This window comes from Micromonospora sp. NPDC050276 (assembly GCF_044459545.1).
Lineage (GTDB): Bacteria > Actinomycetota > Actinomycetes > Mycobacteriales > Micromonosporaceae > Micromonospora.
The window spans coordinates 228566-285742 of the sequence record NZ_JBITJA010000005.1 but is presented as its reverse complement, the minus strand read 5'-3'; the positions used below and the strand labels follow the sequence as shown (position 1 = coordinate 285742).

Here is a 57177-nt window from a genome sequence, read left to right as displayed (position 1 = left end):
AGGTGGACCATGTCCATCTGGGTGGTCGAGCTGACCGCCGGGGTCACCCGCCAGTCGCCCCGCATGTTCTCCATGATCTGCGCCGCCGCGCCGGGCTGCCCCTCGGCGGCGTTCATCATCGCCTTGTTGGACCGCAGGTTGAGCACGATCAGCACCGCGAGCAGGGTGAACAGGATGCCCAGCGGCAGCCAGATCCAGCCCCAGAGGATGACCGCGACCACGGTGAGCGCGAGCGGGATCAGCACCGCCGCGGTGACCAACGGCGCGAACCACCGGTCCTGCTTGGCGGTGAACTGGAACACCATCCCGATCTGCTTCAGCCGCTGGCCGAACGAGACCTTCTCCTGGGGCTTTGCCATGCCGCAGAGTCTAGTGGTCCCCGCCGGCCCCGTTGATCCGCGTCCGGGTCAGCGGGCAGCTGAGTACCTTACGTCGCCGTACGCGTCGCTGACGGCCGGGTAAGGGGGGTGCGGGCTGGGAAGATGAGGCGCCATGCCCATGCCCGGGTGGGGCCTTCGCGCGAAGAGTCGTCAGCAGAGACGACGACGCCACGAAGGAGCCCGACATGTTCGGCAACGACGCAGACTTCCTGCTCACCCTGCACCGCTCCCACGCCGCCGAGCTGCACGCCGACGCGGCGGCGGACCGACTCGCCCGGTCGCTGCCGCGTCCCACCGGCCGCGGCTGGCTGGGCCGGCGCAAGCAGGCCGGCCGCACCACCGACGCCCGCCGGTGACCACGCCGAGCGCAGTGTCGGCCGCGCCGAGCGCGGCTGCCACGGCCACGGCGTCCGCTCGACTCGATCCGGCCCCGCCGCCCGGTCACCGACCGATCGGCGGGGCCGGCGGACCGGGCCGTCATGGCATGCTCGAACACGTGACCGTACGCGCCGCCAGCTCCGTCCTCGTCGGGCGCCACCGCGAGATCGCGGCGCTGCGGGACGCGCTGGGCCGGGCGCGGGCGGGGGAGCCGACCACCGTGCTGGTCGGTGGCGAGGCGGGCGTGGGTAAGACCCGGCTGCTGGAGGAGTTCGCCGGCCGGGCCACCGACGGTGCGGCGCGGGTGCTCGTCGGCCAGTGCCTGGAGCTGGGCGAGGCCGGTCTGCCGTTCGCTCCGTTCGCCGCCGCGCTGCGTGCGGTGCTCCGCGCCGACGGGCCCGAGGTCTTCGCCGGCTACGAGGCGGAGTTCGCCCCGCTGCTGCCGGAGCTGGGCCGTGCCGCCGCGACACTGGCCGCACCGCGTGCCGTCGCCCTCGGCGACGCCCCGCGCGGCTATCTGTTCGACCTGGTCGCCGAGCTGTTCCAACGGCTGGCCGATGTTCGCCCGCTGGTGCTGATCATCGAGGATCTGCACTGGGCCGACCGCTCCACCCGCGACCTCATCGGGTTTCTCGTCCGGGCGGCGCGGCCGGGTCGGCTGCTGCTGGTCTGCACCTACCGCACCGACGAGTTGCAGCGGGGGCACCCGCTGCGCCCGTTCCTCGCCGAGCTGGATCGGGCCCGCGGTGTGCAGCGGGTCGAGCTGGGTCGGCTGGACCGCGACGGCACCGCCGCGATCCTCGCCGACCTGCTGGGCGCCGAGCCGCCGGCCCGTGCCGTCGACGACGTCCACGAGCGCACCCAGGGCAACCCCTTCTTCATCGAGGAACTGGCGGTCGCCGGTGACCCGATCGGCTGCGCGGCGCTCCCCGAGACACTGCGTGACCTGCTGCTGGCCCGGGTGGACCGGCTGCCCGAGCCAACCCAGCGGGTGCTGCGGATCGCGGCCGCCGGGGGCACCCGCTTCGCCCACGACCTGCTCGCCGAGGTCGCCGGGCTGCCCGAGGCCGACCTGGAGGACGCGCTGCGCGCCGCCGTCGCCGCCCAGTTGGTGGTGGTCGACCGGGACGGTGACTACGAGTTCCGGCACGCGCTGGTCCGCGAGGCCGTACACGACGAGTTGCTGCCCGGTGAGCACGCCCGGCTGCACGCCCGCTTCGCCGCCGCCATCGAGGCCCAGCCGCACCTGGTCGCCGCCGGCCGGGCCCCGGCCGAGATCGCCCACCACTGGCACGCCGCGCACGACCACCCCCGTGCCCTCGTCGCCGCGCGCATCGCGGCGTGCGCCGCCGCCGACCGGTACGCGTACGCCGAGCAGCGCCGGCTGCTGGAGCGGGCGCTGGAGTTGTGGGAGCTGGTGCCGGACGCCGCCGACCTGCTCGACATGGACCACCTGGCGTTGCTGGAGCAGACCCTGGACGCCGCGGTCACCGCTGGCGACTTCAGCCGGGCCATCACGCTGACCCGGGCCGGGCTGGCCGAGGTGGACGCCGACGCCGCGCCGCTGCGCGCCGCCCGCCTGCTAAACCAGCGGGGTCGACTGATGGCCCTGCTCGGCAAGAGCGACGGCAGTCGGGAGCTGGATGAGGCGTACCGGCTGGCGGCCGGTGGCCCGTCCGGCGTCGAACGGGTGCGGCTGCTCGCCGACATCGCCGCCCACCTCGTCAAGATCGACCCGCAGAAGGCGGCAAGGGTGGCCGCCGAGGCCGCCACGGACGCCGAGGCGTACGGCGAGGACCTGGCTCTGCTGCACACCCGGATCGCCCTGCTCTGCCACGGCGAACGCGACCTGGAGCAAGGGCTGGCCGAGCTGACCCGGGCCGAGACCGTCGTCCGGGCGTCCGGAGACGCCACCGGCCTGGTGCTGGCCAGGGTGTACCAGTCGGACGTGCTCTGCGAGTTGGGCCGCTACGCCGAGTCCGCGCAGGCCGCCGAGGCGGGCATGGCCGAGGCGCGGCGGGTGGGGATCAGCCGCTCCACCGGGGCGTACCTGTTGTCCAACCGGGCCGAGGCGCTCATCGCGCTGGGTCGGTGGGACGAGGCCGAGGCGGTCTGCGTGGAGGCCGCCCGGATCGACCTGTCCGGTGTCACCGGGCTGCACTGGCTCCAGCTGGGCGCCGGGCTGCGACTGGCCCGCGGCCATCCGGGCGCCGACGAGCTGGTCGACCGGGCGCTGACCTTCCTGGGGCGGCCCTACCTGTGGCCGAACCACCGCCTGCCCCTGCACGAGCTGGCGATCGAGGCGGCGCTGGCCACGGACGACAAGATCGAGGCGGTACGCGCGGCCCGCGTCGCAGTGGCCGACGAGAGCCTGCCGCAGCTGCCCCGGGAGGGTTGGCCGGTGCTCAGCGCCGCGGCGCGTACCGCTGCCCGGGTGGGTGACCGGGAGCTGGCCGCCGCCGTGGCGGCGCTCGCCACCGACCTGCCGGCGCGGCACCCGGCGGCCCGTGCGCATGCCGCCCAGGTCACCGCGTTGCTCGCCGTCGGCGACCGGGCGCTGCCCGCGTGGCGGGCGGCGGTCGACGCGTGGCGGGTCGACGGGCAGCCGTACCCGCTCGGTCGGGCGCTGCTGGCGCTGGCCGAGACGGCCGCCTCCGCAGGTGAGCGGGACGAGGTGTCGGCGGCGGTCACCGAGGCCACCGAGATCGCCCGACGGCTGGGTGCGACGCCGCTGGCCGAGGCGGCGGCGACGCTGGCGCGCCGGGTCGGCCTGCGCGGCACGGGTCAGGGCGGCGCCGGTGCCGATCTGTTGACCGCCCGGGAGCGGGAGGTGCTGCGGCTGGTCGCCGAGGGGCACAGCAACAGCCGGATCGCCGAGCGGTTGTTCATCTCCCCGAAGACGGCCAGCGTGCACGTCTCCCGGATCATCGCGAAACTCGACGTGACCAACCGGGGAGAGGCGGCCGCGCTCGCACACCGCCTCGGCCTCCTCGCCGAGCCCGCGCCACCCCACTGACGAGCGGGCCGGTCGCGGGGCGGGTCGGGGCGTGGGGCGGGCCGGAGCAGCGGCGGGCGGGGGATCTCCGTCAGGTGGGCGGCAGGTAGATCCGCCAGCCGTCGATCGTCACCAGGTCCAGGCTGCCCGGGGCGGTGCGCAGCCGCTCGTCGAGCGTGTCCGCCAACGGTGAGCCGGTCGGTGCGAGCCAGGCTGGAGCCGCCGCGTCGTCCACCTCCCGCCGGTACGCGGGGTAGCGGTCGAAGCCGGGGCGCAGCGCGTCGTCGACGACCGCGCAGACCACCCGCTCGGCCGTGGCGAAGGTGAGCCGGTTGCAGGTCCAGTAGCCGGCGCGGACGTGCCGTACGCCGAGCTGACGCAGGGTGCTCACCAACTCGGCGTGCCGGGCCTCGGCGGCCCGGGTCGCCGGTGCGGTCTGCGCGGCCTGCCAGGTGGCATAACCTGCGGTGCCCAGGGTGGCGACGAGCACCGCCACTGCGACCGGGCGGGCCACTGCGACCGGGCGGGCCAGCGCGACCGGGTGGGCCGGTGCCGGCCCGACGCCGCGTCGGTCGGTCGTCGGGCGGCGCAGGCCGTGCCGGGCCATCGTCCAGACCGGCCACAGCAGCGCCGGTAGCGAGATGAGCAGGCAGGACAGATAGCGGGAACTCTCCACCGGGGTGAGACCGGCGGAGCTGCTCACGGTGTACGCGCCGAGCGTGCCGACCGCGGCCAGCACGAGCGCCAGCCAGATCGCCGCCACCACCCGCGGTGCCGGGCCGGCGGGGCCGCCGGGGTCTGCCGAGGGGGTAGGGCCGGTCGGGGCGGTGGGCGGTCGACGCAGGGTCCGCCAGGCGGTGGCGGCGGCGACGGCGAGCAGCAGCGGCACGGCGAGTGCCCACCACAGTTGCCAGGTGGCGCACCGGCCGGGAGAGCAGAATCCCATGCCCAGCGCGGGGCCGAGCAGCAGGCCGCCGTGCAGCCGGTCCGCCCATCCCGCGCTGGCGTTCGCGCCGCTGGCGGCGAACACCGCGTTCAAGGGGTTGCTGCCGGTCAGCAGGCTGTCCAGCAGCAGCGGGGCGGCGCCCAGCACGGCGGCGGCCCCGAGCAGCGCCCCGGCCGCACCCCGCAGCTCCCGGTGGCAGCACCCGACGAGCACCGCACCGAGCGCCACGACGTACGGCAGCACCAGCGGGTCGACCCAGAGCATCAGGCCGGCCAGGAACCCCCACACCGCCCAGCGCGCCGGCCGCCACCGGGGCCGTCCGCCGGCCAGATCCACGGCGAGCACGGCCAGCGCCATCCCGGCGGCGTTCAGCTCGGGGTAGCCGCCGCCGGCGATCAACTGGTTCTTCACCACCCGGTCGGAGCCCAGCGCCAGCAGCGCCACCACCAGCAGCCCGAACCACCGGTCGCCGGTCAGCCGCAGCGTCAGCCGCCAGGCCAGCAGCAGGAACAGCACGTACAGCGTGAGCGTGGGCAGTCGCAGACCCAGCAGCGACGGCCCACCGGCCAGGGCGAACACCGGCGCGGCCAGGTACGCCTCCAGCGCGCCCATGTACTGCTGGCCGTAGAACCAGACCGGGAAGCCCGCACCCCGGGAGATGTGCAGCGCGGCGAGCCCCATGGTGGCCTCGTCACTGTTCGTCGGCGGCGTGGCGTGCACCAGCAGCCAGAGCCGGTAACCCACGCCGACGAGCACGGCCAACCCGGTGAGCCAACCGACCAACCCGAGACGCGTGCCGGGACGCGGGCGCGGGGAGCCCGCGCCGCGCGGCTGCTCGCGTACGCCGGCGGTCATCACCCGATCATGACACCCGGACGCCGAACTGCCGGGCGGCGCTGCCGGCGGCGTCAGCCGGCGGTGGCGACCGAGGCGGCGGCGCGGGCGTCGATGGCCTGCTGGTAGAGCCGGCCGGCCCGGTACGACGAGCGCACCAGCGGCCCGCTCATCACCCCGGCGAAGCCGATCTCCTCGGCCTCCTCGCGCAGCTCCACGAACTCCTCCGGCTTGACCCAGCGGGTCACCGGGTGGTGCCGGGGTGAGGGGCGCAGGTACTGGGTGATGGTGATCAGCTCGCAGCCCGCCTCGTGCAGGTCGCGCAGCGCCTGCGAGACCTCGGCCCGCTCCTCGCCCATGCCCAGGATGAGGTTGCTCTTGGTGACCAGGCCATCGGCGCGGGCCTGCCGAATCACGTCCAGCGAGCGGTCGTAGCGGAACGCCGGCCGGATGCGCTTGAAGATGCGCGGCACGGTCTCCACGTTGTGCGCCAGCACCTCGGGGCGGGAGCCGAAGACCTCGGCCAGCTGCTCGGGGACCGCGTTGAAGTCCGGGATCAGCAGCTCGACGCCGCAGCCGGGCTGCAGAGCGTGGATCTGTCGGACGGTCTCGGCGTACAGCCAGGCACCGCCGTCGGGCAGGTCGTCACGGGCGACGCCGGTGATGGTGGCGTAGCGCAGCCCCATCGAGACCACCGACTCGGCGACCCGACGCGGCTCGTCGGCGTCGAACTCGGCCGGCTTGCCGGTGTCGATCTGGCAGAAGTCGCAACGCCGGGTGCACTGGTCACCGCCGATGAGGAAGGTGGCCTCCCGGTCCTCCCAACACTCGTAGATGTTGGGGCAGCCGGCCTCCTGGCAGACGGTGTGCAGCCCTTCGCGCGAGACGAGCCCGCGCAGCTGGGTGTACTCCGGGCCCATCTTGGCCTTGACCTTGATCCACGGCGGTTTGCGCTCGATCGGCGTCTCGGCGTTGCGCGCCTCGATCCGCAGCAGACGCCGCCCCTCGGGGGCCGCCGTTGCGGTGCGCGCTGCCTGGCCGGTCGTCGGCGCGGAGTGCTCGATCGTCACGAAAATGAGCCTACGCCGGACGGCGGCTGTCTATGTGCGTCAGGCGACCGGCGTCACGCCCCAGACGTTGTGACAACGGACACCGGCCCGTCAAAAAGGGCGTCACAGACCGGGGATTCGGGTGCTACGGTCTCCGCCAACAGCGACGACGGAGCCGAGTAGCGCCCGACCCGCCAGTGCAGAGAGCCGCCGGTGCTGAGAGGCGGTCTGGTGCCGGTGCGCGAAGACCCTCCCGAGCTGCGGGAAGAACGGCCGCGGTTCCCCCCGTGCCCAGTAGAGCCCGCCCGGCTGGCCCCGGTCATCAGGCGACGAACGAGGCCCCCGCTTCGGCGGGGGCGAAGGTGTGGTGGCACCGCGAGGTTCCCGCTCGCCCACACCTCCCTGGGGCTGATGCGACGCTTCGCCACCCTCAGGTCGGCGACGCGTGGCGATCGACCGAGGAGCAGTTCGCCATGCAACGAACCCTGTCCCACCAACTGCCCGCCCAGATCGGCACCACCGTGCGGATCGCCGGCTGGGTGCACCGCCGCCGACTGCTCAAGTCGGTGGCCTTCCTGATCGTGCGGGACGCCGCCGGTCTGGCCCAGGTGGTCGTCACCGACCCGGTCGTCCGCGCCGAACTGGAGAAACTCACCGAGGAGACGGTCGTCGAGGTCACCGCGACGGTCACCGCGAACAAAACGGCGCCCGCCGGGGTCGAGCTGACCGACCCGACGGTACGTCCACTCGGGCCGCCCGCCGTGCCGCCACCGTTCGACCTGTACCGGCCGGCGCTCACCGCGAGCCTGCCCACCCAGCTGGACAACGCGCCCACCGCACTGCGGCACCCCACCCGGTCGGCCGCGTTACGGATCTCGGCGGCTGCGGTGGCCGGTTTCCGGACCGCCCTCGACGCCCACGACTTCGTGGAGATCCACACGCCCAAGGTGGTCAGCTCCAGCACCGAGAGCGGAGCGAACGTGTTCGCGCTGGACTGGTTCGGCCGGCCCGCCTACCTGGCCCAGTCCCCGCAGTTCTACAAGCAGCTGATGGTCGGCGTCTTCGAACGCGTCTACGAGGTGGGGCCGGTCTTCCGGGCCGAGCCGCACGACACCGTCCGGCACCTCGCGCAGTACACGTCGCTCGACGCGGAGTTGGGCTTCGTCGCCGACCACCGGGACGTGATGCGCGTGCTGCGCGACACCCTGGCCGGGATGTTGGGCGCGGTGGGCGAGCGGGCCGGCGCCGCCCTGGCGACGCTCGGCGTCACGCCGCCGCAGGTGCCGGCGGAGATCCCGGTGGTGCACTTCACCGAGGCGCTGCGGATCGCCGGTGCGCCCGCCGACGAGCCGGACCTCGCACCCGCCCACGAACGGGCGCTGGGGGAGTGGGCCCGCCGCGAACACGGGTCGGACTTCCTCTTCGTCACCGGCTACCCGATGGCGAAGCGGCCCTTCTACACCCACCCGGACCCGGCGCGGCCCGCGTACTCGAACGGTTTTGACCTGCTCTTTCGCGGTCTGGAGCTGGTCACCGGCGGGCAGCGGCTGCACCAGCACGCCGACTACCTGGCGGCGTTGGCGGCCCGGGGCGAGCCGGTCGAGCCGTACGCCGGCTATCTGGACGCGTTCCGGCACGGCATGCCACCGCATGGTGGCTTCGCCATCGGCCTGGAGCGGTTCGTGGCCCGGGTGGTCGGCGCGGCGAACGTCCGCGAGGTCACCGCGTTCCCGCGTGACCTGCACCGACTGACGCCGTGAGCGCGGCGGCCCCCGGCGGTGCCGCGCCGGGGGCCGCCGCTCAGACCTCGATGAGGGTGGAGAGCCGGCGCTCGACCACCGGGAGCACATCGGCCACGCTGACCGGGCGGCCCAGCTCGGCGGTGAGCGAGGTGACGCCCGCGTCCCGGATGCCGCACGGCACGATCCGGTCGAAGTACGTCAGGTCGCAGTCGCAGTTGATCGAGAAGCCGTGCAGGGTGACGCCCCGGGCCACCCGGATGCCGATGGCGGCCACCTTGCGGGCCGGCCCTCGGTCGTCCTCGGGCACCCAGACCCCGCTGCGCCCCTCGACCCGGCCGGCGGTCAGCCCGAACTCGGCGCACACGTCGATGAGCAGCTCTTCCGTCCGGCGAACGTAGGCGACCACGTCCACCGGGTCGGGCAGGCGCAGGATCGGGTAACCGACGAGCTGCCCCGGACCGTGCCAGGTGATCTTGCCGCCGCGGTCCACGTCGACGACCGGAGTGCCGTCCACGGGGCGGTCCCACGGTTCGGTGCGCTTGCCCGCGGTGTAGACGCTCGGGTGCTCCAGCAGCAGCACGGTGTCGCCGCGCTCGCCAGCCACCACCGACTCGTGTAGGCGCCGCTGCTCGTCCCAGGCCGCCTGGTAGTCGAGCAGACCGGCACGGACGGCCGTGAGGCCGGGGGTCGTCGTTGTCACGGCGTCCAGCCTAGTCCCGTTCTGGGCGATCATCCCTGGTGAGCCGCCTCACCGACCGTCCCGCGGCAGCCCGGTTCAGGCGCTCGACGCCGGGTCGGCCGGGCGGCGACGGCGCAGTCGGCGGACGAGCAGGGCGACGCCGGCCAGCGTCGGCACGGCCAGCGCGAGATAGACCCAGAGCGGGGCGGCGAACGGCGATGGCCGGCGCTCCGGCCCACCGAACGCGGCCCGCGTCAGCAGCTCGCCCGGCACCGCCAGGTCGGTCGAACCGGGCGGTGCGGTCACCAGCATCTCCCGGCCGCCACCGGGTGACAGTGCGGCGAGGATCGCCCGCTGGTCGTCGTCGCGGTCCGCCCCGATCGACTGCTTCACCACCGGGTCGTCGCCGCGCCAGCCGACGATCTTCGTGGTCGACGCGGCGACCGGCAGTGGTTGGCCCACGGCGTTGCCGGTGGCGGCGTCCAGGAACTCGATCCGCCTGGTGCGGGCCGCCGTCTGGTCGGGCGTGCAGCGGGGGCCGGCGCAGCCGTCGAAGACGAGCAGCGCGATCCGCCGGCCGTCCGGGTGCCAGGCGGCCGGTCCGGCCAGCATCCGCCGATCGCCCAGCTCGACCTGCCAGCGAGCGCTGCCGTTGGTCGGGTCGACCACCACCAGCCGCTGTCGTTCGGCGACCAGAGCGGGCACGTCGGCCGGACCGGCCACCGCCACCAGATCGGCGCCGGGTGACCAGGCCGCGGCGGCATGCGCGGCGAAGGTGCCGGCCGCGACCACCCGCTCAGTGCCCCGGTACGGGTCGAGGACCAGCAGGTCGTCCGGCTTCTCGGGGTCGTTGAGCTGCTGGTTGTCCGGCCCGAAGCTGATCACTTCGTCGTCGTTACTGCGGGTGCTCAGAACCCGCTGCCCGTCCGGCGACCAGGCCAGCGGTCGCATTCCGGTGTGGATCGGGCGGCGCTGCCGCCCGCTGCTGAGGTCGAGCAACTCCCCGGACGGCCGCAGATAGTGCCGCCCGTCCGGGGAGAGCAGCCCGTGGTCCTCGGCGATGTGCAGTGGGATCAGCCGGTAACCGCCGTCCCGGCCCACCAGCACGCCGGTCGACTCCAGGAATCGGGTGCGGCTGGTGAAGAAGACCAGCGCGGCCGGCCCGGTCGGGCGCTGCTCGACGGTGGCCTGCCACAGCCACGGTTGGTGCACCTTCGACGGCACCACGCCCCCGGTGGGGGCCGTGCCGGCGGTGGCCGTGCCGGCTGGTGCGCTGAGCGCCACCAGCGCCAGCGCGACACCGGCCGTGGCGCCGCGCCGCAGTCGCCTGCCCGTCGTTCTCATCGCCTCATTAAAAGCCACGAAGGTCGATCACGACGCCCCGGTCCGCGCCGGGACTGTCGTCGTGCCGTGACCTATCGATCAGCCGGTGGGATCCGCCAGAGCCAGACGTCGTCGACCCGTTGCGGCTCGCCGAACAGGGCGGTGCCGGTACGCCGCAGCGCCTCCTCGTCCACCTCGAACTTCGCGCCGTGCACCTGGTCGGCGAGCACGACCACCTCGATGCGCCAGTGCCGCAGGTCCGACTGGACCTCCCGGATCGTCCCGTCGGTGACGATGGGGACCAGCCCGGTACGGCCGGCCTGGTCCATCAACGCGCTCAGGGTGCGCGGCACCGGGCCGATCCGGCCCCGCCCGTCCGGCCCGCCGGGGCCCAGGAAGAAGCCGCCCGGGATCTCGAACTCGCCCTGCCGGTGCGACAACGCGTACGCCTGCCACCGCTGGCCGTCCGGGTAGATGTCCACGGTCAGCGGCACCGGGGTCAGCACCCCGTCGGGCGAGACGTAGTCCCGCCAGGTGCCCGAGGTGATGAACCGGGGGATCGGCTCCCGCTCGTCGGTCAGCAGCGGGGTGGGCAGCAGCGGCACCAGGGCCACCGCGAAACCGAGCAGCCAGGCCAGCTGCGTCGAGCGATGCCGGGGCGGTGCGGCCCGCAACTGGTCGACGACGTACGCCAGCAACAGCCCGACCACCGGCGCGACCACCAGGGCCAGTCGGGCCGGCAGCGCGGCGTTCACCACCGGCAGCTGCCCGACCAGGTCGAACGGCATGGGTAGGTCGGTGCGTCGTCCGTCGACCTTGGCGACCGGCCCGAACGAGAGCACCGTGAAGACCAGGGCGAGAACGCCCAACGCCCACAGGGTGGCCCGTCGGTGCGCGTCGGCCCGTCGCCAGAGCGCGACGAAACAGACCACGGTGAGCACCAGTAGCGGGATGCCGAAGAAGGAGTTCTCCTCGGTCGGGTTCGGCGCCAGCGAGGTGCCCAACCCCGCCTCGCCGGCCAGCGAGCGACGCGGGAAGGCAGCGAACGCCGCGATGTCCTCGGAATGGATCACCGGGTCGAAGCCGGTGCCGTGGAACCGCTGCGGCCCGGCGAAGTGCAGCCACAAGGGGTACGACAGCAGCACGCCGGCGACCACGGCCGTCGCCCCGAGCCCGCGCAGGAAATTGGGCAGCGCGGCGCGTGCCTCGGTCCGGTTGACCGGGTGCAGTGCCCAGACGGCGACGAACACCCCGAGGGCCAGCGCGGTGAAGAAGAGCCCTTCGGCGGCGATCGAGAAGGCCACCGCGACCAGCAAGCCGAGGATCACCCCGTCGCGCAGCCAGTGTCCGGCTCGGCGCAGCGCGAACAGCCGCCAGATCAGCAGCGGCACCAGCCAGCCGGCGGTCCAGTTCAGGTGCGCGTTGGCGTGCGACACCATGCCGGGGGAGTAGGCGATGAACAGGGCGCCGACCCCGGCGGCCAGCCGACTGCGGACCAGGTGCCGGGAGAGCAGCCAGTACCAGGCCAGCGCGGTGGCGAAGAGGTTCAGGGTGAGGATCACCAGGAACGTCGCCGGTGGCCCGATCAGGTACGTCAGCGGGGCGAAGACCACCGCGTACACCGTGATCGAGGTGTTGACCGCGAGGTTCACGCCGTCCGGGACGTTGATCAGGTACGTGAAGAGCGGGTTCTCCCCGTGGGTGACCGCGTGCCCGCCGAAGGCCAGCAGCCACTCGAACAGCGCCTGGTCGCTGGAGTTGACGGTGATGGTGCGGACGTTCGGGTCCCGCCACAGCCCACTGGTCACCCAGACGGCGAGCGCGAGCGCCACCAGCACGACGATCAGGTCGGCCCGGCGGTCCCGGACGGTGCGCGGCGGTGACGCGGGTGCGGGCCCGGTGGCCAGCGACGGGGAGGACGGCACGCAGCGGACGTTACCAACCGGACCTGGACGGGCCGGTCAGACCTGCAAGGAGGGGACCGTTGGGGACGGATTCTGCCCGCCTCGTCGACGGTTCTGCGTACACAGCGTCCGTCGTGAATGTGTGAGTGTGCCCCATGTCATAGCGGCGACACATCGTCGTAACGTCTCGGCAACTCGACCGTGACCCAGTTCACAGTCCGCCCCTTCTGGAGGCCGCCGTGCGCCGCTCCTCATCCACCCTCACCCGGCTGCTCGGTGCGGTCGCCGGGCTCGCCCTCGCCGCAGCGGGCGCGGTGGCCATCGCCGCACCCGCCCAGGCCGCCACCCTCACCCAGGTCACCGGGTTCGGCTCCAACCCCGGCAACCTCGCCATGTACGCCTACCGGCCGGACGGCCTGCCGGCCAACTCGCCGGCCGTCGTCCTGCTGCACGGGTGCACGCAGAACGCCTCCGGGTACTTCGCCAACTCCGGCTGGCAGAAGTACGCCGACCAGTGGAAGTTCGCCCTGATCGTCGCCCAGCAGCCCGCCAGTAACAACGCCAACTCCTGCTTCAACTTCTTCGAGGCGGGGGACACCACCCGGGGTCAGGGCGAGGCGCTGTCGATCAAGCAGATGGTCGACCACGCCACGACGAACTTCGGCGTGAACGGCTCGCGGGTCTACGTCAGCGGGCTCTCCGCGGGTGGGGCGATGAGCGCGGTCATGCTGGCCACCTACCCGGACGTCTTCGCCGCCGGATCGATCATCGCGGGCATCCCGTACCGCTGCGCCACCAGCATGGTCAACGCGTTCAGCTGCATGAACCCGGGCGCGGACAAGACCCCGGCCGCGTGGGGCGACCTGGTCCGTGGCGCGTACTCCGGCTACACCGGCCCGCGCCCCCGGGTGGCCATCTGGCACGGCACCTCGGACACCACGGTCACCCCGCTCAACGGCACCGAGTCCCGCGACCAGTGGACCAACGTGCGGGGCGTGTCGCAGACCCCGACCAGCACCTCGTCGCTGCCCGGCAACACCAGCCTGGAGGTCTACGGCAACGACGACGTGCGGCTCTACCGGATCTCCGGGATGGGCCACGGCACGCCGGTCGACCCGGGCTCCGGTGCGGACCAGTGCGGCACCGCTGGTGCGTACTTCCTGGACACCATCTGCTCGACCTACCGGGACGCGCTCTTCTTCGGCCTGAACGGCGGCGGCACCACCCCGACCCCGACGGCCACCCCCACCGCCACGCCGACCCCGACGGCAACGCCGACCACCCCGCCGACCTGCGTGACGGCCAGCAACTACGCCCACGTGGCCGCCGGCCGGGCGTACCAGTCGGGCGGCTACGCCTACGCGAACGGCTCCAACCAGCGGATGGGCCTCTACAACACCTTCTACACCAGCGCCCTCAAGCAGACCGCCCCCAACTACTGGGTGATCGGCTGCTGATCCCACCTGCCCTTGTTGATCAAGAGGTTTGCGTCATTCGGAAGCCGGAATCTGACGCAAACCTCTTGGTCGACACGGCGGTCGGCGCGGCTCAGACCAGCCGGGCCAGGACCGGCGCGAGCGGATCCAGCGCGTCGCGGCGGACCACGAACCGGGTCACCCCCCAGCGCTTCTCGTGCTCGGCGACCGCCGTGACGATCTCGTCCACCGTGCCGATCAGCACGAACGGGGTGGCCAGGAGTTCGGCGGCGGTCATACCGTTGCGTCGGGCCTGCTCCGCGGCGGCAGCTTCTGCGTCGTCGGTGACCACCACCGTCTGCACCAGTGCCTCCAGCGCTGGCGGGTCGGTCCGGCCGACCGCGCCGGCGGCCACGCAGGTCAGCTGCGCCTCGATCTGGTCGGCCCGCCATCGCGCCTCGTGCTGATGGCCGTCGGCGAGGGTACGCCCGAACCCGGTCAGCCCGACCACGTCAGCGTGCGCGCCGGCCCAGCGCAGCAGCGTCGAGTTCGCCGTACCCATCGTCAGCGGGATCCGGTCCTGCACCGGCCGGGGTTCGCGCAGCACCGCCCCGCGCATCGTCAGCTCGGCCGAGTCGACGGTGACCGAGGCGCCGTCGAGCAGGGCACGGACCGCCTCGGCGACGGCCACGCAACGGCGGACCCGGCCGGCCACGTCGGGGCGTTCCCGGCCCACCGCGCGCCACTCCGCCGGGGTGTGACCGGCGCCGACACCGAGCCGGGCCCGACCTCCGGAGATCAGGTCGAGGGTGGCCACGTCGGCCGCGAGGAGCATCGGTTCCCGTACGCCGAGGTTCGACACGTACGAGCCGAGCCCGATCGTCGAGGTGACCGGGGCGGCTGCGGCCAGCGCCACGAACGGTGACGTCACGTCGCCAGGGTGGTCGGCGGCGAGCAGAGCGTCGAAGCCGGCGGTCTCGGCCCGGCGGGCCAGCTCGGCCCAGCTCGCCGCGTCGGTCGGGGTGGCCTGGAGGGAGAAGGTAGCCATTGGTCCAGCATCGGCCCACGCCGGCCCGCTGACCGCCGATTTCTGCCGAGGGCCGAACCACCCCCGCACCCCTTGCCCTTGTTGATCAAGAGGTTTGCGTCAGATTCCGGCTTCCGGATGACGCAAACCTCTTGATCAACGCCAATGGTGGCGGGGTGTTCAGGGGGTCAGGGCTGCGTGGAGGGCTTGGGGGAGGGTTTGGTGTTGGTAGCGGTAGGCGGCTCGGGTTAGGACGCCGGGGAGGACTCTGGTGCTGGTGAGGGCCTCGTGGGCGAAGCCGCCGAGGACCACCTTGAGCGCCAGTGCGGGGATCGGGATGATCGCCGGGCGGTGCAGCTGTCGGGCCAGCTCGCGAGTGAACTCGGCGTTCGTCACCGGGGTCGGCCCCACCACGTTGACCGGGCCGGCGACCTCGTCGTGGCCCAGCAGGAAGAGGGTCGCGTCCAGCCAGTCGGCCATCGAGATCCACGGCAGCCACTGCCGGCCGCTGCCCAGCCGGCCGGCGATGCCCAGCTTGAACGGCAGTAGCTGCGGCTTGAGCAGCCCGCCGTCGCGGTCCAGTGGCAGCCCGGTGCGCAGCCGTATGACGCGTACACCGGCGTCCTCGGCTGGCCGGGTCGCGGCCTCCCACACCCGGCAGACGTCGGCCAGGAAGCCTTCCCCGGCCGGCGCGTCCTCCTCGACCGCCCGGTCGCCGGTGTTGCCGTACCACCCGACGGCCGACGAGTTGAGCAACACTCGGGGGCGGTCCGCGGCGGGCAGGCCGGCGATGGTGGTCGCCAGCGTGGTGGTGCTGTCCACCCGGCTGGTGCGGATCAACCGCCGGTAGTCGTCGTTCCAGCGCTTGTCGCCGACGCCCGCGCCGGCCAGGTTGACCACGGCGTCCGCCTCGGCCACCACGGCCGGGTCGAGGTGCCCGGCGGCCGGGTCCCACTGCCGTTCCTGCGGCTCGCGCGGCGCTCGACGGACGAGCCGGGTGAGCTGGTGCCCGTCGCTGGCGAGCCGGTCGCCCAATCGGGTGCCGAGGAAGCCGGACGCGCCGGCCAGCAGGATCCGCATACCCCCATCTTCGTCCAAACCCCCGCCCCCAGACGCACCCCGGCCCCACTCCTCGCCGATCTTGCACTTTGTGTCGACGTTATGCCCGGCTACATCCCTTTTGTCGCCACAGTAAGCGCAAGATCGGCGGGGGTGGGGGTGGGAGGGCTGTTAGGGGGTGCGGAGGTCGGCTAGGAGGCGCTCTACCTCGGTGTAGGACTCTGGGTTCAGGGGGCCTTGCGTCAGGGTGGTCAGGTTCTCGTCGGCTTGGGCCACCGCGCGCAGGCCGGGGATCGGCACGGTACGCGGGCTGCGCGCCAGCAGCCAGCCGAGCGCGCCCTGGGCGAGGGTCCGCCCGTCGGCGGTGAGCGCCGCGCGGACCTGCTCGACGCGGGTCGCCCAGCGTGGTGTCGGCCGGCCGTCGGTGAACCACTCCAACCACTCCGGCGCCCGCCCGCGTACGTCGTCCGCCCCGACCGCCCGGGTCGACCCGGTGAGCAGACCCATCGCCAGCGGCCCACGGTTCAGGCTGGCCAGGTCGTGCTTGTCGCAGACCGCCAGCACCGCAGCGTTGTCCCGCAGCACCGACTCGTCGTGTTGGATCGCCGCGCAGTGCGGGCCGGCCGCCGCGAACGCCTCGGCCGAGGTCGGGTCGTCGGTGCTCCAGCCGTACGCCCGAATCTTGCCCTGGTCGACCAGGGCCTCCAGGGTGTCGACCAGATCGAGCGCGGCGGGCACCGGCAGTGCGTTGATGTGCAGTTGGTAGAGGTCGACGTAGTCGGTGCCCAGTCGGCGGAGTGAGTCGTCCAGGCTGCGCACCGCGAAGGCCGGGCTGGCGTCGGTGCCGAGTGCCCGCCGGGTGCTCTCCTCGCTGACGTTGCCGAACTTGGTGGCGATCACCACGTCGTCCCGCCGCCCGGCCAGAGCCTTGCCGAGGATCCGCTCGCTGTGCCCGGCGCCGTAGTTGCTGGCGGTGTCGAACAGGGTCACCCCGAGATCGAGCGCCCGGTGGATGGTGCGGATCGACTCGTCGTCGTCCACCTCGCCCCAGCCGAACGGCTGCCCGTCGTCACCCCAGAGCGGGCCGCCGATGGCCCAGCACCCCATCCCGATCGCGCTCACCGTGATGCCGCTGCGTCCCAGCGTCCGTGTCGTCGTCATGTTCACCAGCTTCCAACCTGGAGTGCGCTCCAGGTCAAGGGCTACCATCTCGCGACATGAGCGGTTACGCACCCTCGGAGGCCGCCCGCCGCAGCGGCTTCAGCCTGGACACTCTGCGGTACTACGAGAAGATCGGCCTCCTGGCGGACGTGGAGCGCACGACGGGCGGGCAGCGGGTCTTCACCGACGACGACCTCAGCTGGCTGCTGCTGTTCCGCTGCCTGCGCGACACCGGGATGCCAATCGCGCAGATGCGCCGCTACGCGCAACTGGCCCGCGACGGCGAGCACACCGCCGCCGAGCGGCACGAGCTGCTGCGCCACCATGCGGCGCGGGTCGAGGAGCAGATGCGCCTGCTCCAGCGCCAGTACGACCATCTCCGGGAGAAGATCCGCTTCTACGAGCGGCTGCCCGGTGCCGCTCCGGGCCCGGCGGTCGAGCAGGCCACCGCGGTGAGTTAGGGCGCGGCGGCCAGCCGTCAACCGGGGACGTGCGGCGGCGCGGTCAGGCCGAGCAGCTCCTCGGTCGTTCCGACTCGGCCGGTGAGCGCGTTCAGCGCGGTGACCAGCCGTTTCTCCTCGTAGCGGAAGTGCGACTCCAGCAGGGCGGCCAACCCGCCCAACTCGGCACGTACCTGGGCGACGGGCAGCGCCGCGTCGCCGCCCAGCAGGTCTTCGACCCGCGCCAGGATCCCCGCCACCACCTCGTGGTCGGTGATCAGGTTCTCGATGACCGGACGCAGCTCGGGGACCTCCTCGGCCAACAGCCGGAACGCGCCCGCGTCCTCGCCGGTGTGGTGTCGGCCGAGCGCGGCACAGAAGGTCAGGCAGTGCGCCCGCAGATCCCGGGACGGGGTGTCGAGGCTTGCCTGGAGGCGGGCCAGTTCCGCGCGGAGCCAGAGGTGGATCTCGATCATCTGATTGCCGACGGCGGCGAGCCGGCCGGCCGGTGAACCGGTTGGGTGCATGTTCGTCCCCATGCTGTCCCCGCGCCTCCATGCCCACGGCGGCCTTCGTGCCGGGTACACCGCGACGCTGCGCCGAAGTCTAGGGCCAGCCGGACGCGCTCCGGAACCCGGGCGCCGGCGTCACGGCGTGGTCGGCTCGTCGGTTTCCCGGACGTCGTGCCAGCGGGCGCGCCAGGCGGCCTCGTTGGCCTCGTGGGTGGTCCGTTCCTGGAAGACGGCGGCCCGCAACGCGTGCCGGGACTGCGACATCACCATCACCTCCACGGCGACCAGCGCCACGCAGATCACGGTCGCGAGGGTGAGCGCGCCCAACGCCGGCAGGTGCTGGCCGACCGGGAGGGCCGCGGCGAGCGCCACGATGACGCCGACGCGGGTCCAGGTGACGGTATGCAGGGTGCGCCACTGGAACAGCAGGTTGACGGCGAAGTAGCAGACCAACCCAGCGAAGAGCATCAGCACCGCCGGCCCCTCGACCTTCTCGGCGATCCCGCCGGCCGGATCGGTGATCTTGTGCAGGATCTGCTCGTTGCCGATCGAGAAGAGGATCACCCCGGCGATCATCGGCAGGTAGAGATAGGCGTACGCGTCGCGGGCCATCGCCACCCGGGGGCCGCCCTCCGCCGCGTGCAGGGCGATCCGGGCGGCCGGCCCGATGAAGTCGAAGTGCGCCCACCAGAGAGCGGCGGTGACCACGATGCCGAGCGCGGCGGCCGCCACCGCCGGCCAGGTGACCGGCTTGCCGAGCAGGTTGCCGCCCACACCGGTGGAGATGATCGACTCGCCCAGCGCGATGATCAGGATGAGGTCGTAGCGCTCCGTCCAGTGCTCGGCGCTGGTCACTCCCCAACCCCAGGTCCCGACGATGAAGCCGGTGGCGTACTGCACCACCACCACGGCGATCCACAGGCCGTCGCGGACCATCGCGGCCCGGTCGGGATCGGCTATCTGCGGCGGGATGAGGGCGGCGGCCAGCAGCAGCACGATGCTCACCGCCAACTCCGGGGCGAATCGCCGTAGTTGCCGCCGTTCCTGCGGGCTGTCCCGCACCACGTGCTGATAGAGGATCCAGTGGATGCCGCGGACCACGACGTAGCTGATGGCCACCAGCATCGGGCCGGCGGCGCTCCCCTTCGGGTCGGTGAACGCCTGCGGCAGCGCCAGCGCGAACGCGAACAGCGCGACCATCGCGATCACCATGAGCACCGGGACGTAGCCCTCACCGAGCCGGACCCGGGTGGCGACCAGGCTGTGCACCACCCAGATCCACCAGAGCACGGCGAGCACCAGGCCGGCGTGCAGCAGTTGCCGGCTGGTGATGTTCGCGGCGGTGGCCCGGGTGATGATGAAGAACGAGAAGACGAAGACCAGATCGAAGAAGACCTCGAACTTGTCCACCCGGGCGCCGGGGGCGATCGGGACGGCCGGTCCCAGCTGTCCACCCCGCCGGTTGCCGCCCACGCCCCCACTCTGGCAGCGTCCGGCCTGGTCGGAGGCCCGAACGGCGATGGTGACGGAGTCCGGCGTTACCTCCGGCCCGGGTCGGGGAAGCACCCGGACCACGGCCTACCGCAGCGGGCGGGCCGGTCCGTGCAGCCCGGACAAGGATGGACAATGACGACAAACAGCCCGATCACCACTTCGTTTACTCATCACTCCACGGCCATGGACGTGATCCGGGGCGTGGACCTCGTCGGGCGGCGGGCGACCGTCACCGGCGGGTCCTCCGGGATCGGCGTGGAGACCGCCCGCGCCCTGGCCAGCGCCGGCGCGGAGGTCACCCTGGCCGTCCGCAACCCGGACGCCGGCCAGCAGGCCGCCGACGACATCACCGGCAGCACCGGCAACGACCGGGTCCTGGTCGCCCCGCTCGACCTCGCCGACCAGGGATCGGTCGCCGACTTCGTGGCCAACTGGGACGGCCCGCTGCACATCCTGGTCAACAACGCCGGCATCATGGCCGCACCCCTGTCCCGCACCCCGCAGGGCTGGGAGATGCAGTTCGCCACCAACCACCTGGGGCACTTCGCCCTCGCCACCGGGCTGCGCCCGGCACTGGCGGCCGGCGACGGGGCCCGGATCGTCTCGGTCAGCTCCGCCGCCCACCTGCGCTCACCGGTGGTCTTCGAGGACATCCAGTACGAGCGCCGCGAGTACGAGCCGTGGCAGGCGTACGGGCAGTCCAAGACGGCCAACGTGCTGTTTGCCGTGGAGGCGACCCGGCGCTGGGCCGACGACGGCATCTTGGCCAACTCGCTGATGCCCGGCGCGATCCGGACCAACCTCCAGCGCTACGTCAGCGAGGAGGAGCTGAACCGGCTACGCGCCGGCAACGCGGCGGCCTGGAAGACTGTCGAGCAGGGTGCCGCCACCTCCGTACTGGTCGCCGCCTCGCCGCTGCTCGACGGCGTGGGCGGGCGCTACTTCGAGGACTGCCAGCAGGCCGCCCCCGCCCAGCCCGGCGGGCGCACGGGCGTCGCCGACTACGCGCTGGACCCGGAGGCCGCCGAGCGGCTCTGGGAGGTCTCGACCGCCCTGCTCAAGAGCTGAGCCCGCAGACGAAGGGGCGCCCCGGTCGACGACCGGGGCGCCCCTTTCGGCGTTGCGACAGATCAGGCCAGGCCCAGCTCCGACTCGAAGTTGCCGGCCTCCAGCCGCTCCTTGACCGCGGTCAGGAAGCGGGCCGCGTCGGCGCCGTCGATCAGCCGGTGGTCGTAGGACATGGCCAGGTAGACCATCGAACGGACCGCGATGACCTCGCCCAGCTCCGGGTCGTTGACCACGACCGGACGCTTCACCACGGCACCCGTACCGAGCATCGCCGACTGCGGCGACGGCACGATCGGGGTGTCGAAGAGGGCGCCCCGGCTGCCGGTGTTGGTCAGCGTGAAGGTCGCCCCGGCCATCTCGTCCGGAGTGATCTTGTTGGCCCGGGTGCGCTCGGCCAAGTCGGCGATCCGCTTGGCGATGCCGCCCATGTTGAGGTCGCCGGCGTTGTGGATGACCGGCACGAGCAGCCCGCGCTCGGTGTCCACGGCGATGCCGAGGTGCTCGGCGGCCGGGTAGGTGATCGTGCCGCCCTCCAGGTCCATGCTGGCCTGGATGATCGGGTGGGTCTGGAGCGCCTCGATGGCGGCGAGGGCGAAGAACGGCAGGAAGGACAGCTTCACGCCGTGCTTGGCCTGGAATGAGTCCTTGGCCTGGGTCCGCAGCTTGGCAACCTTGGTGACGTCGACCTCGACGACCGTGGTCAGCTGCGCCGTCTCGTGCAGCGACTGCTGCATCCGCTTGGCGATGGTCGCCCGGATCCTCGGCAGCTTCTCCGTGGTGCCCCGCTTGGCGCTGGGCTGCGGCTTCGCGGCCGGCTTCGCCGGGGCAGCCGACGGCGCGGCAGCCGGCTGGGCAGCGGCCGGGGCGGCCTTGGCGGCCTTGGCCTTCTCGGCCGCCTCCAGGACGTCCTGCTTGCGGATCCGGCCACCCACGCCGGTGCCGTTCAGCGCGGCCAGATCGACGCCGTGCTCGGCGGCCAGCTTGCGCACCAGCGGGGTCACGTACCCGGCAGCCTCCTCGCCGCCACCCGGTGCGGGCGCGGACGGGCGCGGCGGCGTCGAGGTCGAGGCGGCCGGCCGCGCAGCCTGCTCGGTCTTCGCCGGCTGCGCCGAGCTCTCGGTCTCCGCGGCGGGCTCGCTGTACGACATGCCTGGCGTCGGCTCCTCGACCTTCGGCTCCGGCTTCGGCGCGGCCTGCGGCGCCGGCTTGGCCTCCGCCTTCGGCTCGGGCTTCGGCTCGGGCTGCGCCGGAGCGGGGGCCGCCCCGGCAACGCCGATGATCGCCAGGTCGGCGCCGACCGCGGCGGTCTCGTCCTCGGCGACCTTGATCTCCAGCACGGTGCCGGCGACCGGCGACGGGATCTCGGTGTCCACCTTGTCGGTGGAGACCTCCAGCAGCGGCTCGTCGACCTCGATGGTCTCGCCGACCTGCTTCAGCCAGCGGGTGACCGTACCCTCGGTCACGCTCTCGCCCAGGGCCGGCATCTTCACCGCGGTGCCCTCGCCCGACGAGGCGGCGGCCGGAGCCGGGGTCTCGGCCGGGGCCTCGTCCTGGGCCACCTCGTCGGCCGTGCCCTCGGCGGCGGCCGTCGGCTCGGCGGCCGGCTCGACCGACTCGGCCGGGGCCTGCTCCTGCGGGGCGGCCTCGCCGCCACCGGTCGACTCGCCCGCACCGGCGATGACGGCCAACTCGCTGCCGACCTCGGCGGTCTCGTCCTCGCCGACCACGATCCGGCTCAGCACGCCCGCAGCGGGCGACGGGATCTCGGTGTCGACCTTGTCGGTCGAGACCTCGAGCAGGGGCTCGTCAACCTCGACCGTGTCGCCCTCCTGCTTGAGCCAGCGAGTGACGGTGCCCTCGGTGACGCTCTCGCCGAGCCGGGGCATGGTGACCGATACCGGCATTTTCTGAGACTCCTTCATTCCCCTGGTGGGATCTTCGCCCGTCGCCGGACGCCGCGGTTTGGATGATCAGGCGTGCGCGTGCAGCGGCTTGCCGGCGAGGGCCAGGTGCGCCTCGCCCAGGGCCTCGTTCTGGGTCGGGTGGGCGTGCACGAGCTGGGCGACCTCGGCCGGGTACGCCTCCCAGTTGTAGATGAGCTGCGCCTCACCGATCAGCTCACCCACCCGGGCGCCGATCATGTGTACGCCGACCACCGGGCCGTCCTCGACCCGGACCAGCTTGACGAAGCCGGTGGTCTTGAGGATCTGGCTCTTGCCGTTGCCACCCAGGTTGTAGTTGTACGTCTTGACCTTGTCGGCGCCGTACTGCTCCTTGGCCTTGGCCTCGGTGAGACCCACCGACGCCAGCTCCGGGTCACAGTAGGTGACGCGCGGGATGCCGACCTCGTCGATGACGGCCGGGGTCTGCCCGGCGATCTCCTCGGCCACGAAGATGCCCTGCTGGAAGCCCCGGTGCGCGAGCTGGAGGCCGGGCACGATGTCGCCGACCGCGTAGACGTTCGGCACGCTGGTGCGCAGCCGCTCGTCGGTCAGCACGTAGCCGCGGTCCATCTTGACGCCCTGCTCCTCGTACCCGAGGTTGGCGGTGTTCGGGCCGCGGCCGACGGCGACCAGCAGCAGCTCCGCCTCGACGGTCTCGCCGCCGGAGATGGTCAGCTTGACGCCGCTCTCGGTCTTCTCGACCTTCTCGAACGGCTTGCCGACCTTGAAGTTGATCTTCCGCTTGCGGAACGCCCGCTCCAGCGCCTTCGAGGACTCCTCGTCCTCGGCGGCGACCAGCCGGGGCAGCGCCTCGACGATCGTCACGTCCACGCCGAAGGACTTCCACACACTGGCGAACTCGACGCCGATCACGCCGCCACCGAGCACGATCACCGACGACGGCACCCGGTCCATCGTGAGCGCGTGGTCGCTGGTGATGATCCGCTCGCCGTCGACCTCCAGGCCCGGCAGGCTCTTCGCGTACGAGCCGGAGGCCAGCACGATGTTGCGGCCGGTGTAGCGCTTGCCGTCCACCTCGACCACGTTCTTGCCGACCAGCTTGCCGGCGCCCGCGACGACGGTGATGTTCTTCGAGCCGCCCACCAGGCCCTGCAGGCCCTTGTACAGGCGGGAGATCACGCCGTCCTTGTACGAGTTGACCCCGGCCATGTCGATGCCGATCAGCTCGGCCTTCACGCCGAACTGCTCAGACTCGCGGGCCTGGTCGGCGATCTCGGCCGCGTGCAGCAGGGCCTTCGTCGGGATGCAGCCGTTGTGCAGGCAGGTGCCGCCGAGCTTGCCCTTCTCGACCAGCGCGACCTGAAGGCCCAGCTGGGCGGCGCGCAGCGCGGTCGCGTAGCCGCCGCTGCCACCTCCGAGAATGACAATGTCGAAGGTCGCTTCGTTCGGCTCGCTCACGTCCAACTCCCAGGTCGCGTCGCTGCATCGGGGGTCACGGGGATGTAACACGGACACACCCCACCTCGGTCATCTTGTCACCACTGGGCACAGGGTGCGTACTGAGGTGCCCAACGACACGTCATCGACACGTACCCTTGGCACCGTTGTCGATGACGCACGGTGGGGGAGAGATCGGGTGGGCTTGTTCCGGCGCCGCAAACAGACGGCTGTGCCGAGCCATGACCGTGCCGCCGATCGTGGCGATCTGGACCATCTGGAGAACTTCATCCGGAGTCGGCGCGGCGTCGAGGCGTACATCGAGCCGCGGACGACGGTGACGGAGACCACGGTCATTCTGATCGCCGACGACGGCGAGTGGACCCGCCGGCGGATCGACGGCCCGGACGGGGCCCGGCGCTTCGCGTACCGGATGGGCATCCCGGTGTACGACGTCCGCCTGATGGGCTACCCGCAGCGGATGCGCGACTTCAACGAACGTCGCAAACGCCGCCCCGAGCGGTACTGAGAATCGCGGAAGGGCCCCCTGCCATCGCAGGAGGCCCTTCCGCGAGGTCCGTCAGCCGTTCGCGGCGACGTCCTCCACGAGCTGCACCAGCGTGCGGACCGGGACACCGGTGCCGCCCTTGGTCCAGTAGCCGGTCGGCTCGCCCGAGTGGTAACCCGGCCCGGCGATGTCGATGTGCGCCCAGGCCACGTCGTCGGCCACGAACTCGCGCAGGAACACGCCGCCCTGCAGCATGTGACCGGCCCGGTCCATCCCGGCGTTGACCTGCGAGATGTCCGCCACATCCGACTCCATGCCCTTGCGGACGTCGTCGGGCAGCGGCATCGGCCAGGCCGGCTCGCCGACGGAGTCGCCGACCGCCTTCACCCGGTCGCACAGCTCCGGGGTGCCCATCACGCCGGCCACCCGCTTGCCCAGCGCGATGACCTGGCCGCCGGTCAGGGTGGAGGTCTCGAACAGGTAGTCGGTGCCGTCCGCGCAGGCGCGGGCGATGGCGTCACCCAGGATCATCCGGCCCTCGGCGTCGGTGTTGAGCACCTCGACCCGCTTGCCGTTGAACATGGTGATCACGTCACCCGGCCGGTAGCTGGTGCCCGACGGCATGTTCTCGGCCATCGGCAGGTACGCGCTGACCGCCACCGTCGGCTTCAGCGCGGCGATCGCCAGCATGGCCGCGCCCACCGCGGCGGCGCCCGCCATGTCGGACTTCATCTCCCACATGCCCTGCGCCGGCTTGATCGAGATGCCGCCGGTGTCGAAGGTGATGCCCTTGCCGACCAGCGCGACCCGCTTGCCGTTGCCGCCGCCCTGCGGGGTGTAGGTCAGCTTCACCAGCCGCGGCGGGGCCTCCGAGCCCTGCCCGACCGCGACGATGCCGCCGTACCCGCCAGCGGCCAGCGCCGCCTCGTCCAGCACCTCGACGCCGAGGCCGGCCTCGCGGGCGGCGTTGGCGACCGCGTCGGCGAACGACGGCGGGCGCAGCTCGTTCGGCGCGGTGTTCACCCAGTCCCGGCTGAGCCGGACCGCGCCCGCCACCGCCTGCGCCCGGGCGACCTCCGCCTGGGCGCCCGCGGCGCTCGCGTCCGGCACCGCGATGAGCACCTCGGCCACCGGCTCCCGGCGGGTCGGCTGGGGGCGGGTCTTGTAGCCGGCGAACCGGTACCCGCCGAGCAGCGCGCCCTCGGCCACCGCGCGCAGCTCGGCCGACGCGTCCGCGTCGTCCGGCAGCGGCAGCGCCAGCGCGACCTTGGGCGCGCCCGCCAGGGCCCGGATCGCCGCACCGGCGGCCCGGCGCAGCGTCTCCGGGGCCGGGGCGGCACCCGACGGCTCCGGGCCGAGCCCGACCGCGGTGACCAGCGGGGCGGTCACGGTGCCCAGCGTGGCCAGCTTGATGACCTCACCCGGCCCACCGGTCGCGCCGAGCAGCGCGAGGGTCTCGGTCAGCTTGCCGTCGAACGCGGCCGCGATGCTCTCCGCGCCGCTGGCGAGCAGCAGGGTGCCGGCGAGGCCGCTGGTGGCGCCCTGCTCTCCGGTCTGGCTGTGCACGCCGATCACGATCGCGTCGACGGCGAGCTCGGCCGGGTCGGTGTCGACCAGGCTCAGGTTGGTGGTGCGGGGTGATGTCACTGAAGCTACTCCGGGCGGGCCGGGCCGGTCGCGGCGTCGCGTACCAGCGGTGAAGGTCTCCGGCGGAACCTACCCGCCGGACGTCATGGCTGTCCCGCCGATAGCGCCAGCGGGCTCCCGCCGATGCTAACCAGCCACGTTGGCCCCGGTAAGTTGCCACCCATGACCGACGTGACCTCCGACGCCGCCGCGACCCGACTGCGCCGTTCCCCACTGCACGAGCGGCACATCGCCGCCGGGGCCAAGTTCGCCCCCTTCGGGGGCTGGGAGATGCCGCTGGAGTACGCCGGCGGCGGCGTGCTCAAGGAACACACCGCGGTGCGTACGGCGGTCGGGGTCTTCGACGTGTCGCACCTGGGCAAGGCCCGGGTGAGTGGCCCCGGTGCGGCCGACTTCGTCAACGCCAGCCTCAGCAACGACCTGGGCCGGATCGGTCCGGGCCGGGCGCAGTACACGCTCTGCTGCGACGACGCCACCGGCGGCGTGGTGGACGACATCATCGCCTACCTCTACGCCGACGACCACGTCTTCCTCATCCCGAACGCGGCGAACACCGCCGAGGTGGTGCGCCGGTTGCGCGCCGCCGCGCCCGCACAGGTGACCGTCACCGACGAGCACGAGGCGTACGCGGTGCTGGCCGTGCAGGGCCCCCGCTCGGCCGAGTTGCTGGCCGCCCTGGACCTGCCCACCGAGCACGGCTACATGAGCTTCTCCGCCGCGAGCCTGGCCGGGGTGGAGCTGACCGTCTGCCGTACCGGCTACACGGGCGAGCTGGGCTACGAGCTGGTGGTGCCGGCGGAGCAGGCGGTGGCCGTCTGGGACGCGCTCTTCGCCGTCGGCGCGACGTTCGGGCTGCGCGCCTGCGGGCTGGCCGCCCGGGACACGCTGCGGACCGAGATGGGTTACCCGTTGCACGGGCAGGACCTCTCCCTGGACATCAGCCCGGTGCAGGCGCGCTCCGGCTGGGCCGTCGGCTGGGACAAGCCGGCCTTCTGGGGGCGCGACGCGCTGCTGGCCGAGAAGGCCGCCGGCCCTCGCCGTACGCTGCGCGGTCTGCTGGCCGTCGACCGGGCCATCCCACGGCCCGGGATGACCCTGCACGTCGGCGACACCCAGGTCGGCACCGTGACCAGCGGCACCTTCTCGCCGACCCGCAAGCAGGGCATCGCGCTGGCCCTGCTGGACACCGACGCCAACCTCGCCGACGGCGACCAGGTCGAGATCGACATCCGGGGCCGCCGAGCCCCCCTGACCCTGACCAAGCCCCCCTTCGTAACCCCCTCAGTGCGGTAGTCCCAGGCCTTGTCGCCGGTGATCAAGAGGTTTGCGTCATGTTCGGACGGGATTCTGACGCAAACCTCTTGATCAACCAGGGCTGTGGGTTGGGGGTTCGCCGGAATCCAGGACTGCTTGGGTCCAGCCGCCTTCTATGACGCCGGTGGCGTCCAGGACGGCCCAGTCGACCACGTCGGACGTCTCCACGACCACGGGGGCGCCGATCCGCACGCTCAGGTCGGTGTTGGCGTCGCTGGCGCTCACGCCGACGATGCGTTCCGGGACCTCCCACGAGGTGACGCCGGCCCAGACGTACTCCGGGCCGTCGTCCCCGGGCAGGCCGTACTTCACCACCAGCTGCGACTCGGTGGGGAGTTGGCCGGCCACGAACCGGGCGCGCGCGTCACCCAGCGCGGCCCGGGCGGTGGCGACCGCACGGCTCATCGCGTCGCCGGGGCGGGCGTAGCGCACGTCCGGTTGGATCCCGGAGAACAGGGTCGCGCACGCGGCGGCGTAGTAGCGCCCGTCCGGGCCGGGGTGCCCGGCCGGTGGGCGCAGGCTGAGGAACGAGTCGGCCTCCGGGTCGGTCGCCGGGTCCAGCTCCAGGCGCAGCAGCACCGGGGCGGTGGCACCGTGCTGCTCCGGGTTGCCGTACGCCACCGCGATGTCGTGCCCGGTGACCGTGGCCAGCACCGGCAGCTGCACGAACGCGGGCACCTCCTCGCCGGTGAGCCCGTCGGTCCAGTCCCGCAGCAGCCGTCGTGCCGCCCCGGTCATCACCGCACCCCAGGCGCGGGTGAGGTGGTCGGGCACGCCCTGGGTCTGCAACTCCAGCAGGCCGAAGCGACGCAACCCCTTCGTGGTGAACCACAGGCCCTCGGTGTCCGAGGAATACGGAACCAGCACCCAGTCGACCAGTCGGATGCGGCCCTGCTCGTCGGGGAGGGAGCGCAGCGCGGTCGCCGGGTCGAGGAACTGGAGGCCGAAGACGTCCACCACGTCGCTGTCGACCGACGCCGCCACGGCGGCCGCGACCGCCCGGGCGGCCCACTCGTGCGCGGGCGGCCAGCCGGGTCGGTACTCGGCCTGTACCACCACCAGGTGCGTCGCCGCCGCCAACCGGGCCAGCTGCTCCTCGGTGGCACCGAACGCGGTGAGCAGGTCCGGCGGCAGCTCGGGGAACTCGGCGATCGGCCGGGTGTCGACGCTCATCAGCGGGCTGTCGAGCATCTGCCGGGCCAGCCCGTGCACCGGTTCGGCCAGTCGGCCGGTCAGCGCCGCCACCGCGGTCTTCGCACTGACCTTCGGTAGCCCCACCATCGGCACCAGGTAGGTCGCGCTGAGCGACTCCGGCACCGGTACGGGCAGGAAGTCGTCCGTGATGAGCATGCTGGGTCCCCCGGTGGGCCGCGCCGGTGTTGTCGAGCCGAACGCTACCCGGCTCGCCGTTCCCGGTTCAGCCGGACAGCACCAGACCGAGGTAGACCAGCGTGGTGACCACCTCGACGGTCGCGCCGAGGACGTCGCCGGTGATGCCGCCGAGCCGACGTACCACGTGGGTGAGCAGCGCCAGCGCGACGGCGATCGCGGCGACGACGGCCAGTGGCCCCTGCCACGGACGGCCCGGCACCGCGGGCACCGCCAGCAGCACGACGCCGACCGCGCCGGCGGCCAGCGCCACCGGGCCGACCGTGCCGGCCACCAGCGCACCCAACCCGTCCGGCCGGGCCGCCGGCACCGTCCGCCGGCAGGCCACCGTGACGCCGAACCGCCCGGCCGCGGTCGCCGCGACCACCGCCGCGAGACCCGCCGGCCAGGACCGTCCCGCCAGGTCGGCGAGCGCCGCCGCCTGCACCAGGAGTACGACCACCAGGGCGACCACCCCGAACGGGCCGACGTCCGGCTTCTTCATGATCTCCAGAGCGGCGGCGCCCCGGCGGTACGAGCCGAGCGCGTCCACGGTGTCGGCCAGCCCGTCCAGGTGCAGCCCTCGGGTGAGCAGCGCGGCGGCGCCGACGGTCACGCCCGCCGCCACCAGCGGGGGAGCGAACGCGCCGGCCAGTAGCAGCACCCCGGCCAGCAGGACGCCGAGCAACGCGCCGACCACCGGGGCGAGCGCCATCGCGGTGCCGGCGACCGGGCGGTCGATCCGCCCGGCCCGCACCGGCAGCGTGCTGAACGTGGTGACCGCCAACCGGGCCCCGGCGAGGAGCCGCGACTCAGCCGGCACGCCAGCCCGACGCCGGCTGCTCGTCCGCTCCGGTGCTGGCCGGGCCCGGCCCGGCCGGCTCCGGCTCGGCGAAGTCCGGGTCGCCGAAGTCGGGCTCGGCGATGTCGGGCTCGGCGATGTCGGGCTCCGGGGAGGTGGGGTCGGCGTAACCCGGGTCGGTGGACTCCGGCTCGTCATCGGCCGGTTCGGCGTCGTCCTCGTCGCCGAGCGACGGGTGGACCGGCAGCGCGGCGGACAGCGCCAGCACCGAGCGCAGCAACGGGAGCGCGACCAGCGCGTTCGCGCCCTCGCCGAGATCCAGCCGGAGGTCGAGCAGCGGGGTGAGGCCCAGCACGTCGGCGGCGAGCCGCACGGCCGGGTGCCCGCCGTGGTCGGCCAGCAGGCACCAGTGCCGGGCCTGCCCGGCCAGGTCACGGCTCACCATGCCGGCGGCCACCCCGACCGGTCCGTCGAGCAGCACCGGCACCCGGCGGGCGGTGGCGCCGAGCAGCACACCGGTCGCCACGGCCACGTCGCCGCCGCCCAGTTCGGCCAGGATGTCCTTGGCGCCGCGCGACGAGCGGCGGGTGCGGTGCAGCGCGTCGCGTACGGCCGCGCAGCGGATCATCCACGCCGCGTCGTCGATCTCGCCGGAGTCGGTGATCACCCGGCCCAGCACGCCGGGCGGCTCGGCGCCCGCGGTCGCCGCCAGCACCGCGGCGGCCGCCGCCTCGGTGCCGGCGCCGCAGGCCCCGAGCACCAGCAGCTGTACGCCGGCGTCGGCGGCCTGCTCGGCCAACCGCCAGCCGTACCGCAGTGCGGACTCCACCTGCTCCAGCGGGAGCGCCGGCTCGTCCTCCATCGGTGCGGAGGCCGGGGTGTCCACCACCTGGAGACTGGCCCCGCTCTCGGCCGCCAGCCGGGCCAACGCGCCCCGGCCGGCGCGGGCTTGCGCGGCCCGGCGCGCCGACTCACCGGCGACGGTGCCGGCCGACGCCCCGCCAGCGTGGTCGCCGTGCAGCAGCAGCACGCGCACCGAGCCCCAGGCGGCGGGGGTCGAGGTGCCCTGGGTGGCGGCCGCGAAGCCGACCACCCGGTCCAGCACACCCAGTCCGGCGCCCGGTACGTCCAGCGTGGCCAGTCGGTCCACCGCCTGCGGGCCCGCGTACTCGTCGGGCATCGGCAGCTCCATCCCGGGCTGGATGACCAGTCCGGTGGCCACCATCGGCAGCGCCATGGTGGGCGCGGCCCACGGGTTGCCCGGCTCCTGGCTCGGCGCGGCCGGCGGTGTGTGGGTGAGCACGTCGGGCAGCTGCACCTCGGGGGTGGGCTCGGCCTCGGCCAGGCTCGCTCGAACCGGCGCGGACGCGGTCACGGGGGCTGCCTGCACGCTTGCGGTGGCTGGCGGCTCGGTGGCGAGCGGCTTCAGCCAGACCGGTTGGCCGGCGACGACCAGTACCACCGCGTCGCAGGCGTCGGCGACCGCGCGGTTCGCCGCGCCCAACGCGTCGGTGAACGCCCGGCCCAGCGGGGTGGTCGGCACCAGCGACAGCCCCACCTCGGGGCTCACCAGCACCACCCGGGCGGCGCAGCCGCGGATCGCCTCGGCCAGCTCGGCGATCGTCGCCACGTCGTCGGCGGGCTGGTGGTCCGGGTCGAGCAGCACCGTCACCCAGCCGCCCAGGTCGTCGACGAGCAGCGTCTCGTTGGGCTCGGCGGACGCGAGCACGTCGGCCAGCCGGCGCGGGTCCTCGGTGGTCTCCTCGGTGGTCCAGCTGCCCGGCCGCCGGGCGCGGTGCTTCGCCAGCCGGGCCGCCCACTCGGTGTCCTCGGGGTCGCCCTCCGGCGCGGTGGCGACGTAGCGGACCACTGGCGCGTCGGTGACCAGGGACTCGGCGAACTCGGACTTGCCGGACCGGATACCGCCGAGCACCAGGACCGTGTTCCACCCGTCTACGGACATGCCCGTACCTTAAGGCCGCCCGGGGCCGCGGTGCCTGCCGGCCCGGTGCTCGCCGTCGTTCAGTCGCAGTGTTCGAACCCACTGCCGTAGCTGACCCCGCCGGTGGAGCCGCCCCACTTCACGCACGTCCCGGCGGCGCTGGCCTTCACCGGTCCGGCGTAGTAGTCGAAGGAGCCGCTGTCGGTACTGCGGGCCCGCCCCTGCACCTCCAGGTACGCCGAGGCCGCCGACTTCGTGCCGACCGCGGTGTCCTTGAGGGTGACCACACAGTTGGCGCCGGTACCGGCGTGGTACAGCAGGAAGACCCGGCCCTTGCGCTGCCCGTCACCGCCGGTCAGCGTCGCCGAGTCGATCACCTGGTAACCGCTGCCGCACGCCTGCGCCGCCGTGTACGGGTTGGGCCGGCTCGACGGGGTGCGGGTGGGCGTCGGTCGGCTGCTGGCCGTACCGGTCGGTGTGCCGCCCTGCGGCGCGGTGCGGGTGGGGTCGCTGCCGGCGGTCGGGTCGGCGGGGGATCCGGTCGGGTCGGCCGGCGCGGTGCGGGTGGCACCCGGCGTGCTGCTGGGCCGGGGTCCGGTGGTGGTCCCGTCTCCGTTCGGAGGCGCGGCGTCGGTGGCGGCCGCCGGGCCGCCGGCCAGCGCGGGGGGCCGGCCCGGGTCCGTGGTGCCCGGGTTGGTCTCGGGCCGCAGCGCCACCACCACCGCCACCGCGGCGACCAGCGCGACGAGAACGACCGCGCCGGCTCCGAGCAGCAGTGGTCGGCGTCGGCCCGCCGGGGCGGCCCCGGGCGCGTCCTCCCGGGTCGGCTTCGGCTCGGTCGTCGGTTCGGACGCGACGCTCGCCGGTGGACGCAGGGCGGCGGGCCCCGCCGGCACCGGCCCGGCGGCGGGCCCGGCCGGCACCGGCCCGGCGGGCGGTGTCGCCACGACCGGCGGTGTGGGCGTCGCGACGGCGGGTGACCCGGGAGCCGCGACGCCCGGTGTGGGAGCGGCCAACGCCCACGGTGGGCGGGCGGAGACCGGAATGCTCGCCAGGGTCGCGTCGCGGGCCTCGGCGGCGGCAGCGGCCAACTCAGCGGCGCTGCCGAACCGTTCCTCCGGACGCTTGGCCAGCGCGCGGGCGACCACCGCGGCGACCGCCGGTGGGGTGTCCGCCGGCAACGCCGCCGGATCCTTCTGGGCGTGCCGGAGCGCCACCGCGAGCGGGTTGTCGCCGTGGAAGGGCGGCTGCCCGGCAAGGCAGAAGTACGCCACCGCGCCGAGCGCGTAGATGTCGGTGGCGGCCGAGACCGGCTGCCCGGTGGCCTGCTCGGGGGACATGTACGAGGCGGTGCCGAGCACCATGTTCGCGGCGGTGAGCCCGGCCATGTTCCGGGACCGGGCGATGCCGAAGTCGACGAGCACCACCCGGCCGTCGGCCTTGACCAGCAGGTTGCCCGGCTTCACGTCCCGGTGCACGATGCCGGCGAGGTGGGCGGTGTGCAGCGCGTCCGCGGCCTGGGCCAGCACCGACATGGTGGTGGCCGGATCCAGCCGCCCCACCGTGCGCACCCGGGCGGACAGCGGCTCGCCCTCGACGTACTCCATGACCAGGTAGTCGACCTGGCTGCCGTCGTCGAGCACGGCCTGCCCCACGTCGTGCACCGGCACCACACCGGGATGCCGCAGCGCGGCCAGCATCCGCGCCTCGGCCCGGAACCGGGCGGTGAACTCGGGGTCGGCGACCAGCGACGGCAGCAGCACCTTCACCGCGACCTCGCGTTCCAGCAGCACGTCCGTGCCGCGCCAGACCGCGCCCATCCCACCCGTCGCGACCCGCTCATCCAACCGGTACCGGTCGCCGAGCAGCACTCCCCGAGTCAGCACCGAGCCACCGTACCGGCCGGCGTCGATCGGATTGATCCACCCCAGGGGTCCCGCCGGGGCGAGCGAGCGGCCGTTGCGCGCCGGGCCGACTACGCTGGCGAGGGTTCGTCCCACGGGGACTTCAGCGGCGAGGGGAGACGCGGCATGGCGTGGAGCTGGCGGTACGAGGGCACGGACGGTCAGACGGTCGAGGGACCGGCGGAGTCGTTCGGCAGCCAGGCCGACGCCGAATCCTGGATCGGTCAGACCTGGCGGGAGCTCGCGGCGTCCGGCGTCACCTCGGTCGCGCTCGTGGAGGACGACCGGGTGGAGTACCGGATGAGCCTGCTACCCACCGCCGAGTGATGGCCTACGACCGGCCGGGCGGCGAGGGGCTGGTCCTCGGCGTCCCCAAGGCGGCGTTCCGGCCCAGCCCGGTCTTCCTCGGTCTGGTCGCCCTCTTCGCGGTCAGCGGGGTGCTGGCCTGGAACGGTTACGGCAACGTCCGGTTCAACGTGTTCCTCTTCGTGGTGTCCGGCTGGTTGGTGTCGCTCTGCCTGCACGAGTACGCCCACGCGGTGGTGGCCTACCGGGCCGGCGACCGGGACATCGCCCACCGGGGCTACCTGACGCTCAACCCGTTGAAGTACACCCACCCGTTGCTGTCGATCGTGCTGCCGGTGGTGGTGGTGCTGCTCGGCGGCATCGGCCTGCCCGGCGGCGCGGTCTGGGTGGACCGGCACGCCATCCCGGGCCGCCTGCGCCACACCCTGGTCAGCCTCGCCGGCCCGGCGACCAACGTGCTGTTCACGCTGGTGTTGGTGGCGGCGGTGCGGTTCGGCACCACGTCCGGTGGTCCGGTGGAGTTCTGGGCCGGGGTGGCGCTGCTCGCCTTCCTCCAGCTCACCGCCAGTGTGCTGAACCTGCTGCCGGTGCCCGGCCTGGACGGCGGCAACATGATCCAGCCGTGGCTCAACCCGCAGTGGCGCAAGATGTACGACCTGTTCGCGCCGTACGGCTTCATCCTGCTGTTCGCGCTGCTGTGGAACCCGCGCATCGGCGGCTGGTTCTTCGACGCGGTCTTCGCGGTCGGCGACCTGCTCGGTCTGCCCTCGTGGCTCTACGCCACCGGCCTGGACCTGATCCGCCTCTGGCAGAGCTGATGATGCCCGGCGGCGGGCTGAGCTGACCGTGCCCGGCGACGGGCTGAGCTGACCGTGCCCGGCGGCGGGCTGAGCTGACCGGTCCGGTCGGCGCGAGGTTTCGCGCCGACCGGACCGGAACGGTGTCAGGGACGCTGCGCGGGAGACTCGGTCTTCGTCGGGTCCCGCTCGACGATCGGCTCGACGATGTCGTCGATCGCCTTGAGCAGGTCGGCGTCGAGCTTCACGCCGGCTGCCTTCACGTTGTCGTGCACCTGCTCGGGGCGGGACGCGCCGATGATCGCCGACGAGACGTTCGGGTTCTGCAGCACCCACGCGACGGCGAGCTGGGCCATGCTGAGCCCGGCCTGCTCGGCGAGCGGCTTGAGCTGCTGCACCCGGGTGAGCACGTCGTCGCTCATGAACCGGGAGATGAAGTTCGCGCCCGACTTCTCGTCGGTGGCCCGGGAGCCGGCCGGCGGCGGCTGGCCCGGCAGGTACTTGCCGGAGAGCACGCCCTGCGCCATCGGCGACCAGACGATCTGCCCGATGCCCAGCTCCTCGCTGGCCGGGACGACCTCGGCCTCGATGACCCGCCAGAGCAGCGAATACTGCGGCTGGTTGGAGACCAGCGGGATGTGCAGCTCCCGGGCGAGCGGGTGGGCGGCGCGCAGCTGGTCGGCGGTCCACTCGGAGACGCCGATGTAGTGCGCCTTGCCGGAGTGGACGACGTCGGCGAACGCCTCCATCGTCTCTTCCAGCGGCGTGCTGCTGTCGTAGCGGTGGGCCTGGTAGAGGTCCACGTAGTCGGTGCGCAGTCGGCGCAGCGAGCCGTTGATCGACTCCATGATGTGCTTGCGGGACAGGCCACGGTCGTTGCGGCCGGGGCCGGTCGGCCAGTAGACCTTGGTGAAGATCTCCAGGCCCTCGCGGCGCTCGTTCTGCAACGCCCGGCCGAGCACGTCCTCGGCCCGGGTGCCGGCGTACACGTCGGCGGTGTCGAAGGTCGTGATCCCCGCGTCGAGCGCGGCCCGGACGCAGGCGAACGCGGCGTCCTCCTCGACCTGCGAACCGTGGGTGATCCAGTTGCCGTACGAGATCTCGCTGACCATCAGGCCGGAACGGCCCAGGTGTCGGAATTCCATGTACCGACCCTAGCTCCAGTGGATCACCATTGGCGACCGGCGACTCAGAGCACCGGGTTGGCGTCGGTGAGTAGCCGGTCGATCTCGGCCAGCACCTCGGCGCGATCGCGGTGCACCGGGTCGATCAGCGGCTCACCGCGCCGGTCCAGAGCGCCCCACCGCCCGCTGCCGCTCGCGACCAGGAACGCCACCGGGTGGATGACCAGCATCGGGTGCGTCGGCGGGACCAGCACCGCGCCGGTGCGGTCCACCACACCGCGCCGACCGGCCACGTCGACCACGGCGAGCCCTTCGTCGGTGAAACCGTCGATCTGCTGGCCGTCGGCCAACTCGGTCACGAAGCCGTGGTAGCGGGTGGGCACGACGATCCGGCCGGTCCGGTCGACCGCCCCCCATCCCTCGCGCCGCACCGCGGCGATCCCGCGCCGGAACGGTCGTACCTCGGCGTAGTTGGGTGCGACCTGCACCGCACCGGTGGCGTCGATGGCCGTCCAACCGCCCTCGCCGACCACCCAGGCCAGGCCGTCGCTGAACGGGCGCGCCGCCCGGAAGGACGGCGGGATCACGGTCGTACCCAGCAGGTTGATCAGCGACCAGCGGTCGGTGTCCGGCCGGCGAACCCAGGCCAACCCGTCGTGGAAGGGCTGCGCCTCGGCGTACCGGGCGGGGATGACCAGGTCGCCGTCCTGGCTGGTGTAACCCCACAGCGGTCCGTCCCGCTCGGGCAGCGGGGGCCGGTCCCGGTCGAGCACCTCGTCCCGGCCCCGGGGGTACGGCCCGAAGCCATCCGCCGTGGCGCGGGCGGTGACCGCGTCGAGGGCCACCCGGACCCGGTCCAACAGTTCGGCGTCGCCCGCGCCGCGCAGGTCGAGCGCCTTCTCGAAGTGCTGGCAGGCTTCCATGAGCCGGCCCTGGTCGTAACACGACCGCCCGGCGTGCTCGTGCAGCGCGGCCCGCAGCCGGTCGGGCAGCTCGATCGAGTTGGCCTGGGTGAAGAGCTGGTCCGCCTCGGCGAAGTCGCCGCGCCAGCGCAGCACGTGGGCCAGCCGGGCCTGGGCCAGCGCGGTGCGGCGCAGCTCGCCGGTGGCCTCGGCGTAGGTGAGGGCGAGCCGACCATCGGCCAGCGCGTCGTCCAGGTCGCCGAGGATCCGCGAGGTCACCGCCCGCAGGCTGAGTAGCCGCGCCCGGGCCCGATTGTCGACCGCCGAGCCCAACTTCTCGGTCAGCCGCCGCCGGATGGCCCGTAGGTTGTCCGGCTCCGTCAGATCCTCACGCAGGGTTACCGGGTCCAACCGCCAGCGGTACGCGGCCAGCACCTGCTCCGGGTCTCCCGGGTCGGCCAGCGACGGGCGGGCCAGCACCGGGGGAGCCGCGTCGGGTGCGGACTCCGACGTGCTTTCGTCGTCCGAGCCGCTCCTCGGGCCGGGAACGGCCGAGGCGGGTGGCCCAGAGGTCGGCACCGTCGACGCCGGTGGCGCGGAGACAGGTGCTGTCGACGCAGGCGGTGCGGAGACGGGTGCTGTGCTCGAGGCTGGCGCTGCGGAGACCGGCGCTGCGGCGGGCGTTGGCGGGGCGGGGACGGTCGCCGGGGAGACGGTCGCCGCGGAGAGGGGTGGCGCGGCGAGGGGTGGCGCGGAGACGGGCACTGCGGAGACCGGTGCTGCGGCCGGGGCTGGCGGCGCGGAGTTGGGTGCCGTCGGCGCTGGCGGTGCCGAGACGGGGTCTGCCGCCGAAGCTGGCGGCGCGGACACCGGGGCTGCGGCCGAAGCCGGTGGCGCGGAGCTGGGTGCCGCGGGCGGGGCCGAGACCGGCGGTGCCGGGGGAGCGGAGACCGGCTTGGCCGGGACGGGCGGTGCCGGGGGAGCGGAGACCGGCCTGGCCGAGACGGGCGGTGCCGGGGGAGCGGAGACCGGCTTGGCCGGGACGGGCGGTGCCGGGGGAGCGGAGACCGGCCTGGCCGGGACGGGCGGTGCCGGGGGAGCGGAGACCGGCCTGGCCGGGACGGGCGGTGCCGAGACGGGCGGGTCCGCGTCGTCGTCGACCGTCACCGGCAGCGCGGCGCCGACCGGCCACTCGTCGGCTCGCGAACCGTCCGTCGGGGTCGGGCTCGGATCACCCGCGCCGTCCGACCATCGGTCGACTGACGCGAGCTCGACCGCCAGATCATGCTCGACCGGCTCGGCGTCCTCGACAAGCGAAGCGGCGGCGGGCCGCTGGTCGACCTCGACCTCGGCGTCGGCGTTGGCCTCGGCTTCGGCCTGGTCGTGAGGCATCGCGACCGGGCCGCCGGAGACGGGTCGACCGCCCTGCGCCGATCCCGGTTCGGGAGCTGGTGGTGCGTCGTCGTCCCGGTCGTCCGCCCAGCTGCCGGGTGCGCCGGAGACTGGGCGGGTGGGCGGTGCGGAGACCGGCGCGAGGACGTCGTCTGGTGTCGACCCGTCGGCGGGCATGTCGGCGACACCGATGCCGATGTCGGCCCTCGGTGTCGACGGTGCCGGGTTCGACGTGGCTGCTGTCGTGGGCAGCTCGGGGTCGTCGACCGTCGACTCACCGTCGGCGGGGTCGAACGACCGCTGATCCGCCTCGACCTGGTCGGACTCGGCCGGCTGGGCGGGGTTGAACCAGGCTTCCGGCCCCCGGGTGCCCGGGGCCTCGTCCGGCTCGGAGAGGGGCGTCGCCGGCTCGTCCGAGGGCGGCGGGGGTACGTAGCGGCGTGGCGTACCAGGGGCCAGCGGGAGCGGCGGCGCGGCGTTCTCCGCCGGTGGCTGCTGGGCCGCGGGGGCTGGCTCGGCCGGCGGTTGGGCCGGGCGGGTCGCCGGAGGGCCCGGCACCTGCCAGGTGGGCGGCGGGGCGACCGGCAGGCGGGCGTCGGCCGCCGGAACCAGCCGCTGCGGCGGGTACGGCGGCTGCGGTGCGGTCGGGCGGTCCGGCGAGTGCGGACGGTCTGCGGAGTGCGGACGGTCTGCGGAGTGCGAGCGGCCCGGGGAGTGCGAGCGGTCCGGGGAGTGTGAGCGGTCCGGGGAGACGCGGCGCCACTGGTCCGCCGGGCGGTCTGCGGTGTCCGGGCCCGGGTAACTCGGCGGTGGGGTGGGGTGCGCTCCGGACGCCGGCGGCGGTTCGGCCAGTGGCCGGTGGCCCGATGCTGGCCGGGCATCCGACCGCTCGTCGAGGCTGGGCGGGTCCACCGGCGCGGGCAGGTACTCCAGCCGCAGGCGCGCGGCAGGTGGCCCCGAGACCGGCCGGTCGGAGGCGGGGGAGATCGGTGCGGCCGACACGGGTCGGTCCCCACCGCGCGTGGCCGGGGAGACGGGCGCCGACGACACCGGCCGCTCCGGGGAGGCCGGGGAGATCGGTGCGGCGGACACCGGTCGGTCCCAGCCGGGCGTGGCGGGGGAGACGGGCGCCGGCGACACCGGCCGCGCCGGGGACACCGGTGGGGTCGGCACGGCCCGGCCGGAGGCGGGCGGAGCCGTCGCGGCTGGACGTACCGGCCGTTCGTCGTACCGCGTTGGGCCGGCCGGTGGTCGCTCGTCGTACCGGGCCGGGGTGGCCGCCGGTCGCTCGTCGGCCCGGGCGGCCGGCCGGGACGAGACACCCGGCTCCGCCGTGCGGTACGGGTCTGCGGTGCGGTGCGGGTCCGTGCGCTGGCCTGGCTCCCGGGTGCGGTCCGGGGTGCGGTCCTGGCGTACCGGTCCCGGGGGTGGCCAGGGCAGACTGTCGTCCGGCCGCTGGCCCGGCCGGGGCTCGCGGTACGCGTCCTCGCGAGGCGCGTCCTCGCGGTAGCCGTTCTCCCGGTACGCGTCCGGGCGGGCCTGCTCGCGGGGGCGCCGGTCCGGGTACGCCTCGGCGCGGGCCGCCGCCTCCCGGGGCTGCTGCCAGTGTGGGTCGACGTCGGGCCGCCGACGGTCGTCGTCGAGGCGGGGCTGGTCGGGCAGGTCCGGCTCGGGCCGACGCCGCCGTCCACCGTTGGGCGACGGCGCTGGGCCCACCCCCTCGTCCGCGCGGTAGCGAGGCTCCGGGCGACGGAGGTCGTCGGCGGCCCGGTCCGGGTACCCGTCGGCGCGGTACCGCGTGCGGCCGTCCACAGGTGCCCAGGGGTCGACGGCGTCGGCGAGCCGACCGTCCTGGTCGCGGGTGGGTCGACTGCCGTACCCATCCCCGGGGTGCCGCTCGTAACCAGCGGCCGGTCGTTCCTGCGTGCCACGCCGACGCGGTACGTCGTCCGGCTCCGGCACCCAGCCGGGTTCGGGCCGGGGCGCGGGGGAGACCGGCGGCGTGCCCCGGTATCCCCGGTCCCGTTCGGTGGGCTCCGGGCGGGGACGGCGGCTGTCGTACCGCTCAGGGCTGGCCTGGTCCCGGTGCCACGCGGCCTCCCGCGCGGGCCCCCGTTCGTCGGCGGGGCGTCGGTCCGACCAGGCGGTACGGCGGTCCGACTCGGGGGAGCGGCGCTCGTCGCGGCGGGGTGGCTCGGGCAGCGGTCGACGGTACGGCTCGTGGTCGTAGTGGCGGGAGTCGGCCGTGGCGGGCCGGCCGTAGCCGGACGCGTCGGCCGCACGCTCGTCGCCGCGGGGCCGGCCGTAGGTCGGTGTCTCGCCCGGCTCGTCGTCCACCCAGGACCGACCGGGAGGTGCCTGCTCCGCGGCCGGTTCGTCGGACCATGACCGACCGAGGTAGGTGCCGTCCGGGCGGGTGGGGGCGAGCGGCGGCACCTCCGCACGGCCAGTCACCGTCGCCCGGCCGCGCGGTGGCGGCTGGTGGGCCACGCCGATGTCGCCGGGGTAGCGCTGGCCGGGGAACTGGGGGTGCCACTCGGTGGTCGGTTCGACCACCCAGGACGGTTCGTTCGGGTCTGGCCACCGGTCGGTGTAGCGGCCGTTCATCCGTCGAGCCCGTCGCCACACCCGGCCGTTGGGCCGCTTCTCGCCGGGCGTGAGCTGTCCGCAGCCGGGTTCGGGTGACCGCCGGGCGTCCGGTCGCCGCCTGCCACGCCCCGGTGGCCGGCTCGCGTCCGCTCGCTCACGCGTTGTCACCTCGTTGCAAGTTGTCGCGCTGGGGCCTCACGTGCCGGTCAGGTCGCCGCACCGGCGGGCCGTGGCTGCGGATGGAGGGTAACGGCGTGGGCTCGCTCACCGCCACTGTGGCGCCGCCCACCGGCGCAAACGTTATCCCATTGGTTTCGGACATTTGGTCCTATAACCGAATCTGGTCTCCGACCATACCGCACTCCGCGTTCAGCCGGATCGAGCGGGATCGTCGCGCTCGTTCAGGGATGCTCCATGATGAGGACGGCGAAGGTGCCGGGAGCGAGCGCCTCATAGCGATGTGGGGCGTCGCCGGGAAACGTGGCGTAGTCGCCGGGGTCGAGGTCGACCGGTGCCGTCTCGGGCCCTACCCGCAGCCGGCCGGCGGCGACCACCACGTGCTCGATGCTGCGCGGGGTGTGGCCGTGCCCGGCTCGGACCGTGCCCGGTTCCAGCCTGATCAGGTAGATGTCCCGGCGCAGGTGCGCCGCGCCGGCGCTGAGCAGCGTTCCGCTGAAGCCGGCCTGCTCGGAGCGGACCTGGGGCCCGTCCCCGGCCCGGATGACCCGTACGCCGTCGTCGACCGGCTCCACCAGCCGGCTGAACGGCACGCCGAGTGCGACGCCCAGCGCCCAGAGCGTCTCCACACTGGGGTTGCCGGTCCCCGACTCGAGTTGGGAGAGGGTGGACTTGGCCACCCCCGCTCGGCGGGCCAGCTCGGTCAGCGAGATGCCAACGCGTTCCCGCTCCCGGCGCAGGGCGGCGGCGATGGTGGCCAGCGGGGCAGCCGGTTCCGAAGGCATGCCTTCGCTCCATTGGATCAAACGTTCGGTCTGACGAACAACGGCAACGTGTTCAGCATGATGAACGCCGGGCACAATCTGCGCAGTTACCGCGAAACTGCTGCCTCCGAGACGCCTGAGGCAGCAGTTTCGCTGATGGTGCGTGGGTGTTGTGGTGGTGCGGGTCAGACCTTGTCGCCCAGGTTCACCTGGGGCGCCGGAGCGCGCATCCGGCGGAAGGTGATCGACCGCATGACCGCGTAGAGGTAGAGCGAGCCCATCCGCTGGTCGGTCTTCGGGAAGCGTTCCCGGACCAACTTGCTGATCTTGCGGCAGATCAGCACCGAGTCGATGACCACGCCCAGCGCCAGCGCGCCCCAGAGCACGTTGGAGATCAGCCGGACCGGCGCCGGCATGGCCGCGTTCGACCCGACCAGCACGATCAGCGCGCCGCCGAAGAACCAGGTGCCGACGGTGCGCCGGGAGTCGACCACGTTGCGGGCCAGCAGCCGCTCCGGACCACGGTCGCGGGGGCCGCCCTCGCGGCGGAACTCCGACGCGGCCTCGGCGCGCAGCTGACGGCGACGCTCCCGCTCCTCCTCCTTGGTGAGGGGGCGGCTCGGGCCAGCCGGGCGACGACCGACGGTCGGCCGCTTGGGCGTCTCCCGACCCTTGGCCGGGGTGTAACCCCGGGGACGCTCAGCGGTCTCCTCGGGGGTCACCGAGGAGACGGCCTCGTCGACGAGGTCAGTGGACTTGCGGCGAAAGAGCGACGGCACGCGGCAAGGGTAGCCAACGCACCGCGCCCGGTGCACATCGCGGTGCACCGGGCGTGAAGAGTGTGTCGGCGCTTACGGGCGCTCGGCGTGCGCGCCCAGGTCGGCGAGCTTCGCCTCGAAGTCCTCGTAACCCCGGTTGATCAGGTCGACGCCGTACACCCGGGAGGTGCCCTCGGCCGCGAGCGCCGCGATCAGGTGGCTGAACCCGGCCCGCAGGTCCGGGATGACCAGATCGGCGGCGTGCAGCTTGCTCGGCCCGGCGATCACCGCGGAGTGCTTGAAGTTGCGCCGGCCGAAGCGGCACGGGGTGCCGCCGAGGCAGTCCCGGTAGACCTGGATGTTGGCGCCCATCGAGTTGAGTGCCTCGGTGTAGCCGAGCCGCTGCTCGTAGACCGTCTCGTGGACGATCGACAGGCCGCGGGCCTGGGTGAGCGCCACGACCAGCGGCTGCTGCCAGTCGGTCATGAAACCGGGGTGCACGTCGGTCTCCAGCGCCACGGCGTTCAGCTCGCCACCCGGGTGCCAGAAGCGGATGCCGCCCTCCTGGCCGGGGTCGCCCAGCTTCGGCGCGCGGGCGTCGGTGACCTCGTACTCGCCGCCGACCGAGCGGAAGATGTTCAGGAAGGTCATCATGTCGGCCTGCTGCGCGCCCAGCACCTCGACGTGACCACGGGTCGCCAGGGCGGCGGCCGCCCAGCTCGCCGCCTCGATCCGGTCCGGGATCGGCCGGTGGGTGTAGCCGTGCAGCTTCGGCACGCCCTGAATCTCGATCACCCGGTCGGTGTGGACCTTGATGATCGCGCCCATCTTCTGCAGGATGCAGATCAGGTCGATGATCTCCGGCTCGACCGCGGCGTTGCGCAGCTCGGTGACGCCCTCGGCCATCACGGCGGTCAGCAGCACCTGCTCGGTGGCGCCGACGCTCGGGTACGGCAGGGCGAACTTGGTGCCGTGCAGCCCGTTGGGCGCGGACAGGTGCAGACCCTCCGGCCGCTTGTCGACCGTGGCGCCGAACTCCCGCAGCGCCTGGAGGTGGAAGTCGATCGGCCGCGGGCCGATGTGGCAGCCGCCCAGATCCGGGATGAACGCGTGCCCGAGCCGGTGCAGCAGCGGGCCGCAGAACAGGATCGGGATCCGGCTGGAACCGGCGTGCACGTTGATCTGGTCGGTGCTGGCGCTCTCCACGTTCGCCGGGTCGAAGACGAGCTCGCCGTCCTCGGCGCCGTCGGTGACCTTGACGCCGTGCAGGCCGAGCAGACCTCGGACCACCTCGACGTCGCGGATTTTCGGCACGTCGAACAGTCGGCTCGGGCTGTCGCCGAGCAGCGCGGCGACCATCGCCTTCGATACCAGGTTCTTCGCGCCGCGCACGCGGATCCGCCCTTCGAGCGGACTGCCTCCGTGCACAACCAGGACGTCGTCGGTCAACGCAACCTCCAGCGCGTCGGTGCTGCCGTGTTGATGGTGGGGCGCCTGAACGTTGTCGCTACCCCGGATGCGGCCATATCGAAACGGCCCGCGTGTGTCGTCGCTTGGGCAGCATAGCCCTCGGTGACGAAAAAGGACTCGGTCACATCGGCGTGTGTGGCATTAATCGGTGATCCGGCACTTTTGCGTACCAAGAGCGCTACGGATCGTGATTAGGACGCCGCCGGCGGCGGGGTGTCCGCGCCGGGCAGGGCGAGCATCTGGTCCAGCGCGACCCGGGCGTGGTGCGCGGTGTCCGCGTCCACCGTGATCTGGTTGACCACCCGGCCCGCGACCAGCTCCTCCAGGGCCCAGACCAGGTGCGGCAGATCGATCCGGTTCATCGTCGAGCAGTAGCAGACGGCCTTGTCCAGGAACATGATCTGCTTGTCCGGGTGAGCCAGCGCGAGCCGGCGGACCAGGTTCAGCTCGGTGCCGAGCGCCCACGCCGACCCGGCCGGCGCCGCCTCGATGGTCTTGATGATGTACTCGGTGGAGCCGACGTAGTCGGCCGCCGTGACCACCTCGTGCCGGCACTCCGGGTGGACCAGGACGTTGACTCCGGGCACCCGCTCCCGTACGTCGTTGACGCTGTCCAGCGTGAACCGGCCGTGCACGGAGCAGTGCCCCCGCCAGAGGATCATCTTGGCGTCGCGCAGCTGCTCCGGGGTGAGCCCGCCACCGGGCTTGTGCGGGTCGTAGAGCACGCAGTCGTCCAGCGACAGGCCCATCTCCAGCACGGCGGTGTTGCGGCCTAGGTGCTGGTCGGGCAGGAAGAGCACCTTCGACCCCTGCTCGAACGCCCAGTCCAGGGCGCGCTTGGCGTTGGACGAGGTGCAGACGACTCCGCCGTTGCGCCCGACGAAGCCCTTGATGTCGGCCGAGGAGTTCATGTACGTCACCGGCACGGTGTCGCCGGCGATGCCCAGCTCGGTCAGCGTGTCCCAGGCGGCCTCGACCTGGCCCAGCACCGCCATGTCCGCCATCGAACAGCCCGCCGCGAGGTCGGGCAGGATCACCCGCTGGGTGTCGGTGGTGAGGATGTCGGCGCTCTCGGCCATGAAGTGCACGCCGCAGAAGACGATGTACTCCGCGTCCGGACGGGCCGCGGCCTCCCGGGCCAGCTTGAACGAGTCGCCGGTCACGTCGGCGAACTGGATCACCTCGTCGCGCTGGTAGTGGTGCCCCAGCACGAAGACCTTGCTGCCCAGCTTGGCCTTCGCGGCCGTGGCGCGGGCCACCAGATCCGGATCGCTGGGCGCCGGCAGGTCGCCCGGACACTCGACGCCGCGCTCGGTGTCGGGGTCGCTGCCCCGGCCGAGCAGCAGCAGAGCCGTCGCCGTGTTGGAGGGTTCCACCCAGGTCGAAGTCACGTAGCCCATGGTCCCACAGCACGAGCGCCCCGCAGCTTCGCTCGGTGTGGGCTGCCACACTGCTCGGCATGCGCGTGCTGCTTTGCCCGGACAAGTTCGCCGGCACCCTGTCCGCACCGGAGGTGGCCGCCGCGGTCGCTGCCGGTTGGCGCACCGTCACCGACGGAGACGATCTGCTAATCCGCCCGCTCGCCGACGGTGGGCCGGGCTTCGTGGAGGTGCTCGCCGACGCCCTCGGCGGCCGGCGGGTACCGGTGTCGACGGTCGACCCGCTGGGCCGACCGGCGGCCGGTGAGATCCTGCTCACCGCCGACGGCACGACCGCCTATCTGGAAAGCGCGCAGGCGTGCGGTCTGCACCTGCTCTCCGCCGCCGAACGTGACCCGAAGACCACCACCTCGTACGGGCTGGGTCTGTTGGTGGCCGCCGCGGTGGAGAGCGGCGCCCGGACGGTGGTGATCGGGCTGGGCGGCTCCGGCACCAACGACGCCGGCGCCGGCATGCTCGCCGCGCTGGGCGTGACCCCGCTCGACCCGGGCGGCGCCGCGCTGCCGTACGGCGGGGCGGCGCTCGCCGCCGTCGACGCGCTGGACGGCGCGCCCCGGCTGCGCGGCGTCCGGCTGGTCGCCGCCACCGACGTGGACAACCCCCTGCTCGGTCTGCACGGCGCGAGCAACGTCTTCGGCCCGCAGAAGGGCGCCGACCGCGCTGACGTGCTACTGCTCGACGCCGCCCTGGAGCGCTTCGCGGCGGTGCTGGAACGGGACCTGCCCGGCTGCCCGCCCGGGCTCGGCGCACTCCCCGGCGGCGGGGCCGCCGGGGGCATCGGTGCGGCGCTGCTCGCCCTCGGCGGCAACTGCGAGTCGGGCATCGGCCTGGTCACCCGGGCCACCCGCCTCGACGCCGCACTGGACACCGCCGACCTGGTGGTCACCGGGGAGGGGTCGTTCGACCACCAGTCGCTACGCGGAAAGGTCGTCGCGGGGGTGGCTGGCGCCGCCCGCGACCGGGGAGTCCCCTGCGTGGTGGTGGCCGGGCAGGTGAGCACCGGCCGGCGGGAAGCCGCCTCGGCCGGGGTGACCGACGCGTACAGCCTGGTCGAGCACTTCGGCGGCGAGGAGGGCGGCGGGCTCGACGCCGCGCTCAGCCGGCCCGCGCAGGGGCTGCGCGAGCTGGGCGCCCGGCTGGCCCGGCAGTGGAGCCGCTGAGCGTGTCGAGCACCCGGTCGGCCCCCAGGACCGGGCCGACCTGCGGCGGCGGTCACGCCACGCGGGTGCGCCCGGCCGGGGCGGCGTACGATCGGTTGAGGACCACAACCGGGAATCACTGGACGGCGCGCGATGTTGGCCAGTGCGTCCGGACCCAAACCGCGCAGGGAGACTTCCACGTGACCACGCCAGCGCAGACCGAGTCGACCGAGGCCCAGGCCCCTACTTCCGTCGTCCTCACCGACGTCGCGGCGCAGAAGGTCAAGGCCCTGATCGAGCAGGAGGGCCGCGACGACCTGCGGCTCCGCGTCGCCGTGCAGCCGGGCGGCTGCTCCGGCCTGCGGTACCAGCTCTTCTTCGACGAGCGTTCGCTCGACGGTGATGTCGTGACCGACTTCGGCGGTGTCGAGGTCGTCGTCGACCGGATGAGCGCCCCGTACCTCTCCGGCGCGACGATCGACTTCGCCGACCGGATCGACGCCCAGGGCTTCACCATCGACAACCCCAACGCGGGCAACTCCTGCGCCTGCGGTGACTCGTTCAACTGAGTCACACCACACCCAGCAGCAACGATGGGGCCGTTCTTCGGGACGGCCCCATCGTCGTACCGGTCGGCGCCCGCACCGGTCTGGCGGCGGTCCCGCCGGTGGCCGTGGCGGGCCGGTTGCCGTTGTCCGACCGAGCGGTGACCATCGGGTTGCCGTGCCGGTAGGCTGACCGCGCCCTGCTCCCGACCCCGAGGGTTGACATGAAGATCGCCGTCACCGGCTCGATCGCCACCGATCACCTGATGAGCTTTCCCGGTCGCTTCGCCGACCAGCTCATCGCCGATCAGCTGCACAAGGTGTCCCTCTCCTTCCTGGTAGATGACCTGGTGCTCCGCCGCGGCGGTGTGGCGGCGAACATCTCCTTCGGCATGGGTCAGCTCGGGCTGCGCCCGGTGCTGCTCGGCGCGGTGGGGGCGGACTTCGCCGACTACCGCTCCTGGCTGGAGCGCCACGGGGTGGACTGCGACTCGGTGCACGTCAGCGAGGTGGCGCACACCGCCCGGTTCGTCTGCACCACCGACACCGACATGTGCCAGATCGCGTCGTTCTACGCCGGTGCGATGAGCGAGGCCCGCAACATCGAGCTGGCCCCGGTCGCCGACCGGCTCGGCGGTCTGGACCTGGTGCTGGTCGGCGCCAACGACCCCGAGGCGATGCTGCGCCACTCGGCCGAGTGCCGCAGTCGCGGGTACGCCTTCGCGGCCGACCCGTCCCAGCAGCTCGCCCGGATGGGCGGCGAGGACGTGGTGGCGCTGATCGAAGGCGCCGAGTACCTGATGACCAACGACTACGAGAAGTCGCTGCTGCAGAGCAAGGCGAAGCTGAGCGACGACCAACTGCTGGACCTGGTCAAGGTGCGGGTCACCACGCTGGGCAAGCACGGCGTGGAGATTGCCGGGCGTGGCATCGACCCGATCCACGTACCGATCGCGCGGGAGATCCGGGCGGTCGACCCGACCGGGGTGGGCGACGGCTTCCGGGCCGGCTTCTTCACCGCGCTCTCCTGGGGAGTCGGCCTGGAGCGGGCCGCCCAGGTCGGCTCGTTGCTGGCCACGCTGGTCCTGGAGACCGTCGGGACCCAGGAGTACGAGGTCCGCCGCGACCTGTTCGTCAAGCGGCTGGCCGAGTCCTACGGCGACCAGGCAGCAGAAGAAGTCCGCCCCCACCTCCTCCCGTAACCCAACCCCCGCCCCGCCCCGCCCCGCCCCGCCCCGCCCCGCCCCGCCCCGCCCCCGCCCCGCCCGCCCCTGCCACACCCCGCCTCGGCGATCTTGCACTTTCTGTCGCCGTATCGCGGCTTTTGCGCGCTTTTGTCCCCGCAGAAACTGCAAGATCGCGGGGGCGGGGGCGGGGGTTGGGGGTGGGGGTGGGGGTGGGGTGTTAGTGGGTGCGGCGGATGTCGTAGGCGGGGCCTTCTGGGCCGTTGACGGAGCCGAGGAACTCCTGGCCGCGCATCCGGCACCAGGCGGGAATGTCGACCGCCGCCGCGGGGTCGTCGGCCAGCACCCGGACCACCGTGCCGACCGGCACCTCGGGCATCCGGCGCGCCGCCGCGATCACCGGCAGCGGGCAGCGTTGGCCCCGGCAGTCGATCACCTCGTCCGGCATCGTCACAGCCCCACCACCCCCGCCTCGGCGCGCAGCCCGGCGACGATCCCGGGCAACTCGGTCAGGAACCGATCCACGTCCGCCTCGGTCGTCTCGCGATGCAGGCTGACCCGCACGTTGCCGTGCGAGAGCACCCCCATCGCCTCCAGCACGTGCGACGGGCGCAGCGTGGACGAGGTGCAGGACGAGCCGGACGACACCGCGAAACCACGCCGGTCCAGTGCGTGCAGCAGCGCCTCCCCGTCGACGTACAGGCAGGAGAAGGTGACGAGGTGGGGGAGGCGCAGCACCGGATCGCCGACCACCTCCACGTCGGGCACCTCCGCCGCGACCCGGGCCCGGACCCGGTCCACCAGTGCGGCCAGCCGGGTCGCCTCGGCCGCCGCGTCGGCCGCCGCCGCGCGCAGGCTCGCCGCCGCCGCCACGACCGCCGGCAGGTTCACCACCCCGGGGGTACGACCACCCTCCCGCTCGTCGGCCGGCCAGGGTGACTCCCAGCGGGTGCCCTTGCGGACCGCCAGCACCCCCACCCCGGGTGGCCCGCCCCACTTGTGGGCGCTCGCCGTGAGCACCGACCAACCGGCCGGCAGGGGAACCCGGCCCACCGACTGCGCCGCGTCCACGTACAGCGGCACCCCCACATCGGCGCACGCGGCGGCCGCCTCGGCGACCGGCTGCACGGTCCCCACCTCGTGACTGGCGGTGATCAAGGCGGCCAGCGCGACCCCGGGAGCCGCAACGGCGGTCGACCACGCGGACAGGTCCAGCCGGCCCAACCGGTCGACGGGCACCGACGTGGCGGTTCCGCCCCCGGCGACGTGCCGCTCTGCCGCGTGCAGCACCGCCGAATGTTCGATCGCCGAGTGCACCAGCGCCGTCCCGACCCGCCGCCGACCCGCCAGACCCCCGAGCACCGCGCCGTGGGCCGCCGCCGTACCGCTGGGGGTGAAGGACACCTCATCGGCGCGGACGCCGAGCGTCAGCGCGGTGGCCTCACGGGCGGCGTCGAGCAGTTGCCGGGCCCGGCGGGCCTGCGTATACAGCTTGCCCGGGTCGGCCCAGCCGTCGTCGAGGGCGGCCAGCAGCGCCTGCCGCGCCACCGGATGCATGGGCGCGGCGGTCGCCGCGTCCAGGTAGACCGGGGATGCGCTCACAGGCCCGACGGTATCGCGGCGGTATGCCTAGGATCCCCCCGATGGGGGTCGGACAGTGACCCCACCACGGTTGAGTCCGTCATGGTCGAGTAATCTGCGACCGTCGGTGACGCCTTTGCCGCCGGTGCTGAGGAAAGACGCACCGCGGCGCGCTAGGGAGGCAGGACCAGGTGGTCGCAAGGAGTTCGGAGGTACGGCCGTCGGCCGTACGGCACAGCGCTTCCCCAGGGGTTGGTGGACGCCGGGGGCGTGGTGCTGGTCGCCTGGCCGGGCTCGGTCTCGGTGGCGTGGCGCTGCTGGTGCTGCTCACGGGCTGTGACGTGGGTCAGACCTTTCACGGCTTCGGCTGGCCGCAGGGCGGCATCTCGCCGGAGTCCAAGCGGATGTACGACCTGTGGATCGCCTCCTGCATCGCCGCGCTCGCGGTCGGCGTTTTCGTGTGGGGCCTGATCTTCTGGTGCGTCGTGCGCTACCGCAAGCGTGGCAACGCGCTGCCGGTGCAGACCCGCTACAACATGCCGATGGAGTTCCTCTACACCATCGCGCCGATCCTGATCGTCTCCGTGCTCTTCTACTACACGGCGATCGTGCAGACCGACGTCGACAAGCTGTCGAAGAACCCGGACGTCACGGTCGAGGTCGTCGCGTTCAAGTGGAACTGGCAGTTCAACTACCGCGACGGGCAGGGCCCGGACGCCCGCACCACCGCGTCGACGCTCGGCACCAGTGAGGTCATCCCGGTGCTGGTGCTGCCGACCAACCGGTCCATCCGGTTCGAGGAGACCAGCCGCGACGTCATCCACTCGTTCTGGGTGCCGGAGCTGCTGTTCAAGCGGGACGTCATGCCGGGCAAGATCCGCAACGTGTTCGAGGTCTCCAGCCTGGAGGCCGAGGGTGCCTACGTTGGGCGCTGCGCCGAGCTGTGCGGCAGCTACCACGCGTTCATGAACTTTGAGCTGCGGGTGGTCTCGCCGGAGAAGTACGACCAGTTCCTCGCGGCCAAGCAGAGCGGCAAGTCCACCCAGGACGCGCTGTCCGCGATCGGTGAGGAGCCGTACGCGGAGACCACGCAGCCGTTCGACACCCGGCGGACGCAGGACAACTTCAACCCGGACGACGTTCCGGCCCGCACGGGAAGCTGAGGCAGCCGCATGAAGACCGAGTGGCGTATCTTCCTGATCATCGCCGGGTTCCTCTTCGGTGCCACCATCCTCTACGGCGCTTGGACGCACGGGGAGTCGGGCGGCGTCGAGTGGGTCGGCACGGTTGCCCTGCTGCTGTCGTTCCTGCTCTGCTCGATGTGCGGTGGCTTCTTCTGGTTCGTCTCCCGCCGCATCGACCTGCGCCCGGAGGACCGTCCGGACGCCGAGATCGCCGATGGCGCTGGTGAGGTCGGCTTCTTCAGCCCGGGCAGCTACTGGCCGTTCGGTCTGGCGCTGGCCGCCGCGATCGCCGCGCTCGGCATGGTTTTCTGGCAGTTCTGGCTGATCGGCGCCGGCCTGGTGGCGGTTGTCTTCGCCGCGTGCGGGCTGCTGTTCGAGTACTACAGCGGCACCCGGCGCACCGCCGAGCACTGATCCACCCGGTCGCCGTGGCGACCGACCCGGCACGACGAAGGCCCGTTCCCCGATGGGGAGCGGGCCTTCGGTCATGCTCGAAACGTGTCCGGCGGCGACACCAGGAGGTCGGGTCGAGAGGCGCTGCCCGATCCGGGCGAGCGACGGTCAGGTGGGGCCGCGGTTAGGCGGCGCGGCGGGCGGGGCCGCGGTCAGGCGGCGCGGCGGGCGGGGCCGCGGTTAGGCGGCGCGGCGGGCGGGCTGGCGTCGGCGGGCGGCCAGCCGGGTGACCGAGAAGGCGAACGTGGTGACCACCACGGCGGCTCCGCAGCCGGTGCAGATCAGCTCTGGACAGTCGGTGCCGTGGCCGTCGACGCAGGGCGGTGCCTCGAACAGCGCCACGCCCTCGCAGACGTCGCAGTAGAGCTCGCGGTGCGACACGGGCGTCTCCTCTCGTACCGGGCGGGCCGCCTCCGGATGCGACAACGACACACAGACGGAGGCGGAGAACTACTCAGCTGTAGTTTCCCAGACGGGTCCGACAAATCCCCGCGCACCCGTCGCCGACCCGTCGCCCACCCGTCGGCATTCACACGTGATCCACTCGACATTATTGAAATCGGGCTATCTGGGCTGCGCGGACACCCCGGGTTCAGGGAATCCGAGTCGATCACGGCCGGAGCACCGCCCCGCCGACGAGCCGGACGGCGGTGCCGTCAAGCAGGGTGCAGGCAGGCAGTGGTGCGGTCAGGCGGTGGTGGCGGTCTCGATCCAGCGGTCCAGGGTCGCCGCGGCCGCGCCGGAGTCGATCGACTCGGCCGCGCGGGCCAGGCTGGCGCGGAGCGCCTCGGTCAGGTCGCCGTCCAGTGGGCCCTGGGTGGCCAGCGCAGCCGCCGCGTTGACCAGCACGGCGTCCCGGACCGGGCCCGTCGCACCGGCCAGCAGGCGACGGGCCACGCCGGCGTTGTACGCGGCGTCACCGCCGCGCAGGTCCGCGAGGGTGGCCCGGGGCACCCCCAGGTCCGTCGCGTCCAGCACGGCCTCGCGTACGGTGCCGCCCTGGGCCGCCCAGACCCGGGTCGGCGCGGCGGTGGTGAACTCGTCCAGCCCGTCCTCGCCGCGCATCACGATCGCCGAGTCGCCGCGGGCCGCGAACACGCTCGCCATCACCGGGGCCATCCGGAGGTCGAAGCAGCCGACCGCGCCGGCCCGAGGGCGGGCCGGGTTGGTCAGCGGGCCGAGGAAGTTGAAGAAGGTGGGCACGCCCACCTCGCGGCGGACCGGGCCGGCGTGCCGCATCCCGGGGTGGAACCGCGCCGCGAAGCAGAACCCGATGCCGGCCTCCTCGACGCAGCGAGCGACCTGCTCCGGGTCGAGGTCGAGTGGGATGCCGAGAAACTCCAGCAGGTCGGCGGTGCCGCACAGCGAGGAGGCGGCCCGGTTGCCGTGCTTGACGACGCGGACGCCCGCGCCGGCGACCACCAGCGCCGTCATCGTGGAGATGTTGACCGTGTGGGCGAGGTCACCACCGGTGCCCACCACGTCGAGCGCGGTGCGGCGCAGCTCCTCGGGGAGCACCACCGGGACCGACCGACCCAGCATCGCCTCCACCAGGCCGGCCAGCTCCGCCGGAGTCTCACCCTTGGCCCGCAGTGCCACGGCGAAGGCGGCGATCTGCGCCGCGCTCGCCGAGCCGGTCATGATCTCGTCCATCGCCCAGGCGGTGTCGGCGGTGGAGAGTTCGTCACCGCGCAACAGCGAGTTGAGCAGGTGCGGCCAGGTCCGATCGCCCATGGCGGGCCTCCCGAGCGTACGAAGTGCGGGTGGGCTGGAACTGGCGCCGAGGAGATCCGGCGCCGTGGGGGGGTGCCGGAGGAGCTGGGACGTCAGGCAGGTGCGTGCGTCCGCAGCAACTCGGCCACCGTGCCACCGGTGGTCACCGGGTCGAGCGGGTGCACCAGCGTCGCGTCGACCTCGGCGTATGCGGCGAGCCATCGGTCGGCGGCGCGGGCGATGACCAGGCAGGTCGGGGGAGCGTCGTCCCGGTCGTCCTTGATCTGGCGGGCGATGCCGATGCCGCCGCCCGGGCTCGCCTCACCGTCGAGCAGGAGCAGGTCGATCTCGTAGTCGTCGACCAGTCGGATGGTCTCCGCGTAGGTCGACGCGTCGACGAACTCGATCTGCAGCCCGGGGGCGGGACGGGTGCCGACGGCCAACCGCATCCGGTCACGGACCTGCGGGTCGTCGCTGTAGAGCAGGACGGTGCAAAGACGATCGCTCATGCCGGAACTCCCACCTCGTAGCTGCCCGCAGATCGTACCGGGCGACGTGATGTAGCCGACATCCCGCCCGGCGCCGGGCGCCGGGGCGTACCGTCCGGGCAGCTCAGGCGGTCGCGGCGTCGGCGGCGCGTTCGCGGGCCTCCTGGCGGTCCAGCTCGCGGTCCACCCGGCGGGCCTCGCGTTCGGACTGCTTGACCCACTGCACCACCAGGACGGCGAGCATGGTCACACTGACGAACTCACCGCCGGCCCAGAGGATGCCGCCGGCGACCACCTGGTCCTGCCAGGGGTCGACCCAGCCGAGGTTGAGCGACGGGTACCAGTCGCCGCCGAAGAGCGTGCTGCTCTGCATGACGGTGAGACCGAGCACGGTGTGGAACGGCACCGAGAGCAGCATCAGCAGCGCCCGCGCCGGGTACGGCCAGCGGCCGGGCAGCGGGTCGAGGCCGAGCAGCGGCCAGAAGAACACGCAGCCGGTCATGATGAAGTGCGCATGCACCAGCTCGTGCGCCCAGGCGTGCTCGAGGGTGTAGCGGTACAGGTCGCTGAAGTACAGCACGAACGGGTTCACCACGAAGATGGCGAACGCCACCAGCGGGAAGCTGTAGACCCGGGCGACTCGGCTGTGCACGATCGCGAGCAGGCGCTTGCGCGGCCCGACCGGCAGGGTCCGCAGGGCCAGGGTCATCGGCGCGCCCAGCGCCAGGAAGATCGGCGCCACCATGGACAGCACCATGTGCTGGATCATGTGCACGGACAGCAGCGCGGTGTCGTACGCGTGCAACCCGCTGACCGTGACGAGCGCGATGCCGCCCAGCCCGGGCCCGAGGAAGAAGACGGTACGGGCGATCGGCCAACGGTCGCCCCGCAGGCGCAGCCGGTACACCCCGTAGAGGTAGAGGCCGGCGGCGAGCACCAGGCCGAGGGCCAGCCAGCTGTCCAGCCGGGTCTCGGTCAGCACCGCGCCGACGGTGAACGGCGGGGGCGCCGAGGTGGCGGCGAAGATCGGATCGACGTGCAGCACGCTTTTCAGGCTAGGCCAGGCGAACCGGACCCTGACGCTCGGGCCACGGAAGGCGCAGGTTTGCCACCCCGCTGATCGGCGGCCCCGGTCAGGGGCAATAATGACGGCGTGACTGCGGCCCCAGCCATTGACAAGAGCCGGATCCACTCTCTGACCCGACCAAACATGGTCAGCGTCGGGACGATCGTGTGGCTCTCCAGCGAACTCATGTTCTTCGCGGCGCTGTTCGCGATGTACTTCTCGATCCGCGCAGCTGCGCCGGAGCAGTGGGAGAAGCACACCGAGGCGCTGAACATCCCGTACGCGACCACCTTCACGGTGATCCTGGTGCTGTCCTCGGTGACGTGCCAGCTTGGCGTCTTCGCGGCGGAGAAGGGTGACGTCCACGCGCTGCGGCGCTGGTTCACCGTCACCTTCGTGATGGGCCTGATCTTCGTTCTCGGCCAGCTGAACGAGTACCGGCACCTGGTCGAGGACGGCATCAAGATCAACGGAGACGGGTACGGGTCGGTGTTCTACCTGACCACCGGCTTCCACGGTCTGCACGTGACCGGTGGTCTGATCGCCTTCATCATCTTCATGGTCCGTACGACCATGGGCCGGTTCACTCCGGCGCAGGCGACGTCGGCGATCGTCGTGTCGTACTACTGGCACTTCGTCGACGTCGTGTGGATCGGGCTGTACGCCATGATCTACTGGCTCCAGTGATCTTGCGCGTCACATTCCGCGCTGCTGCTCCGTCCCCTGAGACAGGTCCAACCGGTTAAGGACACCGCTCATGACTTCTGACAACGACCGCCGACGCGGTCTGCTCGCGCGGTTGCGCGAGCGGCCCGCCGCGCGCAGCAGGGGCCGCCGCCGGCTGGGCGCCGCGGTCCGGCTGATCGCCGCGCTGATGCTGGCCGGCGGCGCATACACCGTCTTCGCCCCAGGTGCCCAGGCCCAGGACAACCCGCAGCTGACCGGCGCCGCCGCAGAGGGCAAGGCGCTGTTCGACGTGAGCTGCGTGACCTGCCACGGCCGCAACGCCCAGGGTGTCGAGGGCCGCGGGCCGAGCCTGATCGGCGTCGGCGCGGCATCGGTCGAGTTCCAGGTCAGCTCCGGGCGGATGCCGCTGGCCCGCCAGGAGGCCCAGGCGCACCGCAAGCCGCCGGTCTTCACCGACGAGCAGACCCGCCAACTGGCCCAGTACATCCAGGAGCTTGGCGGCGGCCCGGTCGTGCCCGAGGGCGACGACCTCCGCGAGGACGGCAACGTCGCGGCCGGCGGTGAGCTGTTCCGGATCAACTGCTCGCAGTGCCACGCGTTCGGTGGCGGCGGCGGTGCGCTCTCCTCGGGCAAGTTCGCCCCGAGCCTGCACCCCGCGACCGACCGCCAGATCTACGCGGCAATGCTGAGCGGCCCGCAGAACATGCCGGTGTTCGGCGACAACCAGCTTCGGCCGGAGCAGAAGGCCGACATCATCGCCTACATCCAGGAGACGCTGAAGCACGACCAGGACCCGGGTGGGTTCAACCTCGGGCGGTACGGCCCGTCCACCGAGGGTCTGGCGATCTTCCTGGTTGGCATCGTGGCGCTCGTCTTCGCTAGCCTGTGGATTGCGGGCAAGTCGTGATCGAGCGGAGCATCCGATTCAGTGCTGTGGTGCCGCTCGGCGCCACCCGTAGCGAGGTGACGGCATGAGCACCCACACCGAGCACCAGGCCCCGCAGGGCCGGGAGCCGCTCGACGTGAACGACCCCAAGCTGACCCGGTTCGACATCGTTCGTGAGGGCGCGCGCCGGGACGACATCGAGATCGTCCACTACGAGCCGCAGGTGCTGCCGGGCACCAAGGCGGAGCGTCGGCTGACCCGGGTGGTCGCCGGCTTCTTCCTGATCACCGGGCTGGCCGCGACCGCCTTCCTCGCCATCTACATCTGGTGGCCGTGGAAGTACGAGGCGGGCCGTGGCGGCGACAAGTTCTACACCCCGCTGCTCGGTCTCACCCTCGGCGTGGCGCTGCTCGCCGTCGGCTTCGGCATCCTGACCTGGGGCAAGAAATTGCTGCCCAAGGAGGTCTCGATCCAGGACCGGCACGAGGGTCAGGTGGATGAGGAAGGCCGCACCATCACCGGCCAGACCATGCTCTACATGGCCGACGAGCTGGGTGTGAAGCGTCGCCCCCTGCTCGGCATCTCGCTGCTGGCCGGCCTCGCGCCGGTCGCCGCGGTCGCGGCGGCACCGCTGGTCGGTGGCCTGATCTCGCAGCCGCACAAGAACAACCAGATGTTCACCACCGGGTTCGCCGCGGCCGAGGGCGGCCAGCGGATCCGCCTGGTCCGCGAGGACGGCCGGCCGATCCGCCCGGCGGACATCAGCACCGGTGGGCAGCTGACCGTCTTCCCCGGCATCGACCACGGCGTGAGCAACAAGCACGCCGACTCGCCGACGCTGCTGATCCACCTTCGTGACTCCGACGCGCAGGAGTCGCGCCGGGCCAACGAGCGGGTCGGCCACGGCGACTACATGTGGGGCAACTACGCGGCGTTCTCCAAGATCTGCACGCACGCCGGCTGCCCGGCCAGCCTCTACGAGCAGCAGACCAACCGGCTGCTCTGCCCGTGCCACCAGTCCCAGTTCCTGATCACCGACAACGCCCGGCCCATCTTCGGCCCCGCCAGCCGGCGGCTGCCGCAGCTGCCGATCGAGGTGGACTCCGAGGGCTTCTTCGTGGCGAAGTCCGACTACACCGAGACCGTCGGGCCTGATTTCTGGGAGCGGCCATGAAGCGTCGAAAGTTTGACCTTGCGGCGACGCCGGGCAAGGCCGCGGTGGGAGTGGACGACCGCTTCGCGGTGGCCACCCCGCTGCGCAAGCTGCTGAACAAGGTCTTCCCGGACCACTGGTCCTTCCT

Annotated in this window: 49 protein-coding genes (2 of these 49 only partly in view); 19 read left to right on the top strand and 30 right to left on the bottom strand. The window is 72.9% G+C overall.

Annotation, left to right across the window (positions count from 1 at the left end):
* Positions 1 to 359, bottom strand: the 5' portion of a protein-coding gene (locus tag ACIBF8_RS12675) for a DUF4191 domain-containing protein (protein ID WP_396782799.1). 328 nt of this gene lie to the left of the window's left edge; only the first 359 of its 687 coding nucleotides appear in the window; its start codon is at positions 357 to 359; its stop codon lies off the left edge, out of view.
* Positions 360 to 565: 206 nt separating this feature from the next.
* On the opposite strand from ACIBF8_RS12675, the gene ACIBF8_RS12670 reads away from it, so the two are divergent.
* Together ACIBF8_RS12670 and ACIBF8_RS12665 are read left to right on the top strand one after the other, a co-directional pair.
* Positions 566 to 736 carry a hypothetical protein gene (locus tag ACIBF8_RS12670; protein WP_396782797.1) on the top strand — a complete coding sequence of 57 codons (171 nt, stop codon included), beginning with the start codon at positions 566 to 568 and terminating at the stop codon, positions 734 to 736.
* Between the two features lie 140 nt (positions 737 to 876).
* Entirely contained in the window at positions 877 to 3774 is a 2898-nt protein-coding gene (locus tag ACIBF8_RS12665) for an AAA family ATPase (RefSeq protein ID WP_396782796.1), read from the top strand.
* A gap of 70 nt (positions 3775 to 3844) precedes the next feature.
* Here ACIBF8_RS12665 and ACIBF8_RS12660 read toward each other — a convergent pair whose 3' ends face one another.
* Together ACIBF8_RS12660 and lipA are read right to left on the bottom strand one after the other, a co-directional pair.
* Positions 3845 to 5554: a hypothetical protein gene (locus ACIBF8_RS12660; RefSeq protein WP_396782794.1), complete on the bottom strand. Its 1710-nt coding sequence runs from the start codon at positions 5552 to 5554 to the stop codon at positions 3845 to 3847.
* Between the two features lie 53 nt (positions 5555 to 5607).
* The gene (lipA, locus tag ACIBF8_RS12655) at positions 5608 to 6603 is read right to left on the bottom strand and encodes a lipoyl synthase (RefSeq protein WP_366636794.1); all 996 of its coding nucleotides are present in this window, start codon (positions 6601 to 6603) and stop codon (positions 5608 to 5610) included.
* Between the two features lie 452 nt (positions 6604 to 7055).
* On the opposite strand from lipA, the gene aspS reads away from it, so the two are divergent.
* Entirely contained in the window at positions 7056 to 8342 is a 1287-nt protein-coding gene (aspS, locus tag ACIBF8_RS12650; protein WP_396782792.1) for an aspartate--tRNA(Asn) ligase, read from the top strand.
* Between the two features lie 40 nt (positions 8343 to 8382).
* Here the strand turns inward: aspS and lipB are convergent, their stop codons facing one another.
* From lipB to ACIBF8_RS12635, 3 genes are all read right to left on the bottom strand, one after another.
* Complete coding sequence (lipB, locus tag ACIBF8_RS12645; protein WP_396782791.1) at positions 8383 to 9024, bottom strand: lipoyl(octanoyl) transferase LipB; 642 nt, start codon at positions 9022 to 9024, stop codon at positions 8383 to 8385.
* 75 nt (positions 9025 to 9099) lie between these two features.
* The gene (locus tag ACIBF8_RS12640; protein WP_396782789.1) at positions 9100 to 10347 is read right to left on the bottom strand and encodes a hypothetical protein; all 1248 of its coding nucleotides are present in this window, start codon (positions 10345 to 10347) and stop codon (positions 9100 to 9102) included.
* A 71-nt stretch (positions 10348 to 10418) separates the two neighbouring features.
* Complete coding sequence (locus tag ACIBF8_RS12635) at positions 10419 to 12251, bottom strand: DUF2079 domain-containing protein (protein ID WP_396782788.1); 1833 nt, start codon at positions 12249 to 12251, stop codon at positions 10419 to 10421.
* A 218-nt stretch (positions 12252 to 12469) separates the two neighbouring features.
* On the opposite strand from ACIBF8_RS12635, the gene ACIBF8_RS12630 reads away from it, so the two are divergent.
* Positions 12470 to 13687, top strand: coding sequence for a PHB depolymerase family esterase (locus ACIBF8_RS12630; RefSeq protein WP_396782786.1), 1218 nt, complete (start codon positions 12470 to 12472; stop codon positions 13685 to 13687).
* Between the two features lie 91 nt (positions 13688 to 13778).
* Here ACIBF8_RS12630 and ACIBF8_RS12625 read toward each other — a convergent pair whose 3' ends face one another.
* From ACIBF8_RS12625 to ACIBF8_RS12615, 3 genes are all read right to left on the bottom strand, one after another.
* On the bottom strand, positions 13779 to 14693 hold the full coding sequence (locus ACIBF8_RS12625) for an LLM class flavin-dependent oxidoreductase (RefSeq protein WP_396782785.1): 915 nt from the start codon (positions 14691 to 14693) through the stop codon (positions 13779 to 13781).
* A 159-nt stretch (positions 14694 to 14852) separates the two neighbouring features.
* The gene (locus ACIBF8_RS12620; RefSeq protein WP_396782783.1) at positions 14853 to 15752 is read right to left on the bottom strand and encodes a TIGR01777 family oxidoreductase; all 900 of its coding nucleotides are present in this window, start codon (positions 15750 to 15752) and stop codon (positions 14853 to 14855) included.
* 150 nt (positions 15753 to 15902) lie between these two features.
* Positions 15903 to 16892, bottom strand: a complete 990-nt coding sequence (locus ACIBF8_RS12615; RefSeq protein ID WP_396782782.1) for an aldo/keto reductase — start codon at positions 16890 to 16892, stop codon at positions 15903 to 15905.
* A 56-nt stretch (positions 16893 to 16948) separates the two neighbouring features.
* Between ACIBF8_RS12615 and ACIBF8_RS12610 the strand changes: the two genes are divergently transcribed.
* On the top strand, positions 16949 to 17353 hold the full coding sequence (locus ACIBF8_RS12610) for a MerR family transcriptional regulator (RefSeq protein ID WP_396782781.1): 405 nt from the start codon (positions 16949 to 16951) through the stop codon (positions 17351 to 17353).
* A gap of 17 nt (positions 17354 to 17370) precedes the next feature.
* Here ACIBF8_RS12610 and ACIBF8_RS12605 read toward each other — a convergent pair whose 3' ends face one another.
* A complete protein-coding gene (locus tag ACIBF8_RS12605; protein ID WP_396782779.1) occupies positions 17371 to 17859 on the bottom strand; it encodes a hemerythrin domain-containing protein in 489 nt (162 codons plus the stop codon).
* 120 nt (positions 17860 to 17979) lie between these two features.
* Complete coding sequence (locus ACIBF8_RS12600) at positions 17980 to 19317, bottom strand: low temperature requirement protein A (RefSeq protein WP_396782777.1); 1338 nt, start codon at positions 19315 to 19317, stop codon at positions 17980 to 17982.
* Between the two features lie 153 nt (positions 19318 to 19470).
* Between ACIBF8_RS12600 and ACIBF8_RS12595 the strand changes: the two genes are divergently transcribed.
* On the top strand, positions 19471 to 20406 hold the full coding sequence (locus tag ACIBF8_RS12595) for an SDR family NAD(P)-dependent oxidoreductase (protein WP_396782776.1): 936 nt from the start codon (positions 19471 to 19473) through the stop codon (positions 20404 to 20406).
* Between the two features lie 62 nt (positions 20407 to 20468).
* On the opposite strand, the gene sucB is transcribed toward ACIBF8_RS12595, so the two are convergent.
* Together sucB and lpdA are read right to left on the bottom strand one after the other, a co-directional pair.
* The gene (sucB, locus tag ACIBF8_RS12590; RefSeq protein WP_396782774.1) at positions 20469 to 22310 is read right to left on the bottom strand and encodes a 2-oxoglutarate dehydrogenase, E2 component, dihydrolipoamide succinyltransferase; all 1842 of its coding nucleotides are present in this window, start codon (positions 22308 to 22310) and stop codon (positions 20469 to 20471) included.
* A 66-nt stretch (positions 22311 to 22376) separates the two neighbouring features.
* Entirely contained in the window at positions 22377 to 23768 is a 1392-nt protein-coding gene (gene lpdA / locus ACIBF8_RS12585; RefSeq protein WP_396782772.1) for a dihydrolipoyl dehydrogenase, read from the bottom strand.
* Positions 23769 to 23946: 178 nt separating this feature from the next.
* Here lpdA and ACIBF8_RS12580 point away from each other — a divergent pair, with 178 nt between their 5' ends.
* Positions 23947 to 24276: a hypothetical protein gene (locus ACIBF8_RS12580; RefSeq protein WP_357831936.1), complete on the top strand. Its 330-nt coding sequence runs from the start codon at positions 23947 to 23949 to the stop codon at positions 24274 to 24276.
* A 51-nt stretch (positions 24277 to 24327) separates the two neighbouring features.
* Here the strand turns inward: ACIBF8_RS12580 and ACIBF8_RS12575 are convergent, their stop codons facing one another.
* Positions 24328 to 25902, bottom strand: coding sequence for a leucyl aminopeptidase (locus tag ACIBF8_RS12575; protein ID WP_396782771.1), 1575 nt, complete (start codon positions 25900 to 25902; stop codon positions 24328 to 24330).
* A 162-nt stretch (positions 25903 to 26064) separates the two neighbouring features.
* On the opposite strand from ACIBF8_RS12575, the gene gcvT reads away from it, so the two are divergent.
* A complete protein-coding gene (gene gcvT / locus ACIBF8_RS12570; protein WP_396782770.1) occupies positions 26065 to 27195 on the top strand; it encodes a glycine cleavage system aminomethyltransferase GcvT in 1131 nt (376 codons plus the stop codon).
* Positions 27196 to 27267: 72 nt separating this feature from the next.
* Here gcvT and ACIBF8_RS12565 read toward each other — a convergent pair whose 3' ends face one another.
* From ACIBF8_RS12565 to ACIBF8_RS12550, 4 genes are all read right to left on the bottom strand, one after another.
* Entirely contained in the window at positions 27268 to 28566 is a 1299-nt protein-coding gene (locus tag ACIBF8_RS12565; RefSeq protein ID WP_396782769.1) for a DUF2314 domain-containing protein, read from the bottom strand.
* Between the two features lie 67 nt (positions 28567 to 28633).
* Positions 28634 to 29407 carry an adenosylcobinamide-GDP ribazoletransferase gene (locus ACIBF8_RS12560; RefSeq protein ID WP_396782767.1) on the bottom strand — a complete coding sequence of 258 codons (774 nt, stop codon included), beginning with the start codon at positions 29405 to 29407 and terminating at the stop codon, positions 28634 to 28636.
* Entirely contained in the window at positions 29397 to 31349 is a 1953-nt protein-coding gene (locus ACIBF8_RS12555; protein ID WP_396782766.1) for a bifunctional adenosylcobinamide kinase/adenosylcobinamide-phosphate guanylyltransferase, read from the bottom strand. Before ACIBF8_RS12555 ends, ACIBF8_RS12560 begins: the two co-directional genes overlap by 11 nt.
* 59 nt (positions 31350 to 31408) lie before the next feature.
* Entirely contained in the window at positions 31409 to 33214 is a 1806-nt protein-coding gene (locus ACIBF8_RS12550) for a protein kinase (protein WP_396782765.1), read from the bottom strand.
* A gap of 144 nt (positions 33215 to 33358) precedes the next feature.
* On the opposite strand from ACIBF8_RS12550, the gene ACIBF8_RS12545 reads away from it, so the two are divergent.
* Complete coding sequence (locus tag ACIBF8_RS12545) at positions 33359 to 33559, top strand: hypothetical protein (RefSeq protein ID WP_030337978.1); 201 nt, start codon at positions 33359 to 33361, stop codon at positions 33557 to 33559.
* Complete coding sequence (locus ACIBF8_RS12540) at positions 33559 to 34356, top strand: site-2 protease family protein (protein ID WP_396783111.1); 798 nt, start codon at positions 33559 to 33561, stop codon at positions 34354 to 34356. The genes ACIBF8_RS12545 and ACIBF8_RS12540 overlap by 1 nt, the downstream gene beginning before the upstream one ends.
* A 125-nt stretch (positions 34357 to 34481) precedes the next feature.
* On the opposite strand, the gene ACIBF8_RS12535 is transcribed toward ACIBF8_RS12540, so the two are convergent.
* The 6 genes from ACIBF8_RS12535 to nadA all read right to left on the bottom strand — a co-directional run bounded on the left by ACIBF8_RS12535 (position 34482) and on the right by nadA (position 44902).
* Positions 34482 to 35480, bottom strand: coding sequence for an aldo/keto reductase family protein (locus ACIBF8_RS12535; protein ID WP_396782764.1), 999 nt, complete (start codon positions 35478 to 35480; stop codon positions 34482 to 34484).
* A gap of 44 nt (positions 35481 to 35524) precedes the next feature.
* Entirely contained in the window at positions 35525 to 40360 is a 4836-nt protein-coding gene (locus ACIBF8_RS12530) for a WG repeat-containing protein (RefSeq protein ID WP_396782763.1), read from the bottom strand.
* 383 nt (positions 40361 to 40743) lie between these two features.
* A complete protein-coding gene (locus tag ACIBF8_RS12525; protein ID WP_396782761.1) occupies positions 40744 to 41304 on the bottom strand; it encodes a helix-turn-helix domain-containing protein in 561 nt (186 codons plus the stop codon).
* A 164-nt stretch (positions 41305 to 41468) separates the two neighbouring features.
* Positions 41469 to 42062 (bottom strand): DUF3043 domain-containing protein, encoded by a 594-nt coding sequence (locus ACIBF8_RS12520; protein WP_396782759.1) that lies wholly within the window; start codon positions 42060 to 42062, stop codon positions 41469 to 41471.
* Positions 42063 to 42134: 72 nt separating this feature from the next.
* A complete protein-coding gene (gene murA, locus ACIBF8_RS12515; RefSeq protein ID WP_396782758.1) occupies positions 42135 to 43490 on the bottom strand; it encodes a UDP-N-acetylglucosamine 1-carboxyvinyltransferase in 1356 nt (451 codons plus the stop codon).
* Positions 43491 to 43702: 212 nt separating this feature from the next.
* The gene (gene nadA / locus ACIBF8_RS12510; RefSeq protein ID WP_396782757.1) at positions 43703 to 44902 is read right to left on the bottom strand and encodes a quinolinate synthase NadA; all 1200 of its coding nucleotides are present in this window, start codon (positions 44900 to 44902) and stop codon (positions 43703 to 43705) included.
* Between the two features lie 68 nt (positions 44903 to 44970).
* Here nadA and ACIBF8_RS12505 point away from each other — a divergent pair, with 68 nt between their 5' ends.
* The 3 genes from ACIBF8_RS12505 (at position 44971) to ACIBF8_RS12495 (ending at position 47836) form a co-directional block, all read left to right on the top strand.
* The gene (locus ACIBF8_RS12505; RefSeq protein WP_396782756.1) at positions 44971 to 46110 is read left to right on the top strand and encodes a glycerate kinase; all 1140 of its coding nucleotides are present in this window, start codon (positions 44971 to 44973) and stop codon (positions 46108 to 46110) included.
* A gap of 179 nt (positions 46111 to 46289) precedes the next feature.
* The gene (gene erpA, locus ACIBF8_RS12500) at positions 46290 to 46658 is read left to right on the top strand and encodes an iron-sulfur cluster insertion protein ErpA (protein ID WP_007463211.1); all 369 of its coding nucleotides are present in this window, start codon (positions 46290 to 46292) and stop codon (positions 46656 to 46658) included.
* Positions 46659 to 46858: 200 nt separating this feature from the next.
* Positions 46859 to 47836 carry a carbohydrate kinase family protein gene (locus tag ACIBF8_RS12495; protein WP_396782754.1) on the top strand — a complete coding sequence of 326 codons (978 nt, stop codon included), beginning with the start codon at positions 46859 to 46861 and terminating at the stop codon, positions 47834 to 47836.
* 202 nt (positions 47837 to 48038) lie between these two features.
* Here the strand turns inward: ACIBF8_RS12495 and ACIBF8_RS12490 are convergent, their stop codons facing one another.
* Together ACIBF8_RS12490 and ACIBF8_RS12485 are read right to left on the bottom strand one after the other, a co-directional pair.
* A complete protein-coding gene (locus ACIBF8_RS12490) occupies positions 48039 to 48272 on the bottom strand; it encodes a sulfurtransferase TusA family protein (RefSeq protein ID WP_396782753.1) in 234 nt (77 codons plus the stop codon).
* A complete protein-coding gene (locus ACIBF8_RS12485; protein ID WP_396782752.1) occupies positions 48269 to 49420 on the bottom strand; it encodes a cysteine desulfurase family protein in 1152 nt (383 codons plus the stop codon). Before ACIBF8_RS12485 ends, ACIBF8_RS12490 begins: the two co-directional genes overlap by 4 nt.
* Positions 49421 to 49590: 170 nt before the next feature.
* Here ACIBF8_RS12485 and coxB point away from each other — a divergent pair, with 170 nt between their 5' ends.
* The gene (gene coxB, locus ACIBF8_RS12480; protein WP_396782751.1) at positions 49591 to 50562 is read left to right on the top strand and encodes a cytochrome c oxidase subunit II; all 972 of its coding nucleotides are present in this window, start codon (positions 49591 to 49593) and stop codon (positions 50560 to 50562) included.
* A 9-nt stretch (positions 50563 to 50571) separates the two neighbouring features.
* The gene (locus tag ACIBF8_RS12475) at positions 50572 to 50997 is read left to right on the top strand and encodes a cytochrome c oxidase subunit 4 (protein WP_396782749.1); all 426 of its coding nucleotides are present in this window, start codon (positions 50572 to 50574) and stop codon (positions 50995 to 50997) included.
* A gap of 219 nt (positions 50998 to 51216) precedes the next feature.
* On the opposite strand, the gene ACIBF8_RS12470 is transcribed toward ACIBF8_RS12475, so the two are convergent.
* From ACIBF8_RS12470 to ACIBF8_RS12455, 4 genes are all read right to left on the bottom strand, one after another.
* Positions 51217 to 51417 (bottom strand): hypothetical protein, encoded by a 201-nt coding sequence (locus ACIBF8_RS12470; RefSeq protein ID WP_396782748.1) that lies wholly within the window; start codon positions 51415 to 51417, stop codon positions 51217 to 51219.
* A 306-nt stretch (positions 51418 to 51723) separates the two neighbouring features.
* Positions 51724 to 52770: an anthranilate phosphoribosyltransferase gene (gene trpD, locus ACIBF8_RS12465; protein ID WP_396782747.1), complete on the bottom strand. Its 1047-nt coding sequence runs from the start codon at positions 52768 to 52770 to the stop codon at positions 51724 to 51726.
* A gap of 92 nt (positions 52771 to 52862) precedes the next feature.
* A complete protein-coding gene (locus ACIBF8_RS12460) occupies positions 52863 to 53258 on the bottom strand; it encodes a hypothetical protein (protein ID WP_088988339.1) in 396 nt (131 codons plus the stop codon).
* A gap of 103 nt (positions 53259 to 53361) precedes the next feature.
* Positions 53362 to 54282: a cytochrome c oxidase assembly protein gene (locus ACIBF8_RS12455; RefSeq protein WP_396782746.1), complete on the bottom strand. Its 921-nt coding sequence runs from the start codon at positions 54280 to 54282 to the stop codon at positions 53362 to 53364.
* Between the two features lie 108 nt (positions 54283 to 54390).
* Here ACIBF8_RS12455 and ACIBF8_RS12450 point away from each other — a divergent pair, with 108 nt between their 5' ends.
* From ACIBF8_RS12450 to ACIBF8_RS12435, 4 genes are all read left to right on the top strand, one after another.
* Complete coding sequence (locus tag ACIBF8_RS12450; protein ID WP_124820713.1) at positions 54391 to 54990, top strand: heme-copper oxidase subunit III; 600 nt, start codon at positions 54391 to 54393, stop codon at positions 54988 to 54990.
* 70 nt (positions 54991 to 55060) lie between these two features.
* On the top strand, positions 55061 to 55897 hold the full coding sequence (locus tag ACIBF8_RS12445; protein WP_124772806.1) for a cytochrome c: 837 nt from the start codon (positions 55061 to 55063) through the stop codon (positions 55895 to 55897).
* 64 nt (positions 55898 to 55961) lie between these two features.
* Positions 55962 to 57050: a ubiquinol-cytochrome c reductase iron-sulfur subunit gene (locus ACIBF8_RS12440; RefSeq protein WP_396782745.1), complete on the top strand. Its 1089-nt coding sequence runs from the start codon at positions 55962 to 55964 to the stop codon at positions 57048 to 57050.
* Positions 57047 to 57177 carry the 5' end (the start) of a cytochrome b N-terminal domain-containing protein gene (locus ACIBF8_RS12435; RefSeq protein WP_396782743.1) on the top strand. It continues 1498 nt past the right edge of the window, so 131 of the gene's 1629 nt are visible here — the first part of the coding sequence; its start codon is at positions 57047 to 57049; its stop codon lies beyond the right edge, outside the window. The genes ACIBF8_RS12440 and ACIBF8_RS12435 overlap by 4 nt, the downstream gene beginning before the upstream one ends.

Excerpts from the sequence above, each read along its gene's own strand:
- ACIBF8_RS12670 (WP_396782797.1), top strand. The coding sequence starts at position 566 with ATGTTCGGCAACGACGCAGACTTCCTGCTCACCCTGCACCGCTCCCAC.
- ACIBF8_RS12660 (WP_396782794.1), bottom strand. The coding sequence starts at position 5,554 with ATGACCGCCGGCGTACGCGAGCAGCCGCGCGGCGCGGGCTCCCCGCGC.
- aspS (WP_396782792.1), top strand. The coding sequence starts at position 7,056 with ATGCAACGAACCCTGTCCCACCAACTGCCCGCCCAGATCGGCACCACC.
- ACIBF8_RS12640 (WP_396782789.1), bottom strand. The coding sequence starts at position 10,347 with ATGAGAACGACGGGCAGGCGACTGCGGCGCGGCGCCACGGCCGGTGTC.
- ACIBF8_RS12625 (WP_396782785.1), bottom strand. The coding sequence starts at position 14,693 with ATGGCTACCTTCTCCCTCCAGGCCACCCCGACCGACGCGGCGAGCTGG.
- ACIBF8_RS12620 (WP_396782783.1), bottom strand. The coding sequence starts at position 15,752 with ATGCGGATCCTGCTGGCCGGCGCGTCCGGCTTCCTCGGCACCCGATTG.
- ACIBF8_RS12615 (WP_396782782.1), bottom strand. The coding sequence starts at position 16,892 with ATGACGACGACACGGACGCTGGGACGCAGCGGCATCACGGTGAGCGCG.
- ACIBF8_RS12610 (WP_396782781.1), top strand. The coding sequence starts at position 16,949 with ATGAGCGGTTACGCACCCTCGGAGGCCGCCCGCCGCAGCGGCTTCAGC.
- ACIBF8_RS12605 (WP_396782779.1), bottom strand. The coding sequence starts at position 17,859 with ATGCACCCAACCGGTTCACCGGCCGGCCGGCTCGCCGCCGTCGGCAAT.
- ACIBF8_RS12595 (WP_396782776.1), top strand. The coding sequence starts at position 19,471 with ATGACGACAAACAGCCCGATCACCACTTCGTTTACTCATCACTCCACG.
- sucB (WP_396782774.1), bottom strand. The coding sequence starts at position 22,310 with ATGCCGGTATCGGTCACCATGCCCCGGCTCGGCGAGAGCGTCACCGAG.
- gcvT (WP_396782770.1), top strand. The coding sequence starts at position 26,065 with ATGACCGACGTGACCTCCGACGCCGCCGCGACCCGACTGCGCCGTTCC.
- ACIBF8_RS12565 (WP_396782769.1), bottom strand. The coding sequence starts at position 28,566 with ATGCTCATCACGGACGACTTCCTGCCCGTACCGGTGCCGGAGTCGCTC.
- ACIBF8_RS12555 (WP_396782766.1), bottom strand. The coding sequence starts at position 31,349 with ATGTCCGTAGACGGGTGGAACACGGTCCTGGTGCTCGGCGGTATCCGG.
- ACIBF8_RS12545 (WP_030337978.1), top strand. The coding sequence starts at position 33,359 with ATGGCGTGGAGCTGGCGGTACGAGGGCACGGACGGTCAGACGGTCGAG.
- ACIBF8_RS12540 (WP_396783111.1), top strand. The coding sequence starts at position 33,559 with ATGGCCTACGACCGGCCGGGCGGCGAGGGGCTGGTCCTCGGCGTCCCC.
- ACIBF8_RS12535 (WP_396782764.1), bottom strand. The coding sequence starts at position 35,480 with ATGGAATTCCGACACCTGGGCCGTTCCGGCCTGATGGTCAGCGAGATC.
- ACIBF8_RS12530 (WP_396782763.1), bottom strand. The coding sequence starts at position 40,360 with ATGAACGGCCGCTACACCGACCGGTGGCCAGACCCGAACGAACCGTCC.
- ACIBF8_RS12525 (WP_396782761.1), bottom strand. The coding sequence starts at position 41,304 with ATGCCTTCGGAACCGGCTGCCCCGCTGGCCACCATCGCCGCCGCCCTG.
- ACIBF8_RS12505 (WP_396782756.1), top strand. The coding sequence starts at position 44,971 with ATGCGCGTGCTGCTTTGCCCGGACAAGTTCGCCGGCACCCTGTCCGCA.
- ACIBF8_RS12495 (WP_396782754.1), top strand. The coding sequence starts at position 46,859 with ATGAAGATCGCCGTCACCGGCTCGATCGCCACCGATCACCTGATGAGC.
- ACIBF8_RS12475 (WP_396782749.1), top strand. The coding sequence starts at position 50,572 with ATGAAGACCGAGTGGCGTATCTTCCTGATCATCGCCGGGTTCCTCTTC.
- trpD (WP_396782747.1), bottom strand. The coding sequence starts at position 52,770 with ATGGGCGATCGGACCTGGCCGCACCTGCTCAACTCGCTGTTGCGCGGT.
- ACIBF8_RS12460 (WP_088988339.1), bottom strand. The coding sequence starts at position 53,258 with ATGAGCGATCGTCTTTGCACCGTCCTGCTCTACAGCGACGACCCGCAG.
- ACIBF8_RS12445 (WP_124772806.1), top strand. The coding sequence starts at position 55,061 with ATGACTTCTGACAACGACCGCCGACGCGGTCTGCTCGCGCGGTTGCGC.
- ACIBF8_RS12440 (WP_396782745.1), top strand. The coding sequence starts at position 55,962 with ATGAGCACCCACACCGAGCACCAGGCCCCGCAGGGCCGGGAGCCGCTC.